The organism is Komagataeibacter diospyri (assembly GCF_043995075.1).
Lineage (GTDB): Bacteria > Pseudomonadota > Alphaproteobacteria > Acetobacterales > Acetobacteraceae > Komagataeibacter > Komagataeibacter diospyri.
In genome coordinates this window covers 759,560-812,510 of the sequence record NZ_CP171836.1, presented here as the reverse complement: position 1 = coordinate 812,510, position 52,951 = coordinate 759,560, and the positions used below count along the sequence as shown (strand labels likewise).

Annotated in this window: 69 protein-coding genes (2 of these 69 cut by a window edge); 22 read left to right on the top strand and 47 right to left on the bottom strand. The window is 60.4% G+C overall.

From position 1 onward, the window contains the following. Positions 1-714, bottom strand: the 5' portion of a protein-coding gene (locus ACE2AA_RS03785; RefSeq protein ID WP_395371258.1) for a class I SAM-dependent methyltransferase. Its footprint begins 42 nt before the window's first position; 714 of the gene's 756 nt are visible here — the first part of the coding sequence; the start codon lies at positions 712-714; its stop codon lies beyond the left edge, outside the window. A gap of 99 nt (positions 715-813) precedes the next feature. Here ACE2AA_RS03785 and ACE2AA_RS03780 point away from each other — a divergent pair, with 99 nt between their 5' ends. From ACE2AA_RS03780 to ACE2AA_RS03770, 3 genes are all read left to right on the top strand, one after another. After that, on the top strand, positions 814-1,596 hold the full coding sequence (locus ACE2AA_RS03780) for a helix-turn-helix transcriptional regulator (RefSeq protein ID WP_395371256.1): 783 nt from the start codon (positions 814-816) through the stop codon (positions 1,594-1,596). Positions 1,597-1,788: 192 nt separating this feature from the next. Further along, positions 1,789-2,912, top strand: a protein-coding gene (locus ACE2AA_RS03775) for an IS3 family transposase (protein ID WP_395371255.1) whose coding sequence is annotated in 2 segments (ribosomal slippage) — positions 1,789-2,149 and positions 2,149-2,912 — 1,125 coding nt in all. Because the reading frame shifts where the segments join, the coding sequence is not laid out codon by codon here. 185 nt (positions 2,913-3,097) lie between these two features. Then, a complete protein-coding gene (locus ACE2AA_RS03770; protein ID WP_395371254.1) occupies positions 3,098-4,105 on the top strand; it encodes an aldo/keto reductase in 1,008 nt (335 codons plus the stop codon). 181 nt (positions 4,106-4,286) lie between these two features. Here ACE2AA_RS03770 and ACE2AA_RS03765 read toward each other — a convergent pair whose 3' ends face one another. From ACE2AA_RS03765 to ACE2AA_RS03730, 8 genes are all read right to left on the bottom strand, one after another. After that, complete coding sequence (locus tag ACE2AA_RS03765; RefSeq protein WP_039733263.1) at positions 4,287-4,592, bottom strand: CcdB family protein; 306 nt, start codon at positions 4,590-4,592, stop codon at positions 4,287-4,289. After that, a complete protein-coding gene (locus ACE2AA_RS03760) occupies positions 4,593-4,793 on the bottom strand; it encodes a type II toxin-antitoxin system CcdA family antitoxin (RefSeq protein WP_010512663.1) in 201 nt (66 codons plus the stop codon). Positions 4,794-5,052: 259 nt separating this feature from the next. Continuing rightward, complete coding sequence (locus ACE2AA_RS03755) at positions 5,053-5,619, bottom strand: DNA-3-methyladenine glycosylase I (RefSeq protein WP_395371252.1); 567 nt, start codon at positions 5,617-5,619, stop codon at positions 5,053-5,055. Beyond that, entirely contained in the window at positions 5,616-6,245 is a 630-nt protein-coding gene (gene alkB, locus ACE2AA_RS03750; RefSeq protein WP_395371250.1) for a DNA oxidative demethylase AlkB, read from the bottom strand. The genes ACE2AA_RS03755 and alkB overlap by 4 nt, the downstream gene beginning before the upstream one ends. Beyond that, a complete protein-coding gene (locus ACE2AA_RS03745) occupies positions 6,235-6,939 on the bottom strand; it encodes a 2OG-Fe(II) oxygenase (protein WP_395371249.1) in 705 nt (234 codons plus the stop codon). The genes alkB and ACE2AA_RS03745 overlap by 11 nt, the downstream gene beginning before the upstream one ends. Continuing rightward, the gene (ada, locus tag ACE2AA_RS03740) at positions 6,936-8,024 is read right to left on the bottom strand and encodes a bifunctional DNA-binding transcriptional regulator/O6-methylguanine-DNA methyltransferase Ada (protein WP_395372117.1); all 1,089 of its coding nucleotides are present in this window, start codon (positions 8,022-8,024) and stop codon (positions 6,936-6,938) included. Before ada ends, ACE2AA_RS03745 begins: the two co-directional genes overlap by 4 nt. Before the next feature lie 5 nt (positions 8,025-8,029). After that, on the bottom strand, positions 8,030-8,644 hold the full coding sequence (locus ACE2AA_RS03735) for a DUF1203 domain-containing protein (RefSeq protein ID WP_395371248.1): 615 nt from the start codon (positions 8,642-8,644) through the stop codon (positions 8,030-8,032). A 241-nt stretch (positions 8,645-8,885) separates the two neighbouring features. Continuing rightward, positions 8,886-9,485, bottom strand: coding sequence for a TetR/AcrR family transcriptional regulator (locus tag ACE2AA_RS03730; RefSeq protein ID WP_395371246.1), 600 nt, complete (start codon positions 9,483-9,485; stop codon positions 8,886-8,888). 90 nt (positions 9,486-9,575) lie between these two features. Here ACE2AA_RS03730 and ACE2AA_RS03725 point away from each other — a divergent pair, with 90 nt between their 5' ends. Together ACE2AA_RS03725 and ACE2AA_RS03720 are read left to right on the top strand one after the other, a co-directional pair. After that, a complete protein-coding gene (locus ACE2AA_RS03725; protein WP_395371245.1) occupies positions 9,576-10,802 on the top strand; it encodes an FAD-dependent monooxygenase in 1,227 nt (408 codons plus the stop codon). Positions 10,803-11,396: 594 nt separating this feature from the next. Continuing rightward, the gene (locus ACE2AA_RS03720) at positions 11,397-11,771 is read left to right on the top strand and encodes a VOC family protein (RefSeq protein WP_395371243.1); all 375 of its coding nucleotides are present in this window, start codon (positions 11,397-11,399) and stop codon (positions 11,769-11,771) included. A 64-nt stretch (positions 11,772-11,835) separates the two neighbouring features. Here the strand turns inward: ACE2AA_RS03720 and ACE2AA_RS03715 are convergent, their stop codons facing one another. From ACE2AA_RS03715 to ACE2AA_RS03705, 3 genes are all read right to left on the bottom strand, one after another. Beyond that, positions 11,836-13,569, bottom strand: a complete 1,734-nt coding sequence (locus ACE2AA_RS03715; protein ID WP_395371241.1) for a tannase/feruloyl esterase family alpha/beta hydrolase — start codon at positions 13,567-13,569, stop codon at positions 11,836-11,838. Positions 13,570-13,765: 196 nt separating this feature from the next. Then, positions 13,766-13,900: a hypothetical protein gene (locus ACE2AA_RS03710; RefSeq protein ID WP_395371239.1), complete on the bottom strand. Its 135-nt coding sequence runs from the start codon at positions 13,898-13,900 to the stop codon at positions 13,766-13,768. Between the two features lie 241 nt (positions 13,901-14,141). Further along, complete coding sequence (locus ACE2AA_RS03705) at positions 14,142-14,954, bottom strand: AraC family transcriptional regulator (RefSeq protein WP_395371237.1); 813 nt, start codon at positions 14,952-14,954, stop codon at positions 14,142-14,144. Between the two features lie 150 nt (positions 14,955-15,104). On the opposite strand from ACE2AA_RS03705, the gene ACE2AA_RS03700 reads away from it, so the two are divergent. Then, positions 15,105-15,800, top strand: a complete 696-nt coding sequence (locus tag ACE2AA_RS03700) for an O-methyltransferase (protein WP_395371236.1) — start codon at positions 15,105-15,107, stop codon at positions 15,798-15,800. A 479-nt stretch (positions 15,801-16,279) separates the two neighbouring features. Here ACE2AA_RS03700 and ACE2AA_RS03695 read toward each other — a convergent pair whose 3' ends face one another. Further along, positions 16,280-17,362 carry an AbrB family transcriptional regulator gene (locus ACE2AA_RS03695; RefSeq protein ID WP_395371234.1) on the bottom strand — a complete coding sequence of 361 codons (1,083 nt, stop codon included), beginning with the start codon at positions 17,360-17,362 and terminating at the stop codon, positions 16,280-16,282. A 9-nt stretch (positions 17,363-17,371) separates the two neighbouring features. Then, on the bottom strand, positions 17,372-17,941 hold the full coding sequence (locus tag ACE2AA_RS03690) for a hydrolase (RefSeq protein ID WP_141299874.1): 570 nt from the start codon (positions 17,939-17,941) through the stop codon (positions 17,372-17,374). Between the two features lie 119 nt (positions 17,942-18,060). Between ACE2AA_RS03690 and ACE2AA_RS03685 the strand changes: the two genes are divergently transcribed. The 4 genes from ACE2AA_RS03685 (at position 18,061) to ACE2AA_RS03670 (ending at position 20,501) form a co-directional block, all read left to right on the top strand. Continuing rightward, a complete protein-coding gene (locus ACE2AA_RS03685) occupies positions 18,061-18,690 on the top strand; it encodes a TetR/AcrR family transcriptional regulator (RefSeq protein WP_141299872.1) in 630 nt (209 codons plus the stop codon). A gap of 183 nt (positions 18,691-18,873) precedes the next feature. After that, on the top strand, positions 18,874-19,125 hold the full coding sequence (locus ACE2AA_RS03680) for a hypothetical protein (protein ID WP_395371231.1): 252 nt from the start codon (positions 18,874-18,876) through the stop codon (positions 19,123-19,125). Continuing rightward, entirely contained in the window at positions 19,122-19,412 is a 291-nt protein-coding gene (locus ACE2AA_RS03675) for a transposase (RefSeq protein ID WP_395371229.1), read from the top strand. Before ACE2AA_RS03680 ends, ACE2AA_RS03675 begins: the two co-directional genes overlap by 4 nt. 147 nt (positions 19,413-19,559) lie before the next feature. Continuing rightward, complete coding sequence (locus tag ACE2AA_RS03670) at positions 19,560-20,501, top strand: IS1595 family transposase (protein ID WP_395370702.1); 942 nt, start codon at positions 19,560-19,562, stop codon at positions 20,499-20,501. A 75-nt stretch (positions 20,502-20,576) separates the two neighbouring features. Here ACE2AA_RS03670 and ACE2AA_RS03665 read toward each other — a convergent pair whose 3' ends face one another. Further along, entirely contained in the window at positions 20,577-21,053 is a 477-nt protein-coding gene (locus tag ACE2AA_RS03665) for an HD domain-containing protein (protein WP_395372115.1), read from the bottom strand. Positions 21,054-21,551: 498 nt separating this feature from the next. Between ACE2AA_RS03665 and ACE2AA_RS03660 the strand changes: the two genes are divergently transcribed. Continuing rightward, positions 21,552-21,935: a general stress protein gene (locus tag ACE2AA_RS03660; protein ID WP_141262533.1), complete on the top strand. Its 384-nt coding sequence runs from the start codon at positions 21,552-21,554 to the stop codon at positions 21,933-21,935. A 141-nt stretch (positions 21,936-22,076) separates the two neighbouring features. Further along, positions 22,077-22,469 (top strand): PRC-barrel domain-containing protein, encoded by a 393-nt coding sequence (locus ACE2AA_RS03655; protein ID WP_141262539.1) that lies wholly within the window; start codon positions 22,077-22,079, stop codon positions 22,467-22,469. 411 nt (positions 22,470-22,880) lie between these two features. Here ACE2AA_RS03655 and ACE2AA_RS03650 read toward each other — a convergent pair whose 3' ends face one another. Beyond that, positions 22,881-24,002: a Gfo/Idh/MocA family protein gene (locus ACE2AA_RS03650; RefSeq protein WP_395371227.1), complete on the bottom strand. Its 1,122-nt coding sequence runs from the start codon at positions 24,000-24,002 to the stop codon at positions 22,881-22,883. Positions 24,003-24,207: 205 nt separating this feature from the next. Here ACE2AA_RS03650 and ACE2AA_RS03645 point away from each other — a divergent pair, with 205 nt between their 5' ends. Further along, on the top strand, positions 24,208-24,513 hold the full coding sequence (locus ACE2AA_RS03645) for a hypothetical protein (protein ID WP_141299868.1): 306 nt from the start codon (positions 24,208-24,210) through the stop codon (positions 24,511-24,513). A gap of 2 nt (positions 24,514-24,515) precedes the next feature. On the opposite strand, the gene ACE2AA_RS03640 is transcribed toward ACE2AA_RS03645, so the two are convergent. Then, the gene (locus ACE2AA_RS03640; RefSeq protein ID WP_395371225.1) at positions 24,516-24,710 is read right to left on the bottom strand and encodes a hypothetical protein; all 195 of its coding nucleotides are present in this window, start codon (positions 24,708-24,710) and stop codon (positions 24,516-24,518) included. A 39-nt stretch (positions 24,711-24,749) separates the two neighbouring features. On the opposite strand from ACE2AA_RS03640, the gene ACE2AA_RS03635 reads away from it, so the two are divergent. The 3 genes from ACE2AA_RS03635 (at position 24,750) to ACE2AA_RS03625 (ending at position 26,178) form a co-directional block, all read left to right on the top strand. Continuing rightward, positions 24,750-24,983 (top strand): hypothetical protein, encoded by a 234-nt coding sequence (locus tag ACE2AA_RS03635; RefSeq protein ID WP_395371223.1) that lies wholly within the window; start codon positions 24,750-24,752, stop codon positions 24,981-24,983. 619 nt (positions 24,984-25,602) lie between these two features. Continuing rightward, positions 25,603-25,764, top strand: a complete 162-nt coding sequence (locus tag ACE2AA_RS03630; RefSeq protein ID WP_162851916.1) for a hypothetical protein — start codon at positions 25,603-25,605, stop codon at positions 25,762-25,764. A 156-nt stretch (positions 25,765-25,920) separates the two neighbouring features. Then, positions 25,921-26,178 (top strand): hypothetical protein, encoded by a 258-nt coding sequence (locus ACE2AA_RS03625; protein WP_395371221.1) that lies wholly within the window; start codon positions 25,921-25,923, stop codon positions 26,176-26,178. A gap of 113 nt (positions 26,179-26,291) precedes the next feature. Here the strand turns inward: ACE2AA_RS03625 and ACE2AA_RS03620 are convergent, their stop codons facing one another. Further along, positions 26,292-26,714 (bottom strand): hypothetical protein, encoded by a 423-nt coding sequence (locus ACE2AA_RS03620; RefSeq protein WP_395372113.1) that lies wholly within the window; start codon positions 26,712-26,714, stop codon positions 26,292-26,294. Between the two features lie 233 nt (positions 26,715-26,947). Here ACE2AA_RS03620 and ACE2AA_RS03615 point away from each other — a divergent pair, with 233 nt between their 5' ends. Both ACE2AA_RS03615 and ACE2AA_RS03610 read left to right on the top strand, forming a co-directional pair. Further along, positions 26,948-28,084, top strand: coding sequence for an MFS transporter (locus tag ACE2AA_RS03615; RefSeq protein ID WP_227000758.1), 1,137 nt, complete (start codon positions 26,948-26,950; stop codon positions 28,082-28,084). A gap of 60 nt (positions 28,085-28,144) precedes the next feature. Further along, positions 28,145-28,489, top strand: a complete 345-nt coding sequence (locus ACE2AA_RS03610; RefSeq protein WP_141262528.1) for a DUF952 domain-containing protein — start codon at positions 28,145-28,147, stop codon at positions 28,487-28,489. Between the two features lie 61 nt (positions 28,490-28,550). Here ACE2AA_RS03610 and ACE2AA_RS03605 read toward each other — a convergent pair whose 3' ends face one another. Beyond that, a complete protein-coding gene (locus ACE2AA_RS03605) occupies positions 28,551-29,354 on the bottom strand; it encodes an MgtC/SapB family protein (protein WP_395371218.1) in 804 nt (267 codons plus the stop codon). 221 nt (positions 29,355-29,575) lie between these two features. Here ACE2AA_RS03605 and ACE2AA_RS03600 point away from each other — a divergent pair, with 221 nt between their 5' ends. Continuing rightward, positions 29,576-30,466, top strand: coding sequence for a DMT family transporter (locus tag ACE2AA_RS03600; RefSeq protein WP_141262526.1), 891 nt, complete (start codon positions 29,576-29,578; stop codon positions 30,464-30,466). A 79-nt stretch (positions 30,467-30,545) separates the two neighbouring features. Here the strand turns inward: ACE2AA_RS03600 and ACE2AA_RS03595 are convergent, their stop codons facing one another. The 15 genes from ACE2AA_RS03595 to ACE2AA_RS03525 form a co-directional block, all read right to left on the bottom strand. Continuing rightward, positions 30,546-30,719, bottom strand: coding sequence for a hypothetical protein (locus ACE2AA_RS03595; RefSeq protein WP_395371216.1), 174 nt, complete (start codon positions 30,717-30,719; stop codon positions 30,546-30,548). Then, the gene (locus ACE2AA_RS03590; RefSeq protein ID WP_141299864.1) at positions 30,716-31,291 is read right to left on the bottom strand and encodes a twin-arginine translocation signal domain-containing protein; all 576 of its coding nucleotides are present in this window, start codon (positions 31,289-31,291) and stop codon (positions 30,716-30,718) included. The genes ACE2AA_RS03595 and ACE2AA_RS03590 overlap by 4 nt, the downstream gene beginning before the upstream one ends. 125 nt (positions 31,292-31,416) lie before the next feature. Beyond that, a complete protein-coding gene (locus ACE2AA_RS03585; RefSeq protein WP_141262537.1) occupies positions 31,417-31,740 on the bottom strand; it encodes a hypothetical protein in 324 nt (107 codons plus the stop codon). Positions 31,741-31,923: 183 nt separating this feature from the next. Beyond that, the gene (locus ACE2AA_RS03580) at positions 31,924-32,397 is read right to left on the bottom strand and encodes a structural protein (protein WP_395371214.1); all 474 of its coding nucleotides are present in this window, start codon (positions 32,395-32,397) and stop codon (positions 31,924-31,926) included. Then, positions 32,394-32,825 (bottom strand): hypothetical protein, encoded by a 432-nt coding sequence (locus ACE2AA_RS03575; protein ID WP_193557725.1) that lies wholly within the window; start codon positions 32,823-32,825, stop codon positions 32,394-32,396. Before ACE2AA_RS03575 ends, ACE2AA_RS03580 begins: the two co-directional genes overlap by 4 nt. Before the next feature lie 65 nt (positions 32,826-32,890). Continuing rightward, entirely contained in the window at positions 32,891-33,148 is a 258-nt protein-coding gene (locus ACE2AA_RS03570; protein ID WP_395371212.1) for a hypothetical protein, read from the bottom strand. A gap of 16 nt (positions 33,149-33,164) precedes the next feature. Beyond that, entirely contained in the window at positions 33,165-33,590 is a 426-nt protein-coding gene (locus ACE2AA_RS03565; RefSeq protein ID WP_395371211.1) for a hypothetical protein, read from the bottom strand. A 1-nt stretch (position 33,591) separates the two neighbouring features. Further along, the gene (locus ACE2AA_RS03560) at positions 33,592-34,728 is read right to left on the bottom strand and encodes an H-type lectin domain-containing protein (protein WP_395371210.1); all 1,137 of its coding nucleotides are present in this window, start codon (positions 34,726-34,728) and stop codon (positions 33,592-33,594) included. Beyond that, entirely contained in the window at positions 34,728-35,354 is a 627-nt protein-coding gene (locus ACE2AA_RS03555; protein WP_395371208.1) for a hypothetical protein, read from the bottom strand. The genes ACE2AA_RS03560 and ACE2AA_RS03555 overlap by 1 nt, the downstream gene beginning before the upstream one ends. Next, positions 35,347-36,471, bottom strand: a complete 1,125-nt coding sequence (locus tag ACE2AA_RS03550) for a baseplate J/gp47 family protein (RefSeq protein WP_395371207.1) — start codon at positions 36,469-36,471, stop codon at positions 35,347-35,349. The genes ACE2AA_RS03555 and ACE2AA_RS03550 overlap by 8 nt, the downstream gene beginning before the upstream one ends. Before the next feature lie 385 nt (positions 36,472-36,856). Then, complete coding sequence (locus ACE2AA_RS03545) at positions 36,857-37,219, bottom strand: phage tail protein (protein ID WP_395371205.1); 363 nt, start codon at positions 37,217-37,219, stop codon at positions 36,857-36,859. Beyond that, positions 37,216-37,893 (bottom strand): phage baseplate assembly protein V, encoded by a 678-nt coding sequence (locus tag ACE2AA_RS03540; protein ID WP_141259920.1) that lies wholly within the window; start codon positions 37,891-37,893, stop codon positions 37,216-37,218. The genes ACE2AA_RS03545 and ACE2AA_RS03540 overlap by 4 nt, the downstream gene beginning before the upstream one ends. Then, positions 37,886-39,046 (bottom strand): hypothetical protein, encoded by a 1,161-nt coding sequence (locus ACE2AA_RS03535; RefSeq protein WP_395371204.1) that lies wholly within the window; start codon positions 39,044-39,046, stop codon positions 37,886-37,888. The genes ACE2AA_RS03540 and ACE2AA_RS03535 overlap by 8 nt, the downstream gene beginning before the upstream one ends. Then, positions 39,043-39,252 carry a hypothetical protein gene (locus ACE2AA_RS03530; protein ID WP_141299848.1) on the bottom strand — a complete coding sequence of 70 codons (210 nt, stop codon included), beginning with the start codon at positions 39,250-39,252 and terminating at the stop codon, positions 39,043-39,045. Before ACE2AA_RS03530 ends, ACE2AA_RS03535 begins: the two co-directional genes overlap by 4 nt. Before the next feature lie 12 nt (positions 39,253-39,264). Then, positions 39,265-40,182, bottom strand: a complete 918-nt coding sequence (locus ACE2AA_RS03525) for a hypothetical protein (protein ID WP_395371203.1) — start codon at positions 40,180-40,182, stop codon at positions 39,265-39,267. A 472-nt stretch (positions 40,183-40,654) separates the two neighbouring features. Here ACE2AA_RS03525 and ACE2AA_RS03520 point away from each other — a divergent pair, with 472 nt between their 5' ends. Continuing rightward, entirely contained in the window at positions 40,655-41,371 is a 717-nt protein-coding gene (locus ACE2AA_RS03520) for a TSUP family transporter (protein ID WP_395371202.1), read from the top strand. 48 nt (positions 41,372-41,419) lie between these two features. On the opposite strand, the gene ACE2AA_RS03515 is transcribed toward ACE2AA_RS03520, so the two are convergent. The 4 genes from ACE2AA_RS03515 to ACE2AA_RS03500 form a co-directional block, all read right to left on the bottom strand. Continuing rightward, positions 41,420-42,574, bottom strand: coding sequence for a hypothetical protein (locus ACE2AA_RS03515; protein ID WP_395371200.1), 1,155 nt, complete (start codon positions 42,572-42,574; stop codon positions 41,420-41,422). Continuing rightward, positions 42,567-42,692, bottom strand: coding sequence for a hypothetical protein (locus tag ACE2AA_RS03510; protein ID WP_264371834.1), 126 nt, complete (start codon positions 42,690-42,692; stop codon positions 42,567-42,569). Before ACE2AA_RS03510 ends, ACE2AA_RS03515 begins: the two co-directional genes overlap by 8 nt. Positions 42,693-42,739: 47 nt before the next feature. Next, entirely contained in the window at positions 42,740-43,051 is a 312-nt protein-coding gene (locus ACE2AA_RS03505; protein ID WP_141259914.1) for a hypothetical protein, read from the bottom strand. An 86-nt stretch (positions 43,052-43,137) separates the two neighbouring features. Next, positions 43,138-43,569 carry a hypothetical protein gene (locus ACE2AA_RS03500; RefSeq protein ID WP_141259913.1) on the bottom strand — a complete coding sequence of 144 codons (432 nt, stop codon included), beginning with the start codon at positions 43,567-43,569 and terminating at the stop codon, positions 43,138-43,140. Positions 43,570-43,704: 135 nt separating this feature from the next. Here ACE2AA_RS03500 and ACE2AA_RS03495 point away from each other — a divergent pair, with 135 nt between their 5' ends. Continuing rightward, a complete protein-coding gene (locus ACE2AA_RS03495; RefSeq protein WP_395371197.1) occupies positions 43,705-43,851 on the top strand; it encodes a hypothetical protein in 147 nt (48 codons plus the stop codon). Between the two features lie 6 nt (positions 43,852-43,857). Here the strand turns inward: ACE2AA_RS03495 and ACE2AA_RS03490 are convergent, their stop codons facing one another. The 4 genes from ACE2AA_RS03490 to ACE2AA_RS03475 all read right to left on the bottom strand — a co-directional run bounded on the left by ACE2AA_RS03490 (position 43,858) and on the right by ACE2AA_RS03475 (position 47,992). After that, on the bottom strand, positions 43,858-45,345 hold the full coding sequence (locus tag ACE2AA_RS03490) for a phage tail protein (RefSeq protein WP_395371196.1): 1,488 nt from the start codon (positions 45,343-45,345) through the stop codon (positions 43,858-43,860). Positions 45,346-45,799: 454 nt separating this feature from the next. Beyond that, positions 45,800-46,669, bottom strand: a complete 870-nt coding sequence (locus ACE2AA_RS03485) for a hypothetical protein (protein ID WP_395371194.1) — start codon at positions 46,667-46,669, stop codon at positions 45,800-45,802. 181 nt (positions 46,670-46,850) lie between these two features. Continuing rightward, positions 46,851-47,501: a hypothetical protein gene (locus tag ACE2AA_RS03480; RefSeq protein ID WP_395371192.1), complete on the bottom strand. Its 651-nt coding sequence runs from the start codon at positions 47,499-47,501 to the stop codon at positions 46,851-46,853. Then, positions 47,501-47,992, bottom strand: coding sequence for a hypothetical protein (locus ACE2AA_RS03475; protein WP_395371190.1), 492 nt, complete (start codon positions 47,990-47,992; stop codon positions 47,501-47,503). Before ACE2AA_RS03475 ends, ACE2AA_RS03480 begins: the two co-directional genes overlap by 1 nt. Here ACE2AA_RS03475 and ACE2AA_RS03470 point away from each other — a divergent pair. Then, positions 47,991-48,155, top strand: a complete 165-nt coding sequence (locus ACE2AA_RS03470) for a hypothetical protein (RefSeq protein ID WP_395371188.1) — start codon at positions 47,991-47,993, stop codon at positions 48,153-48,155. The genes ACE2AA_RS03475 and ACE2AA_RS03470 overlap by 2 nt on opposite strands. 46 nt (positions 48,156-48,201) lie before the next feature. On the opposite strand, the gene ACE2AA_RS03465 is transcribed toward ACE2AA_RS03470, so the two are convergent. The 5 genes from ACE2AA_RS03465 to ACE2AA_RS03445 all read right to left on the bottom strand — a co-directional run. Then, a complete protein-coding gene (locus ACE2AA_RS03465; RefSeq protein ID WP_141259928.1) occupies positions 48,202-49,554 on the bottom strand; it encodes a DUF4043 domain-containing protein in 1,353 nt (450 codons plus the stop codon). Positions 49,555-49,793: 239 nt separating this feature from the next. After that, positions 49,794-50,120: a hypothetical protein gene (locus ACE2AA_RS03460; protein ID WP_395371186.1), complete on the bottom strand. Its 327-nt coding sequence runs from the start codon at positions 50,118-50,120 to the stop codon at positions 49,794-49,796. Between the two features lie 208 nt (positions 50,121-50,328). Next, entirely contained in the window at positions 50,329-51,024 is a 696-nt protein-coding gene (locus ACE2AA_RS03455) for a cupin domain-containing protein (protein ID WP_395371184.1), read from the bottom strand. Between the two features lie 997 nt (positions 51,025-52,021). Further along, the gene (locus ACE2AA_RS03450) at positions 52,022-52,522 is read right to left on the bottom strand and encodes a hypothetical protein (protein ID WP_162851914.1); all 501 of its coding nucleotides are present in this window, start codon (positions 52,520-52,522) and stop codon (positions 52,022-52,024) included. A 27-nt stretch (positions 52,523-52,549) separates the two neighbouring features. Next, positions 52,550-52,951, bottom strand: the 3' portion of a protein-coding gene (locus tag ACE2AA_RS03445) for a portal protein (RefSeq protein WP_395371182.1). The gene runs 1,011 nt beyond the window's last position; the window shows 402 of its 1,413 coding nt (coding positions 1,012-1,413); its start codon lies beyond the right edge, outside the window — the gene reads right to left on this strand; its stop codon occupies positions 52,550-52,552.

Genomic DNA, 52,951 nt, shown 5'->3' with positions numbered 1-52,951 from the left:
ACTTCCGTCTGCCTCAATCCCGAAATAGTGCTTCACTTCTTCCGGTGCGGCCTGCTGCAGGGAACGGATGGCCATGACCCGCTCAGTCGGGGTTTTCGTGCGTGCCACCCAGCTTGCGAAATCCATCCGCAGGCGATGGGTCTGAAAGGCCTCCAGCGCGAACCCCGCCTGCCCCAGAAAGGCCGTCCATCCGGCAGATGAATAATTCCTTACATGCGAGATATCGCGCAGCAGTTCCATCGACTGCAGCCAGCTATCCAGCAGGGCTAAAGACGGAGCCGTCACGTCAATGAACAGGGCCATGCCTGAAGGAGCCAGGACACGCCGTGCCTCCCGCAGACCTGCCAGAGCATCCGACCAGTGATGGGTGGTGAAGCGGCAGAACGCGGCGTCAAAGGTTCCGGCTTCAAACGGCAGTTCCTCTGCCGGAGCCTGCAGAGTTGTAACATTGTCCAGACCCTGCCGTGCGGCTTCCTGCGTCACCGCCTCCAGCATGGGAGCCGTGACATCGCAGGCAACAACCTCTTCGACATGGGGCGCCAGACGGTAGGTCACATGCCCTCCTCCACAGCCCAGGTCCAGAACACGCCGCAGGTCTTTGCCCGCGACAAGGTGCTCGATCCTGTCCAGATCGCTGCCCTGACCATGCACCGTGCTGGCAACATAACCCTGCGCCCGGTCACCATAATGCCTTGCCGCATATGAGTCCGTCATCTTCTATCTTCTGCCTCCTGTTTAATCCGTGGCATCAGACTGACGGATACAAAAATCAGGTATAAGGTCTCATTTTATACTGGTATAAAAACCACCATCATGACCCGTCTCTCTGAACAGTACCGCGCCCTCGGGGCTTTCCTGCGTGCGCGGCGTGATGTCCTGTCTCCTCAAGATGTTGGATTGCATGTCCTGCCCGGACGGCGTCGGGCCCGGGGGCTGCGACGGGAAGAAGCTGCCCAACTCTGTGGTATCAGCACGACATGGTATACGTGGCTGGAACAGGGTCGGAACGTCTCCTGCTCGGCGGCAACACTGGCGCGCATTGCCACGGCCCTGCATCTGTCTCCGGCCGAGCGACTTTATCTGTTCGAACTGGCCCAGTTGAAGGACCCCGACGCCTCACGGCCCGTCATCGCATTCAGTCTTCCGGAACCTGTCCGGACTTTCCCTGAGCAGGTAACCGTACCCTGTTACGTGCTGGATCCCCTGTGGAATGCCTGCGTTGCCAACGAAGCAGCCCGGCGTCTCTTTGTCGGATGGCTGGATAGTGAGGAGCGCAACCTGCTGCGCTATGTGTTTCTCGACCCTGCAGCCCGTACCTTTCTGGATGACTGGGAAGGCAGCGCACGGCGGGTTCTGGCCGAGTTCCGGGCTGCCAGCATCCGTGGCGACAAACAGCAGGTAGAAGCACTCGTGCAGACGCTTAGATCCCGCAGCCCGGATTTTGAACGCCTGTGGCATAACCAGAGTGTATTGTTACGGGAAGGCGGTCCTCGCCGGTTTTACCATCCGGTAGAGGGTCCACTGGACTTTGACCAGACCACCCTCACCTTTACGATATGGCCGCACTATCATCTGGTGACATTGAGGCCACGATGAGCATTCCCCCCTCCTGACGCTTTCATGGCTTTACCGTCGGGCCAATCAGTAAACAGCACAAAGCGTCGCCTCATGACGGAAACGGGTGCTTCCTGTCCCGGCAGGAAAGTCAGACGACGTTTTGTGGACTTGTAACGGTTTTGTGCCGGTTATCTGAGCGTTTTAAGCTTGTATCAGGAGACCGACGAGATCATGAAGCATACGGAAGATTTCAAACGCGAGGCCGTGAGGATTGCGTTGAGCAGCGGGCTGTCACGCACGTGCATTGCGGCCGACCTTGGTATTGGCAAATCCACTCTGGGTAAATGGATAGGGAAGTACCGTCCGACCAGGCCGACATCCGAGCCTCAGGGTGACCTGGCCCGTGAGAATGAACGTTTTCGTCTGGAGAACCGGATTCTGCGGGAGGAGAGGGAAATCCTGAAAAAAGCTATCCGGGTTCTTCGCGAACCGGAAGCCATGAGGTTCGCCTTCATCCAGGGGCATCGGCAAGAATGGTCAATCGGGAGGCTCTGCCGCGTTTTGCAGGTCCCGGCACGCGGTTACCGGGCCCGGCATCCCGACCGGCCTGTCAGCGCCTGCGCACCGATCTGAAGATACTGGCGCATATCCGTGAACATCATGCCCTGGGCAACGCCTCCTGCGGACGGCCCCGCATGACCCTGGAACTCAGGGAAGCCGGGCCGGATGTCGGGGAACGTCGCGTTGGCCGACTGATGAAGGACAACGGAATCCGGCCCGTGCGCACCCGTCGCCACAAGGTCACGACCGACAGCCACCACCAGACTGGCATTGTGGCCAACCTTCTGGATGGCGACTTCCCTGCTGATAGGCCCAACCGGAAATGGGCGGGAGATATCAGCCATATCTGGACCGCCGGGGGCTGGCTCTATCTGGCGGTCGTTATCGATCTGTTCAGTCGTCGCGTGATCGGGTGGGCTGTCAGCGACCGGATGAAAAAGGATCTGGCCATCCGTGCCCTGGACATGGCGGTACGGCTGCGTGATCCGGCGCCCGGCTGCATTTTCCACTCTGATCGTGGCAGCCAGTACGGCTCTCATGATTTTCAGGAAAAGTTGCTGGCCCATGGGCTGCCGGCTTCAATGTCCGGAAAGGGAAACCGTTTTGACAACGCTGCTGTCGAAACATTTTTCAAAAGTCTGAAGGCGGAACGGCTCTGGAGACAGAACTGGTCAACCCGTCGCGAGGCTACCGCCGCCATCTTCCAGTATATCAATGGGTTCTACAATCCACGCCGACGCCATTCATACCTGGGCGGCATCAGCCCCCTCGCTTTCGAAGCAAGGGGGGCGTAATCACTTCCTGACCGGCACAAAATCGTTACAAGTCCAGTCCGCCATGAGGCGGTTATCGTCCGTCCGCCTGTTTCATCAAATAGAAGATTCGTTCCAAAGGACGAAAAGCTGCACGGAAGAGAGGTTATCGAAAGATAGCCTGTGTGGTAGGGTTCTGCTTCAGGAAACAGGGATTTTTCTTAAGTATGAAATTGCGGCAACTTGGTAAGAGCGGCCCTCAGGTATCCGAAATCGGTCTTGGGTGTATGAGCATGTCCGGCATGTATGGTCCGGCTGATCGGAAAGAAAGCATCGCTACCATCCATGCCGCGCTGGACGCCGGGATCACGCTTCTCGACACCGGCGACTTCTACGGCATGGGCCATAACGAGATGCTGATCGGTGAGGCGATCAGGGATATTCCTCGCGACAGATTCCTCGTCAGCGTCAAGTTTGGTGCGATGCGCGACCCGGGTGGCAACTGGGGTTCCTACGACGCACGGCCTGCCGCCATGAAGAACTTCCTGGCCTATACCCTGCAACGGCTCGGGCTTGATCATGTCGACATCTACCGGCCTGCACGGCTGGACCCGGCAGTGCCTGTTGAAGAGACGATTGGTGCCATGGGCGAGATGGTTCAGGCCGGTTATGTCCGGCATATCGGTCTTTCGGAAGTTGGCCCGGAAACCATCCGTCGCGCGGCTTCCGTCCATCCGATCAGCGACCTTCAGATTGAATATTCGCTGATTTCACGTGGCATTGAGGACAAAATTCTTCCTGCCTGTCGTGAACTCGGCATCGGCATAACAGCCTATGGCGTGCTCGCGCGTGGTCTGATCAGCGGGCACTGGCAGGGAGCGAAGGGTCCAGGGGACTTTCGGGTTCGTAGTCCCCGCTTTCAGGAAGGCAATGTCGAGCGCAATCTGGCCCTTGTGGAGACATTGCGCGAAATTGCAGCCACCAGGGGCGCGAGCGTGGCCCAGTTGGCAATTGCCTGGGTGGCCGCACAGGGTGACGACATCGTTCCACTTGTAGGAGCCCGCCGGCGCGATCGGCTCTCCGAGGCGCTGGGTGCGCTTGATCTTGCGCTGACGCCCGACGATCTGGCTGCTATCGAGCAGGCTGTTCCCAAAGGGGCTGCGGCCGGAGAACGCTACGATGCGAAACAGATGGCGGTGCTCGACAGTGAGAAATCGGGGTTGGGGGAGAGTTAGGAGCAAGATAGAGCCGGTGCAGGTATCTGGGCCGCCCGGCTCTCATCTCTACTGCCTTTACTGGCGGCGCTCTTCAGCTTTTTCCAGATTGGCAGATACAGACACTTACGTCCGCTTTTCGGAATTTAGCATGGTGCTTCCTGTGTCCAGCATGACGGCGTAAGCCGATCACCGTCGCGTTTCAGAAACCTGTGAGAAGCAGATCGAGCGCCTGAGTAATTTCGTCCTGACAAAGCGACAATGAAGCAATGACCTTCTTCAGATCATGGTCAGGAACTGCAGCCATAAACTGCGTCATCATGACGAAGGGACAGTCGTCAACCATAAACACCGGGTTCAGCCTCTTTGCAGGTTTTGGTGCGGTTCGCTGCGGCAGCAGCGGAACAACGACACGGGTACCCAAGGCGTCCAGAAGATCTGCCTGCACGTCCAGAACGAAACGTGCTTCTCCCCGTCCAGCCAGACGATACACGTCAAAACGGGCCATTTAGAAGTTCCGATAGTCCGCTAGGGGAAGCCCGTTCTCTTCAACATACTGCCGTGAGGCTTCGAGAGAAGCGCGATTGTCTGCCAGCCATTGCTGAGCACGGATCGACGCGATAGCTGACTTAAGCCCCTGCTCGCAGGCCTGCGATATGTTGAGATCTAACGACTTGGCTTCTTCGAGCAGTTGAGCAGGTAGCGTCACATTTGTGGGGCGACGTGATGGAGTGCCGGAATGTACGCGAACCATAACTTTGCTCCTATATACTGGTAGCCAGAATGTAGCACATGTTTATGCGCATTTGTATATCCATATTTTTACGCGAAGGTATGACCGCTTTCTGGAGGCCTAAGCGGCTTTTCTTATGACCGACATGAGGCGCAAGCGGACTGTTTCTATCGATGATAGAAGGTCAGGCGAAAACGGGACCAGGCACGATCCACCCTACAGGGTATCGTGTCCTTCACTTCCCCCTGGTCCGACAGAAGCATTCAGTTTCATGATCATTGATGAGGCCGCAGGCCTGCATCCATGCATGCACGATCACCGGTCCTACAAAGCTGAACCCGCGCTTTTTCAACGAAGCAGAGAGTTCATTCCCTGCCATCGAGCGCGTTGCTGCGCCTGACCCGTCCCCCATGACCGGTTTTCCCTGCACACTGTCCCACACAAGACCGGAAAAATCCTCACCTGCTTCCTGTATGGCCAGATAGGCACGGGCATTGCGGATCACCGCCCTGATCTTGGCCTGCGACCGGATGATGCCCCGATTGGCCAGCAACTGACCGACTTCCTTCTCGCCATAGCCTGCCACGATTTCCGGCCTGAACCCGGCAAAGGCCTCACGAAAAGCCTCCCGCCTGCTCAGAATGAGCCGCCATGACAGGCCAGCCTGAAAACCGTCGAGCATCAGCTTTTCCCACAAAGCCCGGGAATCATGCTCCGGCACCCCCCATTCGGTATCATGGTAGGCCTGCAGCAGGGCATCCGTGCGTGCCCAGTGGCAGCGTGTACGTTCGTCGCTGGTCATCGCGCCTTGCGGAATGTCAGATTGTAGCGATAGGTGCCATTGCCGGGTGGTAGCGGTTCAACCCCATGAAAATTCAGGCGTGCCTTTCCTCCCCATACCATCACGTCCCCTTCATGCAGCATTATACGTCGTCCTGGGTCATTCCGCATCAAGCCGCCCCAGAGGAAAATGGCCGGAAGCCCGAGCGATACGGATACGATTGGCGCGTTCATATCCCCCTCATCCAGATCCTGCTGCAGCGATAACCGGGCGCCCGGGGCATACCGGTTGACAAGACAGGTATCGGGAAGAAAATCCACGAAGCCTGCGCGCGTAGCGGCCTCACGCGCCAGTTCGCAGAATACAGACGGCATCTGCGGCCATGCCTGCCCGGTGTCGGGATCAAAGGATGTGTAACGATATCCCATGCGGCTGCTTGTCCAGCCAAACCTGCCGCAACTGGTCATGGCAACCGACATGCGCCGCCCACCCGGCGTGAGCATGTGCCGGAAAGGCGAACAGGTCGCGATGGTCCGGATGTGGGCAAGCAACGTCGCCACCTCTGCCGCAGTAAAACCGGGAAGGAACAGGGCACCGGTGGACAGCACCATATCATCACGCGCTGCGCCAAACAGGTCAGGCTGCATTATGGAAGATGATCCCCAGCGTATGACGGAGCCCGGTCCGGACAGGGCTGACACCGTGGCGCAATGTGACGCGATAACTGCCGCGCGTGCCTGTTTTTGGCCTCTGATTGACAGCAAACAGCACGCCGTCGCCCTGCCTGAGGGGCACGACATCCACACGCGACTGCATGCGGGGCCTCTGCTCCGTCAGGACGAATTCTCCCCCGGTGAAGTCGCTGTCCGGGCACGACAGCAGAACGACAAGCTGGATTGGAAAAACATGCTCCCCGTAAAGATCCTGATGCAGGCAGTTATAATCACCTGGCCCATATCGTAATAATAGCGGTGTGGGCCGCACCTGCCCCGCCGCGTGGCAACGGGCGAGGAAAGTCTGGTGATCCGCAGGAAAACGGGGCATCAGTCCCATGCGTTCCATCCAGAAGTTCGCGGTCGGAACGAGCAATGGATAGATTTTCTCGCGCAATGTCGCGACCAGAGGCGGCAGGGGATAGGAGAAGTAGCGGTATTCTCCGCGCCCAAATCCGTGCCGCGCCATGATGATACGGCTGCGAAATCCTACCTCATTGGCATAGAGGGCCGAAAGGGACTGGCACGCGGCCTTATCCAACAGTCCGGGAAGCAGCGCCCAGCCATCCCCGTCCAGCCTGCCGGAAATGTCCTGCCAGTCCATCGCTGCAAGACTGTCCGGCCTCATGCGTCCTTTTCCCGTTCCAGCAGTGCTTTCTTGCGCGCAACGCCCCAGCGATAACCCGATAATGTGCCGTCCCTGCGCACGACGCGATGGCAGGGAATGGCGACAGCCAGGGCATTGGCGCCACAGGCATTGGCAACCGCCCGCACGGACTCCGGATGACCGATGGCCCTGGCGATATCGGTGTAGGTTGCAGTCTGGCCCGCCGGGATGGCCCGGAGCGCGTTCCATACCCGCTGCTGGAAGGCCGTTCCCCGGATATCAAGCGGTAGCCCCAGCCCGATGGCGGGCGTTTCGACGAGACCTACGACCTGTGCAACATGATCCTCGTAATCAGGGTCCGCGCCGACCAGTTCCGCATTGGGAAAGCGGTCCTGAAGATCACGGGCCAGCCGGTCCGGATCGTCCCCCATGAGGATCGCCACGATCCCCTGCTCCCCTGAGGCGACAAGGATCGCGCCGAGCGAACACTGTCCGATGGCAAAGCGCAGTCGTTCTGCCGGAGCACCACCGCGCAGGGCACCGGGCTTCATGCCAAGCAGGCTGTCAGCCTTTTCATAAAAACGGCTGCTGGAATTATAGCCAGCCGCATAGATGGCTTCCGTCACGGTCGCAGCGGAGCGCAGAGCACCACGCAGGCGTTCCGTGCGACAGGCTTCGCCATACTGACGGGGCGACAGCCCGATAATACGCTTGAAGACACGCTGCAAATAGGTGGGACTGAGACCCGCTTCCTGTGCCAGCACATCGAGCGTTGGAGGCGTCTCGCTGGCTTCGATCATTCGGCAGGCCCCCACCACCAGTCCGTTATGACTACTTTCAGCAAGCGCGCCATCCGGGTTGCAGCGTCGGCATGGACGTGCCCCTGTCGCACGCGCTTCATCGACGGTACCATGGATACATGCATTTTCCGCGCGCGGTCTGCGCGAGGGGCAGGACGGTCGGCAGTAGATCCCCGTGGTGATGACGGAATACCAGAACAGGCCATCGGCCGTTCTGTCGCGCCTGAGTATCCTCTCCCATCGCGGATCCCGTGCGGCAGATGAAGGTGCGTCCGCCCGAACAACCGTTGGTGTCCCTGCGTGCATCGGTCTCACGGCTGTTCCTCCTGCACCCGATCAATGCGAACTGCATAACGCCCGTGTGTGGCATAGCGAGCATGAAGATACGCGGTTTCCGGCCTGTCAAAAAACTGTTTGATCAGAAATTTCAACTGGGTACTTTCCGCGATCTCAGCTTCAATCATGTCATGCCCGATATCAAAGGTCCGCAATGCTACGAGGCGAATTCTGAGTGAGTCTGGAATGATGTTGATCTCATCATACTGCGCCTCTGCACCTTTCCTGACAAAGATGGCATGGCTTGACCGGCATGACGTCTGTTCGGGCTGATGCATGTGATTCAGAAACAGCACCGTTTCTCCCGGTTTGGCATCGCGCAGTTCAATACGATCGGGAAAACCGGAAAGTCTGTCGGCGATATGACGTCGTACATTCCGGGCATTCAGTTCGGCATCGCTCATGCCATAGAAGCGGCGGAAAGGAGCCGGGGGCTGGCCAGTTATACGGAATGACATGGTGATCTCCGGTCGATTGTCTTTCTGCTTGCGACCGTAACCGCGTCCCCAGAGCCCGGCACTCCGAACCTTGCGATCAAATTCGAATTTTTGCGGGTCTGTCAGTCCCCGACTGACAGACTGATTTTTCACATGGCAGGCATTTATCAATCATGCCCGATTTATTGGAATTGTCCCGCAGTTTAGGAGATTTTTAGCGCCAGTTGCCACAAGGCAGTATCCGCCTTGCGGTTTGCGTTACCATATTGTGGACGGCCTATCGCAATGGAGCAGTCCGATGGTTATTGCCGGTATTCGTTCCCACTGACTGTCGCCAAGACCATACCGAATTCCTCCCTTCAGGGGGATGGAGCCGCCAATACGTGAAGACACGTTATATTTGAGAAGAAGGCTTATCCCGTCGCACCAGTGGCAGGAAGATGTCGTCGACAATCTCGCGGATAGCGTCATCAGACAAGGGCTGAAATGTCATCATCATCTCATGCCGGGCGAGATCCAGCGGAAGTGATGTAATCCGCGGCGTGAGACGGGCTGGATCGATTTCGCCACGTTCGATTGCCCGTCCGATGACGGCATGGAACTGGCTGCCGTCCACAATGCGCGCCCGTATGTCGGCAAAGCTCGACCGTTCGGCCACAAGATCCTTCTGCATGTCGAAGAACAGTTGCAGGTCCCGGGATCCGGCGCGATCCGACATGCAGCGGAGAAGATGACAGAGCTCTTCGCGCAGGCTGCCCATATCCGAGATGACAATATTCGCCCGCGCGAATTGCTGCGCGAGTGCCGCCGTCGCAAGTGCCGTGCGGCTGGGCCAGCGCCGGTGCAGCACCGGTCGACTGGTTTCCGCACGGCGCGCGACGTTCTCCATCGTCAGGCCGGCGTAACCGTGTTCCGCCAGTTCCGCCCATGTCGCTTCCAGGATCGCCTGTTCCAGCGCTGCGCCGCGTCGGCGCGTCCGTCCTCGCACTCTCATGATACTTCGTTAAGATGCATTACGAATCTTATTGCCTCCCGTCGCGCGCTCATTAAGATGCACATTGAATCTTATTTATGGAGAAATAGCATGAGCAAAGCCAGGATGCCAGCACGGCGCCGGTCCGTCCTCATCTCCGGTGCCAGCATCGCGGGGTCGGCGCTCGCCTTCTGGCTCGACCGTTATGGGTTCGACGTGACGGTGGTCGAGCGGGCGCCGACCATCCGGACCGGTGGATACCCGATCGATGTTCGTGGCACGGCGATTGACGTGGTCGAACGGATGGGTCTGCTGCCGCAGATCCGCGCCGCCCATATCGCATCCCGAACAATGAGCTTCGTGGACCGGGCAGGCCAGGTCATTGGCAGCGTGCCGATCTATGAGGCAATCGGCAGCGAGGCCGAACGCGATGTCGAACTGCCGCGCGGCACGCTGACGACGCTGCTCCATGACGCGACATGTAACGGCGGCGTCGATTACTGTTTCAACGATTCAATCGACACTCTCCATGATGACGGTAAGGGCGTCGATATCAGGTTCGCCAGCGGCCGGCGGGCACGATACGATATCGTCATCGGTGCGGACGGTCTGCACTCACGCACCCGCCGTCTGGTCTTTGGTCCCGAGGCATCGTTCAACCATTCCCTTGGTTTCTGCTTCAATCTCTTTTCCATGCCAAACGATAAGGGCCTGTCGCACGGCGGGATCGTTCATGCCGAGGCGGGGCGCACGGCCGGCATCTGGGCGGTTCAGGATAATCCAAGGGTTTTCGGCTTCCTTGCTTTTACAACAGACGAAGCGCCAGGTTCCGCCTGCCGTAATACGGAAGAACAGATCCGGCGCACGCGGGCCGCCTTCGCCGACATGGGCTGGGAAGTTCCACGTCTGCTTGGTGCGATGGCGACAGCCGACGATCTGTATTTCGATTCTGTCAGTCAGATCCGGATGCCTTACTGGTCGAAAGGGCGCGTGGCGCTGGTGGGCGATGCGGCATTCGCGCCATCCTTCCGGTCAGGACAGGGTAGCAGCCTGGCATTGGTGGGCGCCTATGTTCTGGCAGGCGAACTGGCTACGCATGACAGTCCGGAAGAGGCGTTCGCAGCCTATGAGCGCATTGCACGGCCCTTTGTCGAGGCGAACCAGGCACTGGCAACCGATGACAACGGGGCCTTCTTCCTGCCAAGAACGCAGAAGGATATCGAGACACGCGACCGGGTCCTTACCGAAATTACGCGGAACGGCACGGCTGGCATGTTCGACAATACCAAGGCGAGGGTGCATAATTCGTTACGTCTGTCAGACTACGCGTCTGTGTAACGAGATTACAGGCATTGGCGATGAAGGCGGCGGAAATTGCCTGTCTGTCTATTGCATCCAACAGACAGGCACGCTGATGGATAGGTTTTTCTCTCAGGAGCCGGCGGGGGGGGGTGTGCGTCCGATCAGGCGGGGTGTTATCCTTTTTTACGTAGAGAGGCTGCCGTACGGTGCGCCTTGAGATGTGCGCCGTTGATGTAAGGTGCTTCATCGGACAAGGGTATCAGTGTCTGTCCGCATTCATATGCTGGGTCGAATGGGTTGCGGCGCGCCGGTCAGTCCCTCTCCCCGCTTTCCAGCCGAGGCACATATACAGACCTGAAAGCGGCCCACGTCTTTGCTCCAGCTTCCGACTTTACGGCCAGAATGCAGTCTGGCAGAAAGAGAGCGCCGAAAAAGACGTATGTCGGTCTGGTAAGCCCGACGCCCTGAACATGGTTCTGATCACGCTCTCCTGCCAGAGCAGATCCCGCGGCCGGATCACATGGTTCAGACGCCATGATGTGACGGCTGTCGCGCGTCCTGTCCTCACGGGGACAGGATGGATCACCCGTTCACAGGTCCGCCTGCAACGCATGATACAGGGCTTTTCGGATGAAGCTGAACCATATCAACCTCTGCACCAGCAATGTGCTGGCACTGTCTTCCCTGCTTGAAAAGCATTTCGGATTTGTCCTTGAGGAGACACGCGGGCAGCACGCCTTTGCCCAGCTTACTGGCATGGATGGCATGACGCTGATCCTGATGGACATGAGCAAAACATCCCAGACCTACCCGCGCAATTTCCATATCGGGTTCATTCTCGATGATCCGCAGGAGGTGCGCGCCAGACATGCCGGCCTGTGCGCCGACGGCTATCTGCCGGGACCGGTGGAGGTCATGACGCGTGGGCGTGACCGCTGGACCCTGTTCTATCACCCCGCAGGTGACGACCTGCTGATCGAGGTCAGTGCGCCGGAACCGGTGTGAATATCGCGCCCGTCGCCTGCCTCACGCCGCCCGGTATCAGATGCCGGGCGGCTGGCTGTTCCGGTTACTTCGTGTCTTCTCCAGCAAGCTTTCCGTCCCGGACGCCATACTGCTTCTGATTATCCGGTCCGATCAGCGACGAGGCATGGCTTGCAAACGTCATGGGCAGGGAGACGGGTGACTTTACGGGGCGGTAATTCCCTGCATCATTCACATCCCCTGCCCCGACATACTGCGCAATGTAGGGGTAGGGATAAACCGGCCGGCTCGCGATCGCTGCCGCATCCGGCCGGGCGTAAGGCTGGCTGGGCATGGGGGCCATGTGAATCTGTCCCCCTGCTGGCGGCTTGCCGTGCCCGCCCGGCGGGGGGCCCATCGGTCCGTTACCCTGCGCCGTCCGTTCGGTGCGGATGGCAACGGGTGCAGCCCCCGTTTCCGTCCAGGCCATGAGCGGGGTGAGAAAATCAACCTGCGGGAAGCCCTCGCCATTGCCACAATGCCCCACACCGGGCAGCAGATAGAACTTCAGGAAACTGTCGGTCTGTTCCGTCCCCATTTCCCGCTGCACGCCCTGATAATAGGCAATGGTGTTCAGGGGCGAGATCGACTGGTCTGCCAGACCGTGCCACAGGATAAGGCGACCGCCACGCTTGTGAAACGGGTGGAGGTTTGTGTTCTCGGCATTATACAGCGGCGCCAGTTCGGTCATGTGGGCGAAGGATGTGTCATCAAAGCGGAAGCGGGCCAGATCAGCCGCTTTTTCATCCACTTCAGGCGGAATGACGTAAGCAATGGCGGAGGCAGCAATGCCCTGGCTCATGGACTCACCTCGCGCTGTGGCTGGCAGCGCCCATTGCAGTTCCGATCCCGGCAGCGGGCCACCGATGATGTAGGGATGCCCTTCCCCGTCCGTAGCCCCTTTATACAGTCGCAGTGCTGCCTGCGTCTCCTCCGCCGTCAGGCAGTGTGACGTATCGCCCTGCCCTGCCGGGCACTGCACCCATGCGGGATCAAAATGGCAGGTGCGTGGTTCTTCCAAAATACCGTCTTTTACGCCCGATAGCGTATCGCAATGGCGGATGACGGCATCATGCAGCACACCAACGCGGCTTTGCAGCAGGATACTGGTGCCATCGGCACGCTGGTTCCCGCGCACGTTCCATGCGTGGTAGAAGGAATTCTGCACGGTAAACAGCGCAGCCGGAGCCCCTGCGGAAATACCGTCAAAATCCTCGGGGAAACGCTGCGCCTCCATCAGCGCTTCACGCCCGCCATCAGAGCAGCCGACAAAATAGGAATATTTCGGAGCCTGCCCGTAAAAGGCTGCCGTCAGGGCCCTGGCCGCCAAGGTGGTGACATGGTTGGCGCGATAGGCGAAATCGATACGTTTTTGCGGGTTCCTGCCAAATTCGCCTTGTGCCAGCCCCATCATGGAACCGGTATGCCCCATATCGTCACCCGCCATGACAAATTCGCCATTTAGCGCCGGGACGCACGCCCCTGCATTGCTGACGCCTACATGGGTCATCCCGCACAGACCACCGCAACCACCGAGCAGGAAGCGCTGGGTCCAGTGCTCCATGGGCAGATCGACTTCAAAGGAAATGGTTGGCGCGATCTGGCCCGTGACCTTGCAGAATTTACCCTTTGGGGTCTGGAGCAGGGTAGCCTTCTGGCCGTGAATCCCAGCGCCAACGGCATGTGTCAGATCGAAATTGCCCAGTGCCTCACATGACAGGACGGGTTTCACCACAGGCAGGATGGCAATATCCGCGGCCCGCGCCGGGTTAGGATGCATGGAGAACAAACCGGTCCCCATCCCCACAATCCCCAGAAAGGCCGTCAGCTTTAGAAGTATTCTTTTCATCGCAGGTAAAATGTCCCGTTCAGTCGTCCGTTTGATTCGGTTCATGAACCAGAATTACGCGATGCCGCACCGAATAGAATGTATGGATTTGCAACAAAGGTAACTTTTCACCGTATCCGGCAGCCTGTTACCCTGCCGCGTCCCATTCCTCCTTGTAGCCAAATCCGTTCCTGTTATCGGTTGTCTTGAAATAATGCGGCGTAAACGCCCGGTAGACAGGCCGAAGATGGGCCGAAATGGAAAACTGATCAGTTACATCCATGAACGTCCCCTGCAGTGGCATCTGGTGACGGCCGAGGCCGGTACGCATGATGTCATTAACGATCCCAGCCAGATCCAGGCACAGGATGACCAGACAATTGACGCCGGAACCCTGACCCTGAATCCATTAAAAGCGAGGATGGCGCTCCCTGCACAGTCATTACCTTTGACCCTCTCGTTTTACCGCGAGGCATCCAGCCGTCGAATGATCCGATCCTGCAGGTCCGGTCATACCGGACTCTCTAATGACGCCCGGCATATCGCTCGGCCATATAGCGCCCCGGAGACATGCCCAGCACCTTGCGGAACATCGTCACGAAACTCGGGACACTTTCGTAACCAAGATCCCCTGCGACCTGCTGGATCGTTGCGCCATCCGCCAGCCATCTGACGGCAAGCATGACGCTCAACTGCTGGCGCCAGCGACCAAAACTCATGCCGGTCTCCCGGCTGATCAGGCGTGACAGGGTGCGCTCGCTTACTCCAGCCTGTCTGGCCCAGATATCGAGCGTTTTCCGCTCACCAGGGGAATCTGTCATCATGCCGGCAATCCCTCGAAGACGCCTGTCAGCAGGCATGGGAAGATGGAGATCCTCAACCCTGGCCCGCGCGATTTCATCAAGCAGCACGTCCAGCAGGCGTGCGTTTGCGCCGTTTTCTTCGTAGTAGAGCGGCAGTTCAGATGCCCGCACCAACAGTTCACGAAGCAGCGGTGTTACGGCGACCGCACAGCAGGTTTCAGGCAGGGCAGGACCAAGAACAGGATCAATGAACGCATTATAACCCTCAAGCGCGCCGCTTGTCCTGATCGCATGACGTGTCCCGCCCGGTATCCAGATGGCACTACGCGGAGGAACCACCCACAACCCGCCCTCCCCCTCGCAGGTAAGCGCGCCGCGTTGCACCAGCATGATCTGGCTTTTGGCATGACTGTGAAAGTCCAGTTCCATGCTCTCAGCCTGCCCGGCCGCATAACCGTAGGTTACGATTGCCCGGGGAACGTCATCCGGTTCGATCCAGTCTTCCGTCTTCGGCAATGCGTTCAGCATGGGCATGGACGTATCTTTGACGGCAGGGATCAGTCTGGCAAGATTGAATAACAATCTGACCTGATGTCTGAATGACGCCATATCCATGCAGGGCTATTCCTGAGCACGCAATCGAGCGAGACCTTCAGGGTCCGGGCATCTGCGAAAGGATACCCCATGAACACATTGGCCACCAATCCAGTCGTCACCATTTTGGAAACGCTGCACAGGGAGGCAGCAATCTCGGACCGTGAACTCATGGAAACCATGATGGCGCGCCTTAACGCACCGGAAACATCGGCAGATCAGGTGATGGCAGACCTGTTTGCCAAGGAAAAAGCAGACTATCGGAGCGTCTATCACGACTATGCCGACAATTTTCTCGCCGTCTCGCCGCGCTACGGTCAGTTTCTCTACATGATGGCGCGGGCCTGCAAAGCCCGTCGGATCGTGGAATTCGGCACGTCGATGGGAATCTCGACCATTTATCTGGCCGCAGCCTTACGTGACAATAGCGGTGGGCAGTTAATCAGCAGCGAAATGGAACACACCAAGGTGACACGGGCGCGGGCCAGTCTTGATGCGGCGGGGCTGGCGGATCTGGTGGATATCCGTGAAGGGGATGCGCTTGAAACGCTTCGCAGCATTGAGGAACCAGTTGATTTTCTCCTGCTGGATGGCGCGTTCTCGCTCTATCTGCCGGTTCTGAAACTGATTGAGCCCTGGTTGGCACCCGGTGCGGTGGTCTTCGGCGAAAATGCGTTTGATCCGGACTACCTCGCTTATCTGGATAACCCGATAAATGGATATCTGTCCCAGATGCTGCCGCTGGATGAAGGTCGGGGCAACGGGTTCGCTGTCAGGGTTGGGTGATGTTGCCCTGAGCACGTCTGTCGATCATCGCACCCGCCATTTCCTGCTCCCGGACGGAGAAGTCGCAGATGCAGGCAACGGCTGTCAGCCTGCTTTATTCGTAACCCTTGCACGTTCTGATGCGCGCCATACCTCCCGGTGCCGAAGCAGTCGGTAGCGTGGCTCGCCTGTCTGCTCCTCCAGCATTTCTACCGCGTCTACCCAGTCCGTACGGAAATGGCGAAAATCCTACAGCAACGCGCACCAGAGGATCAACATGCGTGTGGTAAACGAAGCTATGACGCCCTTGGAAAGGGTATGACCGTTAAAACGGGAATACGACGAACGAAGACGCGGCGAGATCTGTGACTGAAGCGAATGACCATACCCCGGTGGACAGATGGCTGCTCCCATCATCCACCAGCAACAGTCGTTAAGTCCCAGCATCTGCGAGTGTGCAAGGGAGGGAGCTGCCATATCGGTTCTTCAGCAGTCCCCTCTTACCCTTTCGCCTGTTTTCGCGACATGTCGTGTTGCCCTTTTCCCGACGATCTACGTGATAGAAAACGCGCCAGGGCCGGCCCGGTGACCAGAACGCAGAAAAACCGGGCGACCTGCATGGCAATGACGAAAGGCATATCCACTTTCGTGGTCGAGGCGATGATGGAGACGGAATCAGCCCCACCAGGGCTGGTTGCAAGATAAGCCGTCAGCAGATCCACATGCGCCAGTCGGGCAAGCACCAATGCAAAGCCGCCACACACCGTAATCAGCGCGAGGATAGACCCCAGCACGCGCGGAAAGACACGTCCGGCATAAGCCAGCACATCTGGCGTAAACCGCATGCCGATGCCCCACCCGATCAGGGCATAGGCCGCGACCAGCAGAAGACGCGGCTGTTCGATCGGCAGATGGGCACCAAGCCTTGCGGCCATCCCGATCCCCATGGGCACAAGCAGTCCCCCGGCCGGCACACGTAGACGGGTGCCCAGGGCGCTCCCTGCCAGTGCAATCACCAGCGCCAGTAAAGCCCCCTGCCATGAGAGAGTCTGCACCACGACCAGTGGGGCGGACGGCGTTCCTGCCACGCGCGCAACAACAGCCGCTATGACGGCGCAGCAGGCCACGCGCAGATATTGCATGAAGGCCACGAGCCGCATATCCGCCCCGTATGATTCCGCCATCAATGTCATGACCGTGGCCGCACCGGGTGACGAGCCCCAGATCGCGGTAGTGCCGGGAAGCAGGCGTGAGCGCGTAAGCAGCCAGCCGAGAAGAGCTGCCGCCGACAGGGTAGAAAATGTCCCGGCGACAAAGACCGGCCAACTGGCTGCCATTTCGTGAAAGATCGAGGCTGAAAGATAGCTGGCGATCATGACCCCGACCACGCCCTGTGCGCCGAGAAAGGTCCAACGGGGAATACGGACCGCACCACCTCGTATGGCCAGTACAACCGCTGCCCCCAGTGGTCCCAGCAGCGGCGCGGCGGGCAGGCGTAAGGCGGCCAGAAGCGTACCGAAAACCAGCGAAAGCAATGCCAGTACGCCCCATCGGCCGGCCAGCAGCCATGCAGACGGCCCCACCCTCACCGCTTAACCGCCAAACACGATTGTATCGGAAGGCAGCACGCGTGCGATCCGCGGAAGGATGGAGCGGATGGAAACATCATGAAGGTCTGCTGACAGGCTGGTGCAGAGATCCTCGGCAATGACGATGTGATAGCCAAGTTCCCAGCCATGCCGTGCAGTGGATTCAACACCGAAATTCGTGGCGATGCCGCCCAGCACGACCGTCTGGATGCCCCGCCTGCGAAGCTGCAGGTCGAGTTCCGTGCCTGTAAACGCGCCCCACTGATGTTTGGTGATGACAATATCACCGGGCGCCACCAGCCCGTCGGCCAGGTGCGCCCAATCCTCTGGCAGGCTGCCTTCCGGCGGGCTTAAGGGCTGGTCGGCGGAACCCGGCGGTGCGTCGGCAAAGTCGGGTGCAAACGCGACCCGAACCAATACGACCGTAGCACCTGCATCCCGGAAGCGGGCAGCAAGCGATTTACCGTTCTCCAGCACCTGCGACGATTGCCGCGGGGCGGTTGGCAGGGCCAGTATGCCATTCTGCAGGTCAATGAGGACAAGGGCGGTGGTTCGCGGGTCAAATCTGTTCACGGATCGGCGCCTTCAGGCTAGGTACGGATACATGGTCGGGTCGAACATCGACCCGCAATGGGAAATCGGTTATGCGAGGACTGTCTCGTATAAAAGAAAGTTGAGGGTACCCTCGCATTATGTCAAGCCCACCCCGTTCATCGCCACTCGCGCCCAAACGGCAGCGCGGACGGGACCGCGTTGAAGCGATCCTCGCAGCCGCGACAACGGTCTTTGGCGAGAAGTCATACGAGGCGGCGACAATGACCGAGATCGCTGCCCGCTCCAGCACGGCGATCGGTTCGCTTTACCGTTTCTTCCCGACCAAGGACGTGCTGGCCGCCGCAGTGCTCGAACGTTATGGCGCGCGGCTACTCCATGCTCTGGATGGATTGATCGACCGCGATCCGCCGCTGTCACCAACCGACGCGTCGGAAGGACTGCTGGACATCATCCGGCGTCTGCGGACGGAACGCTCAGTCGTCCTTTCCCTGATCGACAGTGGGATTACCCTGCCAGATGGGACAGGAACGCTTCGCAAGGCGCTGATCGGGCGCATGAGCCAGCTGTTGTCACGGCTCGGTGGCTCTCCGGGCCCGCATGACGAACGGGCGGTGATGCTGCTGCATCTGGTCAAGGCGATCTTTGCCCTGCCACAGGATCATTCGATTCCTCGCCCTGCCCAGGATGAGGAAGCCGTTACGCTGCTGCGGCTCTATCTGGAACACGCGCTCGCCTCCTGCCGGTCCGGGTCAGAAGTCGCTCCGTAACCTCTGACTCTGCACACAGCCGATCGGTATTTCCAGCCGTCGTGTCATCTGGATCAAACGGGTCTGTTTTTTAAATTATAAGGGGCTGGCATAGGTAAGCCAATAAAGGGTTGACATATCATCTGAAAGTACGCCGTCGCAGCCGGTTGGCACTTGTCATCCAAAAACGGAATTCTGGAGCACGTGGCGGCGGGTACGCCTGCGCGCAGCGCTGCGGAGATCATTGGCATCAACTGCAATACAGCGACCCTGTTCTACCGCAAGATTCGGGAAATCATTGCCAGGCATAATACTCTAGAAGCGTCGCTTGCGGGAGAGGTCGAAGTCGATAAGAGCTATTTTATTAGACATCGCAAAGATAAAAGGGCCTGGTTACTGCCGGAAAGGTCGCCGTTTCCGGACTTCTCAAGCACGGTGACTACCTCCACTCCATGATGATCCCCGATACGGGAAGCCAAACGCTCATGTCGGTCATCCGCAGGAAGATACGACCGGCTTCAATCGTTTATTCGGATTCATGGCATGCCTACCGGACGCTTGATGTCTCTGAGTTCCAGCATGAAAGGATCAACCACGCCAGATGCTTCAGCGAAGGGCATAACCATATCAACGGCAGGGAGGACTTCTGTGGAATCAGGCGAAACGGCGTCTGCGACGATACACTAGACGATTACGGGCATCATTCGCGATACCGACCTCGACGGGGACTGTGGCGGGCATAGCCCGCGCCACGACATTGTTCTCATAGAAGCCTGCACCGCAAATCAAAGAAACTTCCCGCGTATCAACAAGACAGCACGGCCTTACCGGGCGTGTTTTGACATCCCATATGAACTTGAGTGGCTGGAGTTCTGGTGATGTTGAAGGTCATGAAAGGTCTGACAGACGTTGAGTTCGAGCGTCTCTACAGCACGGAAGAAGCCTGTATCGAGGCGTTGATGATGGCGCGTCGGGAGGCATTGATGGCCTGCCCGTCCTGCGGCCACGATCGCAATTACCTTTGTGGTCGCCGGGTGGGATGCACATGCTGCAACCGTCGCTGGTCGGTCACGGCCGGCACGGTGATGAACGGGACAAAACTTCCCCTCACGACCTGGTTCCGGGCCATGCATATCATGACCAGCACCAAACAGGGCGTCTCGGCTATCGAACTGGGCCGTCGGCTGGGCGTGAGCTATCCGACGGCGTGGTATCTCGCCAAACGCCTGCGTCGCGCCATGACCGAACGGGAAACCCGCTATCTTCTCGGTGGTTCTGGTCCGGACGGTGCCCCGGTCGTGGTCGAGGCAGATGATGTCTATCTGGGCGGCGAGCGCAACCAGGGCTCGGGTCCGGGAGGCAAGACCAGAATGATCGCCGCGACCGAGCGATATGAAGACGGCCGTATGGGCCATGTCGCCATGAGGATGGTGGCTGGCTTCACCAGCAGGGCGGTGCGGGCATTCGCCGATACCTGCCTGACGGCAACCGTCAGGGTTCATACCGATGGCCTGAAGGCTTTTCTGGCTTTCGGCACATCTGTGCGATCCCATGTGGTCACTGTCAGCGGCAGCAGACGCCCCTCCCGACAGCGCACCGCGCCGTTCCACGGCCTCAATACCGCCATCGCCAATCTGAGCACGGCCCTCAAGGCAACGCACAAGGCCATCGCCCCGCAGCATACATCCGATTATCTCGGCGCTTTCTGCTGGACCACAAATCGAAGGCACAACATGCCCGGCATGATCCACGCCGCATGCCGGGCCGTAGCAACCTCTTCAATCCTTACCCGCCATCGCGCATACGACGAAATGCCCGTGCTGCTTGGTTGATAAGCGGGAAAGTTTTTGGGTGCCGCCTTTTTTCATAGTTTCACCAGAAACCTGTTTATGCTTTCCCCTGCCCTTTTACTCCTGCCGGGTGTATTGCGCGGCCAGCGCCGCCGCCTGCTGGTGCAGTTCCTGATCCCCTCGGGTCAGCACATCCAGCAGTTCCCTCTTTTCATGCATGTAAACCCGCGTAAATCCCGGATCGTGCCGTGTGATGGAAGCCGTGTTGTCGATCAGGTCAGCCAGCTTGATTGTCTGGTCCATGGTCTTGCGCCGCCTGCCGTTACCATCTGCGAGGCAGCTGACATCCGTCACCATTTCAACCAGTGTCGCCACGTCAGCACCAAACGCAGCTTTTATATCCGCCAGGGTGACGGGTGTGTCCTCCACCACGTCGTGCAGCAGGGCGGCGACCACGACTTCGTCGCGTGCACCAGTCTGCGCCACCATGCGCGCCACGCAGCGTGGAGGGACGATATACGGATCACCACTGTATTTGTGCGTCTGCCCAATGCTGGCATGGGCGGCTTCGGCAGATGCATCGGCACGGGAAATGCAGGTCGTCTGTCATGATAAGGGGCCTTTGCGTGTCCGGTCCGCGTCGGGGCAACATGTGGCATGTCACGGATACACCACCCGGACCGTGTCCCGTCCGGGCATGACCGTGTGTGGCATCCATAATGTTGCATATATGGAATGGAAGTAATGATGCCGTGCAACAAATATATTCCCTGTATTCCCCATAAAATGACGAATCTCTGGCACAAACGAAGCGGCTTCAGTTCCTTTACCTGAATCCGTATATGATGCGTATAAGGGAATTATAAAGTATATGGTCTTAATTGTATTATGAAACCGACCTGTTTCGTGTCTGTATGAAGTGTGGTGTCGCCCTGTTTATTTTATATGGCTGCTGCGGAACCGTCGGGATGATGTGCCGTTGATCTTCCCACAGCGCGCATTTTCGGGGTCGCTTCCCCATTGGGGCCCAGCAGGGTACCGGGGAAAAACAAGGACCTTCTGTAGCCGCTGTGATATGGAAAGGTGAGGATCATGAGTTATCATATCTCCCTGCACGCACGCACCAGCCAGCCCGTATTCGCACCGGCCGACAGCCGTGGTGGTGGGGGGGCCGCACACAATCCCGGCAACTTTGCCAACGACCCTGCCCGCGCGGCCGAAGCCGGGCATAAGGGCGGGCAGCACAGTTCCGGCAACTTCGCCAATAATCCGGAACGTGCAGCCGAAGCCGGCCGCAAGGGGGGCCAGCACAGCCATGGCGGGCATACGGCGGAAAAATCGACATCCTCCGCCACGACCCACGCCGCAGGCACCCACAAGGCCACGCAGCACGGTTCGGGCAACTTTGCGGATGATCCCGAACGCGCGGCGGAAGCCGGACGCAAGGGCGGCCAGCATAGTCATGGCAAGTCGTAAGTAACCGGGTGGGCGGGACCTGTAACCGGGTTCCGCCCGACCTGCCTGATCTACATGAATGCCGTCCCCCGTCCGGTGCGATCCGCCCCGATGGGGGCGTGGCCTTCATGACATTCAAGGAGAAGCATCATGTCTGCTTCAATGACAAACAATACGACAAATGGTTCCATAACCACCGGCATGACCGACAAACATGACCTGATTTCTTCCGACAAGGTCGAGGGCACGTCCGTGTACTCCCCGTCGGGTGAAAAACTCGGCACGGTCAAGTATTTCATGGTGGACAAGATCAGTGGTGACGTTGCGTATGTCGTCATGAGTTTTGGCGGCTTCCTGGGCATGGGCAACAGTTACCATCCCCTGCCGTGGAAAAACCTGCATTACGACAAGGACCGTGGTGGCTACATTGTTGCCCTGACGCGCGAACAGCTTGAGGCCGCTCCTGCCTATGCCGAGGATACGTCCCCCGACTGGACAAACAGCCAGTACGGAAGTCAGGTCGATACCTATTACGGTGACCTGCCCAAAATGTAGGCTGGGTAAAAATTACGGCGGATATAACCGCAGGCCGCAGCTTCATGCCGTGGACTGCGGTTTTTTTTCCGGCAAGACATGAAAAGGGACCGGTTTCCTGCCGCGGTGACACCATCACCGGGTGGGGCTGACGGCATGGTCCCCATGTCCGACCAGGGCGAGGACGATTATTACGGGCCGCCCACCTGCTGGTAATCCGGCATGGATCAGGGGTGTTTAGCGGGATCGGGGCCAGTCGGGATGACCATCATGCGCCTGAATACATAGGCAACTGTTTGAAAGGCCTGCCTGTGAGCATCCTGCGGTTCTGAGACAGCTTTTTTCGGAAAGCTTCATGAAATGCCGCCTCTTTGAAAAAAGACGGCAGCCAGAAATTCTTTATTGATCAGAATTTTATTCTGGAATGCCACGTCAGGCTGATTGTGGGATAATGCCTATCATCTCCTGAATACCCGGTTCACGGACCGGCGGCAGGGTCATGATCTGATCGGGCAGCGCCACGCGTGCGGGTGGCATGGGATCCAGCTTCTGCGGCTGGCCGGTCTGTAGCGCGCGCTCCACTGCAGCCAGGACACGTACGTCGCGTAATCCTTCTTCCCCATCCGGCTCGGGGTCGCGATCATGCAGGATACAATCGGAAAAATAGGCTATTTCTCCACCAAACTGCTCCACCGGATCATGGCGGCGCGTTTCCTTGCGGCCGTTTATGCTGGTGGTATAGGTAATGCCGGTATCGGGTCCAAACATGTAACACGGGCCCGCGGTCACGCTGCCCCTGTCCCCCACCAGCGAGAAATTCTCGACCGGCGCGCAGGCATAGCTGACAAGGAAATGCGCCATCCGCCCTTCGGCAAAGCGCAGGGTGACGGAAACCGTATCATCAAAGTTGAAGCCCCGCCCCGGCGTTTTCGTGCCTATGGCGTGGACTTCCACCGGTTCGCGTGCAAACAGGTTGCGCACCGCATTCAGCGGATAGGTGCCCATGTCGGGCACCGGCCCGGACCAGTAGCCGGAATGGCCGCGATGATTGGCTTCGGCAAAATTCTGCCCGAACATGGAACTGAAGGCCATCAGGTGCCCGAAATCCCCGTTGCGGCAGCGTGAGATCAACTCCACCGTCCCCGGTTCACAATGCAGGCGGTAAGCGACCATAAGCTTGCCGCCGCCGCGTTTGCGCGCGTCCAGAATGGCTTCGCAATCCGCAACACTGGTCGCCATGGGCTTTTCCAGCAGCAGATGCAGCCCTGCCTCCAGCACGGGCACCGCATACTGCCGGTGGAGCGCGTTGGGGGTGGCCAGATAAACCGCGTCGATATTGCCCGAATGCAATAGGGTGGGCAGGTCATCATAATGACTGGCCGGGATGTCATAGCGCGCTGCCAGCCTGCGGGCCTTTTCCGGGTCACCGGTCACCAGTGCGGCCAGCACGGAATTCTTTGCCCGCGCCATGCCTGGCATGAAGGCCTGCTGGGAAATCTGCCCGCCCCCGATTACGGCATAACGGACCTTTCTGGTGTTGCTGTCAGGTGTCATTTCATGCCTCCAGACACTGGTTTGTCGTGCTGGCGGGTGAACGTGACACCATGGCAGGGGTTGCGATTAATCCGGCCGGGACTGCTGGTTGCGGCCAGCCGTTTTCATATGCTCTGGAATGAATATGAAATAGAACTGGAAATAATGACGGGCGTTACAATGCGACGCCGCGTGTCGCGACGTTACCATACAAGGATGAACGATAATGACCGCACGCCCCCTTCGTATCGCGTCGCTTGTGGCGTTCGCGCTATGCGTGGACACGACAGCCCATGCACAGGGCAACACACCCCCCAGAATGCCGGTCGAGACCATGCCCGAACATGGTAGCGCGACATCCATGTCCAATACCCCGGAAAGCCAGTGCCGGACACAGGATACCGGACACGGCCATTCCCATCCCTGTCCGCGCAAGGACCCGAGCAACCCGAACATACCCGGCACCCGGCATGGTGGGGGAGCGGCCCCTTCATCTTCATCCACGCCGCCTACGGGCAACATGGATGAATGAATTCACGCGGTTGCGGATTTCATGAAGACCACGCCAGTCAGGATCAGCAACGCAGCAATGATGCGGGCCAGGCTGGCGGTTTCGCCAAACTGGACGATACCGGCAAGGAAAATCCCCACCGCCCGGCTTCCCCGTCCACACCGCATAGATCGGCGCATGGACCACAGCAGCAGGGCAAAGGTGATCATTGCCGCCACCAGTATAACCACCGTAGGCCAGAGGCGGGTAAAGCCTTCATGATGGTGGCCCATATTACCTCGAACATGCCTGCTGCGATCAGGGCAAGCCACACCATCATGTTCCCCACCGGGACGGGATTTCAGGACATGGCAGCGGATTACCGCCGCGCACACCTGAACCAGGCTGATGTCGGGGCACAACGGTCAAGTGATATATCGCAGGCGCGGGTGGCGCTGTCCGGGCATGTTGTTACCAATACCGTCCTGCCCCTGCTGGCGGCATCCGCATAGACGCGAAAGGTGTATCCGGTTTCACCGCCCCATATGGGCAGGACTGGATACGCCTTTCATGCCTGTCGTCCGACCGGATGACAGGACGGGAAGGCCCGGCATGGCCGGGATCAGTTTCTTGCAGTCCGTCAGACGAAAACGGCTGTTTTAGCGTCGGCCGTAATGGCCTTCGTAGTACCCTTCACGGTGCTCACCAAAAAAAGGACTGTGCCCATGCGGCTGCCGGCAGGGATGCGGCAACGGCGAGTACAGGCATGATGACCGTACGTTTCATAATGCCTTCTTTAGATTACAAAGTTGTAATATTTTTGGATTGTCGGGAACTGAAAGGCATCACATTTTTACAAAAAGATACAGCCAATGCCTGTTATCAGGAACACGTGGTAATAATTTATAGGAAAGGAATAATTTCCTTAATTATGCTGCGGTCGCATGACAGTTTTGTGTAATTCTGATTAATTTATTGGTAATAATTGGGCGTATGCCAGAGGTCCGGTTGGTGTGGCAGTCGCGTAGCAGTGATGGCGGATTCATATAATCATCACATTCATGACCAGGTGTTTTTGTTAGATTGTTCCTGCCCGCGCCTGTGCTGGCTCCCTCAGGAGGTTTCCGGATCATGAATACGCAAGCCGTCTCTACCCCCAAACCCCGTAAAGAGCCGCATGAAGAATGGCGCGAAGCCCTGATCCATGCATGGAAAAACCGGCGCGGCTATGTGCGTGCGCATGAAGCGGCCCATATCCGCCCTGAAGACGGTTTCATGCATGAGGAAGCATAATATATCGTACAGGCAACAATGTTCTGCGATAATCGCTGGTATGATGCATTCTGTTACAAATAATTTACCGGTAAAGGCTTCCTTGCTACTGGTTGTTATTTTATAGGGGGTTGGCAGTTTTCTAAAACCCGATTGGTAAACAAGGAAATTATATACATGAAAAAGTCCCTTATCCTGGCGGCAGTTCTCGGTCTTTCCCTGCCGGTTGTTGCCCACGCTGAAGACAACAACGAACAGGGCCGTCATGGTGAGCACCACGGTGAACACCACGGCAAGCATCATGGTAAGCACCATGAAGAAAACGGCCAGAACGGCGAACACAGTGATCGCGAACATGGCGAACACGGTGACCGTGAGCACGAAGGTGAGCATGGCGGTGAACACGACCATGACCACGAAGGTCAGCAGCAGTAATCTGCAGCGATCGTAGCGCGAATAAGGGGGCGTCCCGGCATGGGACGCCCCTTTTTTTTGTTTCCAGCTCCCTGCCCTGCCCTGCCGTGCGTGTCGCGTGTGCAGCCCTGCGGTCAGAACAGGATCAGGTCGATACCGACACCCAGCACCAGCATGCCCCACAGGGAAATCCCCATGGCCCGTCGCCGGATCAGGTTGGCTGACAGCAGGACAAGCAGTGGGTCTGCCGCAGAAGTTTCCCCTTCTTCGCCGACTGCTTCCGCCACGGCGCGGCTGTGTATTTCGCGGTAGGGGCCGCCGTGTTCTTCCACCCCCACCGCGCTGAGCAGGCCAAGGCGGAAATTGCGCAGTTCGGCTTCGGTATAGAGCGACTGGCGGTTGATGGAGATGGGTTTGGGTCCGCAACGCAGCCATCTCATGACGCGCAGCTGGAACGGGTGAATACCAAGGTAATGCGATGCTTCGTGTGGCGAAAGAATGTTGCGGCGTGGAAAATGCAGCACGGCCGGACTGGCATTGTCATTCTGGGGGCGCATCACGACGCTTGGACCTCTGTTCTGGATACCCGCGCATGGCACGGCTTGCTGCGCGGGGCGATCACAGGGTGCCGCGTCGCGACGCCAAAGACCAGCCCCTATCGTCCTTTTCCGGTACGATTTCATGATTGTCCCCTTTCCGTAACGCCCCGATGGGGTTAAAGCGGCCGGGCATACCACTGCCTGCGCGCAGGGTGCTGCATCCATTGTAATCCACTGTGGTGTCCATAATCATGATGCGTATCGGCATGCTCTCGATCGGAGCATTTGTCTGGCTGGTGACCGAAGTCCTGCCCATTGGCCTGCTGACGGACATCGCCCACGGGTTGAATGTTTCTGATGGCTCCGTGGGCATGCTGGTCACGGGTTATGCATGGCTGGTGGCGCTGACGGCCATCCCGCTTACGCTGCTGACATCGGGCATGGACCGGCGCGTGCTGGTGGCGGGGCTGCTGGCGCTGGCGGGTGTGGTGGACATTGCCTGCGCATTTGTCACCAGCTACGCGGTCATGGCAGTGCTGCGTGTCATGCTGGCGCTGGGGCATGGCATTTTCTGGTCAATCATATCGGGGGTCGCGGTCCGGCTGGCGCCCGAACTGCCGGTCACGCGCGCCACGGCACTGGCGTTTACCGGCGTGGCCATGGGGTTCGCCTGTGGTATTCCCATGGCATCCGCCATCGGGCAATGGCTGGGCTGGCGGGCGGCGTTCATCATATGCGGCGTGGCAGCCCTGGTGGTCATGGCCGGGCTGCTGGCGCTGCTGCCGCCGCTACCCTCCCAACGCAGGCACATCAACATCATGCTGCTGCTGCGCCAGCCATTGCTGCGTTATATCGCGATGCTGACCATGCTGGTCATCATGGCGCATTTCACGGCCTATACCTACATTATCCCGCTGCTGCATGACATTCCGCACAGCCCGGAAAAACTGGTACCGCTGCTGCTGCTGGTCTATGGCGTTGCGGGGATTGGCGGTAACTGGATTGGCGGGCGGCTGCCATGGTCGGCGGGAAGGACGATGGGGCAGTCCATCATTGCCATGGTATTGTGCCACGGGCTGCTGGTGGCGTCGGGGTGGGTGCCGGGACTTGTTTGGGTGGACATGGTGATCTGGGGCGTGGTTGCGGCCCTGCTGAACCTGACACCACAAAGCTACGCCATCGAACTGGCTCCGGCGGAGCGTGAGGCCGCGTGTTCGTTCTGTGTCACCGGCTTCAACACTGGCATTGGCGCGGGTGCACTGTGTGGGGGCGTGGTGCTGTCCACCGCCGGGTCTTACGCCATACTGGGCTGGAGCGTGGGCATAGCACTGGTCGCGCTATGGGTGCTGCGCGCGGGGCGGCATTACGTGCGGCAGGTCCCACGCTGACCCGGTTGGCGGGACCACGCTCATGGCCTATGGTCGCGCCGTGCAGACAGGAAAGCCTCCATGACCGATCGTATCGTATACAAGATCCTGACGCCTGACGAATATGATGCCCTGACGCGTGCGGGCAGCTTTTCCGGCTCTTCCGCCGATATCGTGGACGGGTTCATTCACCTGTCGGCCGCCGGACAGGTGGCGGGCACGCTGGACAAACATTTCAGCATGAAATCCGGACTTGTGCTGGTGGCGGTGGATCTGTCCCTGCTGGACCCGGCGGTGGTACGGTGGGAACCCTCACGCGGGGGGCAGCTTTTCCCCCACCTGTACGCGTCGCTGCCCATTGGCGCGGTGGTGGCCACCGCCCCTGTGGCACGCACGGCTGATGGCGGGGTCAGCCTGCCGGTCTGACGACCCCGGACCTGATTACCCCGGCCTGCGCGTCCGTGCCTTCTGGTCCTGTGGGTGCGGTTCAGTCGGGGTCGGTGTCGGCTTCTTCGGTTTCCACGCCAATCACGCCATCAATATCCGACAATGCCGCCACCAGATGCGACAGCGGCCGCCTGCCCCGCACCTTTATGAACAGCGTGACCGTGGCATGGGCATCATGGCCCGGGGCTGACATCAAATCATGCTGGCGGTCATGCAGATCCTGCAATGTGTCGGTATTCACCGTGGCACCCGCCGGTGGTTCGATACGGACACGGTGGATGGTGAAGCGTAGCTGCGTGCAGCGGATCAGGATGCTGCGCAGCAGGCCCTGCCCATCAGGGTAGGAGATGAACAGCCCGGCCGAGCGCGCCGCATGGTCACGCGGGACCAGATGCGCCAGCCGTGGAAACCCCAGCATGATGATGAAGTGTCCTACCGCCGTCGCCACCGCCAGCGCGATCAGCCCCGCCCCGCACGCCATACCTAGCGCCGCCGTCAGCCATACGGACGCCGCCGTGGTCAGACCGCGCACCACGTCGCGGCGCATGAAGATCACGCCGCCGCCAATGAACCCGATGCCCGATACTACCTGGGCTGCGATACGTGACGGGTCCAGCACCACCCGCCCGCTGTCGAGAATGTTATTGAACCCGTATTTCGACACGAGCATGAACAGCGCCGACGCCACCCCGACCAGCGTATAGGTGCGCAGCCCGGCACTTTTCTGCCGGAACTCCCGCTCCAGCCCCACCAGTGCCGACAGCACGAACGCCAGCGCCAGTTCCCCCAGTTGCAGCCATCCTTCCCCCACGGTGGTCGGTGTGAATGATGGCTGTATGGTCATGTGCGGTCATGGTCCCTGTGTGATGTGGCAAAGTGTCCTTCCATCAACACGATAGATGCGGGCGGGGTTGCCTGTACGCCACGCACGGGTCACAACGGGATGGAAACAACAAGGACGGCATTGCCGGACAGCCCCTGTCCGGCGCGGGGAAAAAGCCCTATGGAAATGTTTATGATGCATCGGGCGCATGTCGCGGCCACCAGCAGGAAGGGACGCGGGTCATGCCATCGCTGATCCGTGTTTCCCGGCAGGAGGTGGCGCTTATGACCGTGACCTTCTTCTGGGGCGGCACGTTCCTGATAGTACATCAGGCGCAGCAGTATTGCGGGCCGCTGCTGTTCGTCGGGGTGCGCTTTGTCACAGCCTCCCTCATGGGCATCGCCATGTTTCATCGTGCGCTGCGGCGGGTGACAATGGCGGAAATACGTGCAGGCACTGCAATCGGTCTGTGCATGTGCGTGGCCTATGTCAGCCAGACCTATGGATTACGGACCATCAGCAGCAGCCGGTCCGCCTTCCTGACCGCACTGTACGTGCCCATGGTGCCGCTGGCGCAATGGGTGATGCTGCGGCGCCCGCCCCATCTGATGAGCTGGGTTGGCATCGGCCTTGCCTTCTGCGGGCTCATGCTGCTGTCGGGCACGGGGGCGGCGTCGGGCGGATTTGGTCTTGGTGAATGCGCGACCCTGCTGGCAGCCGTGGCCACGATGGGGGAAATCATCCTGATCGGGCGGTTCGCCGGCAGTGGCGACAGCCGACGCATCACGGTGGTGCAACTGGTGGTGACAGGTCTCCTGTCGCTACTGGCCATGCCGATGGCGGGTGAACATTTCCCCGCGTTTTCGTGGGTATGGCTGGCGGGCGGCGTGGGCCTTGGCGCTGCAAGCGTTCTGATCCAGCTTGCCATGAACTGGGCGCAGAAAGCTGTTTCCCCCACCCGCGCCACCATCATTTACGCGGGTGAGCCGGTATGGGGCGGCATTGTCGGCTGGATCGCGGGCGATGTGCTGCCCGCGACATCGGTGGCGGGGGCAGCGTGCATTGTGGCGGGGGTTCTGGCCAGCGAATTGCGACTGCCGGAGCACAAAAAGAAATCCAACGCGACATCCTGATGCGCAGGTGGACAGCGGGAAATGCAAATTATTGACAGATAAAAGCGTCCCCAGGAATTTCTGGATAATTTGCATGACATTACAAAGGCAGGCTGTTGTGATCCGATGAATCAGGAGCAGGCGGGCCGAGTGTATCCATAATCCGCCGCCTGTGATGTCCCTCCCGCCATGCTGCGATGCCGAACGCCAGCACCTGCGAGAACGCGGCGCCGGTCAGGAACAGTCCCAGACCGGCAAACGCATGGGTAGTCATTCCCCGGATGCCGCAAAGATGGCGATCTGCCCGATGGCCGCATCCCCATTCAGGGGCGACACGGCGCGCAGACGCGGGCCGGACATGTCGATCATCGCCCTGAGCAGCGAGATCAGCGTCTCCGCCGCCCCTGCCGCCGTTCTGGCTTCGGACACGACGCTGCTGGACAGGTTGGCTGCCGTGCCGGTAATGACCGCGATAATCAGCGTATCCACCTTTTCCACATCGGCCAGAATGCTGTCGAACGCCGCCCTGACGCTGGCACTGTCGTAGGCAACCGACGTGCTGGAGCCGGCTGCGGTCTGGAATGCAGCCAGCGCGGCCCTGAGGGAGGCAATCACCGTGCTGGCCAGTGCCAGATCTGCCGCCCCCATGGCTGACGCCACAAACGATACGTTGATGGCCGTGCTGGCAAAGGACAGGATCGCGTTGCCGTAATCCACGACCTCGGCCACGTTCAAGGTGATCGTGGCGGTAGTGCCGGACCGGGTACTGGAACACGCTACCAGTGCAGTAGCGGCGACCAGGGCGGAAGACGCGCGCAGGAAAGTGCGGCGGGACAGGTTCTGCATGGCATGCTCCAATGAAAAAACCGCCTTGTGGGCGGCAGACATATTTTTGCCTTGAAGTTACGTACAATCAGGGATGCAGCCCCGGAATGCATCGGCCATCCACCTAGCGCCGGGGCTGTCTTCCCTTATTTCAACGATGTTTCAGGTCTGCCCTTCCTGTTCAGGACCGGGATGCCAGCCAAGGCGACTGCCTGTTTTGCCGCGGGTTTGTCCACCAGCGGCACGCGCACGCCTGACTGTCCGGGCTTGAAGTGGTTTTCCGCCCAGCCGATGTTCAGCCCGATTGTGGTGATAAGCTGATAGGCTGGGACCCACCGGCTGCCTGCATGCGGCGGTGTTATCAGCGCCGAGGCTACGGAGCACGAGATAACGAAAACGCAAGCGTAGAACGTGTATTGCTCCGGCACTTCGTTGAGCAGGAACACAACGGCCGCGCTCAGACCGCCCATTTTTGCGTAATTGCCGCGTATGGCCTGATTTGCAGCCAGCAGCAGCGTGACCGATCTGGTTTTGGGATTCATATGACACCTTGATAGCCTGCGGGGAGCGGGCGACATGCGCCGCATCCGCTAATCCTGCCCCATGGTTGGAAGTGTGAATCTACCGCCACATCCGGCACTGACTGGTGGCGTTCAGGGCGCATGGTCGTGTTCCGTGCCGCGCCATGATGCAGATGTCAGCAGCGTCCCGGTCGTGTCGGATGCGGTATGGAGTGCGCGGTTTATCTGTGTCAGGCTGATATGGCCCGGCCCGTTTTCCATTATCGTGATGCCGTAGATCATGTGCTGCTGTATGGCTGGATCGTCCATGTCCAGCACCGTGTCCGGCGCGACATTCATCTGGCGGCATAATGTGGCGATATAGGCGGCGGTATCGTTCTCGCCCGCGGGCGCGTATGTCGAGATGATCGCCGCCACCGTTTTCAGGCCGCGCACGGCGTAACGCACAAGCTGGTCGCGCAATGCCCGGATGCCGTCATCCATCGTCGGAAACACTGCAAAGCGCGGGCTGCCCACATCCGTTTCCAGATGCGCGCCGGGCTGGCCGACATAGTCCAGGTTGCCGGGGTTATTGTTGCGGATGCCTCGGGGAAGTCGTCCGTTCATGGTCCATACCCAAATGCGCGTTTGCAGAACGACCATGCCGCATCGCCAATCTGTCCCCAGCCCAGCAGCCCGGTGGCCAGCACGATGAAGGTCATCGTCACCCATGATGTGAGTTTCAGCCCGCCCTCGATCCGGGCCAGCCTGCCGGATATTTCGGTGTCTCGGGCGGTGGCGGTGTCGGTCATGTCGTCAACGCGTTCCATGATCTCGCGCCGCGTCTGCGCGGCATTGTCAGACACGGTGCGGGTCAGGTCGCGGCGCAGGTCGGAAAACTGCCGCGACAGCGTGTTCAGGCCATCACGCAGGTTGTCATGGCCGCCTTCCACCTTCGCCAGCCGTTCCCGGACCTGCGCCATTTCTTCTGCCGTGGCGCAGCGCACAGATGCGCCCTGCCCTGCCTGCACGGCCGGTGTCATGTATTCGCTCATTCATCTTCTCATAAAAAAACCGCCTCAAGGGCGGTCGGGCAGGCGCGTACTGTCAGGGCGCGGGATCAGGACGCAGCGGCAGGCGGCGTGTAGATGCTGCCGACCGGATATCTGCCGTCCGCATCCAGCGCGAAAGCCAGACCGGCAGGCGCTGTAACACCGTCCAGACCTGTCAGCATCTGGGTTGCGATGACTTCTCCCGCAGGCAAAAGCGTCACAACCGCAGGTGTCACGGTGGTACCAGACTGGTCCGTGTAGCTGGCTGGCTGCGCAGTCAGGGCCGTGGTGCGGTAAAGGATGTAGTTCTGTGCCGTATCGGCCATGGGTCAGGGTCTCCGGTCAGGCTGCAGCGGGAGGACGCGGAAGCACCGCGCTGGTGGCATCCGCGCCGTCACGGATGGCCAGCAGCGCCTTCTGGTAGGCAATCCATTCGGCGGGAACGGTTTCACCAAGCGCGCCGTATTCGTTCCAGACATGCCGCCTGGCATCCGCCAGAGCGCGGCGCGCATGCATGGGAAGCGGGATCACATGGACGTGGCGCACGATCACGCCATCCTCACCGATGCGGTGCGACAGATGGCGTGGCAGGCTGGTCCAGTCTTCCGGCGTGACAGGGTGCATGCCGGATGCGGGCGGCACATGTGCGACGGATGACAGCGCCCATGTGTCATGCCAGCCCGTCACCTGTCGTGTTGCAGGGTCATACTGGGCGTAATAGCGGGCGGGGAAAGCCTGCTGGCGTTCAGGTTGCGCATTGATGTTCATTTCAGGCCGCTCCAAATGCAAAGACCCATACGCCAGCGCCATGGGTGCTGGCCTCGCCGGGTTCATTGGCATTGACGTTCACTTCGAAGCCGGTTTCGGTCACGGTTCCGGCCACGATATTGATCCATGCCGAAAGATTGGTGGTGAATTCGGATGTGGCGGTCACGAAGACCGACGGAACGGCTGAAAAGGATTCAGGGAACGTAATCTGAAAGTTGGTCCCCTCAACATTATTGATATAATAGATCAACATCTTCTGGCCGTTGATCGTCGTTTTGGTGCCGCCAGATATGGAGGACTGCACGCCATACAGCAGCCCCAACCACACATCGGATGAACCGTTATTGTAACAGAAGGACGGTCCCGCCGCGCCCTGAATCAGGGCCTTGCCATCATACATTCCCGTCCCGACGCCATAGACCCCGGATACGCGGGCGTTTACGTTGGTCGTGAGCGTGGCGTCCGCCGCCGCACGGATGGCGGCTTCGGCAGAGAGATTACTGGCCGCCGTGGCCAGACCAGCATCAACATAAGCAGTGCTGGCCAGTTCCGGGATGGTTGCATAAAACGGCGCGCCAGCCGCCTGCGCGATCATGTCCGCCGTAATGGCTGTCGCCCCGGCGGCCACGGTGACGGTCCACAGCGGATACGCACCCGTGGGCACCGATGTGCCGATGCCGATCTGTACCACGTCCTGCCGCACGGTTGGTGCGGTCTTTCCGCTGTTGTCAGCACCAGCATAGGTCACGGACGGGTCGGCTGCATTGTAGAACGGAAGCACGGTGTCATCCGTGTCCACAGTGGCGGGCGTGGCATATACGGTATAGGTCGCCCCTGCCCCCGGCACAGCCAGTGTGACCGGGTCGCGGCTGACATACTGGCGCACAAGCGCGCTGGCTACCGCCGCCAGCGTGCCATAGGTCGATGCATCGACCACGCCGGGGGCCAGCAGCGATCCGGGGCCAATCACCAGCGCCAGCCCGTTGCCCGGCGTGCAGGCAAACCCGCTGGCGGCCACCGTGGCCCATCCGTACGCCATGGCTGCAAGCTGGCCCAGACCAACATAGGCATTGCGCTGGGCATTCAACTGGTCACTGTCCAGCGGTATCTGCGCCGGGTAGACGATCTGTCTGTCCATTATTCAGGGTTCTCCACGTCCTGAACCCACGCGATGGCGCCTGCGGGCATCACATCGGCAATGCGGTCCAGTGTCTGTGTTGCGGGCTGGCTGGTGTCGCCGGTTGGCAATTGGGCAAATAACTGGAAGGGAACCGCGCGTGACCCGTAGCGCAGGGTGGTCACGCCATAACCGTAGCCACCGCCGATGGCCGGGGTGGCAAGGCTGCCCAGACCCTTGCAGTCGGTGGCGTTGCGTGGCTCGATCACGCGGCCTGCGCTACCCACTTCATCGGCAATCACGTTCACCACATCGGGCCGCGTGCCCAGCGAGGGGAACAGCGCTTCCTCAATCCGGGTGCGGAAGGCGTCGTCACTTTCGCCGGGGTTGCGGGTCAGCAGCGTGCCAAAGAAGTCGGCGGCGAACATGTCCAGGAATGCGCCACTCATGGTCGCCAGCCGGGTCTGGTCCGCCGTTCCAGTCAGTATGGCCCATATCCATGCAAACACGCTGCCAAAGCCTTGCAGCAGGGCGTTCAGCACCGGGGCCTGTTCCACTTCACCCGTAGCCGGTGGCGATGGAAACCAGCCGGTCGGCAGCAGCCTGCGGATGCGCAGGGCAAAGCCGTTCTGCGTTACATCAGCCAAAGGTTACCGTCCCCGCACGATACGCCGTGCCGGTTATTGCAGGCAGGTCCACCGTGCCGCCGGACAGCGTGACCCCGGTCACGTTGGTGACGGACGTGCTGGACGCATAGGCAATCTGGATCAGGCGCGAGTAACTGGCCGCATCCCCGATGGCGAGGCCATTGAGGTAGGTTGCGATGTTGGTGCTGATCGTGGCCTCGATCGTGGCAAGGTTGCCAGTGCTGTTTACGCTGATGGTCATGGTCACGGGCGGCCGCACCACATTGGGACGCACCACCTGAATGGACACCGCCGCCGGGCGCACATCGTCCACGGCGGTATAGACTTCATCAATCACGCTGTCGGACACGTCGCCCGACCCGTCATCGACAAACACCACCACGTTGCCGGGCAGCACTGCGCCGGACGTGTCCACGTTCTCCACCACCTGATAGATCAGGTCGGCGGAAACATCCGTTACCGCGTTCTCGATTGCCGCCACCGTCGCCTTGGACCGGCTGTTGATATAGGCCACGAAGCGCGTGCGCAGGGCCGCATCCGTCTCGCCATCGCTGCCGTTGGTCAGGGCTGCGGCATTCGTGACCGTATCAATGCCCGCAACCGCCGTGCCCAGCAGGCAGATGGCACCCGCCGCGACGTTGCCGGTTGCGCCTGTCGTCTCGCACTGGACTGGCACGGTGATGAACGCCGTGCCCGCTGGCCGGACATAGGCGCTGTCGGCTGCCGACCAGGCGGCATTCGTGCTGTCTTCCACCACGTCATAAATCAGGTTCGACGCCGTCTTGACCGTGGTGCCCACCGCAATGGTGGCGGACTGGCTGGACGGCGTGAACGATGTCAGGGTGACGGTGCCGGTCGCCGCTGTCCCCGGTTCACGCGACAGGCCGAAATCCTGCACGAAACTGTCAACATCCGACCCGATGGAGGTGGCAAGCCGCGTGCGGGACAGGATCTGCAGCGCAATGAACTGGAACCACAGCCCCAGCCCCGCCACGGCTTCAAGCATGGCGCGACCGGGTGAGCCGACATTCAGGTCCAGCAGGGAAGGACATGCGCCCTGTGCGCTGGCAACCATGTTGCCCAGCGTGGTCTTGAAGGATTGGAAGGTGATGGCCACCCGGACTCTCCGTTGTGGTTGTGGGATGAACCCTGTGTTTTCCTGAAATCCGCATACGGGACTGGATGACTGTCTTCCCCTGTCGCGGGAAATATGTGTCGGGTGTCTGACCTGTCCATGCCAGCACTGGCGTTACATGCGCCCGGAATGTTGGTGGTGGCTGTCCCGGTCATTCAGGACCGGTTTGTGCAATGGCGGAGTATGTCCGGATGATGCCGCGACATCCTGCGCGACATGGTGCTATCCGGCCAGACGGATGGGCGCGACCGGGACTGGACCGTTCGTGCCTCGGCATGGGCGAAGGCTGGGGTGTGATTTTCCTGATGGAGGACAGTCACGTCCTGACCAGCATGAAAATCAGGATTTCCGGCCGGTTTCGTAAGGATTACGTTGTCAGCGCCAGTTCCTGCACCGCACCGGTCGTGGCATCGGTGTAGGATATGGCCAGCAGGCAGGCCCCGGTTTTCGGGCTGGTGACCGTCACGGTTACGGGCTGTGTCTGGTCCACCCCCGATTCATCCTGCAGCTGTTCCAGCACAAGGGCGCGGATGCCGGCTTCGTCCATGACCGTACCGACACGCGCGGGCAGCCCCGCGCCATAATCGGGTTGCCAGATATAGGCCCCCGCATTGGTGCATAGCCGACGCAGCAGCGCCTGCCGGGTCTGATCTGCCCCTGTGACAATGGCTACGCCACCCGTGGCCGACAGGTCCAGGTCACCGCCCATGGTATGGGAGAGTGTGCTCATTGTGGTTTCCCCGTCGTGCCTGGCGCATCCGTGACCGGGTGGGTGTGGCTGTTGCCCGAAATGCCCGCGGCCTTCACGTCCGTCTGGCCGGTTATCGTGCCCTGTGCCGTGATGTCGCTGTCGGTCGTGATGGACCCGCCGGTGATGGACAGGCCACTGCTGTCCAGTATCATGCCGACACTACCCACTTGCCACGTTTTGCCGTCACTGTTCAGCGTCTCGGTCGTGTCGCCCGCTCCGCTGTGGATCGCGTCCACGGTCAGGTGCCACCATGGCGCGTTCCCAGCGGGTGTGCCCGGTGCCGCGCCACCACTGGCCGGTGGTGCGCCCGTGCCCGCCACAACCAGCAGTTCGCCCGGCTGGGCTGCTTTGCCAGTGGCGGGGGATATGGGGGGCATCATCACCGCGTCATAGATCGGACAGGCGGCAACGCCGTGTTCGGCATCGGCTTCGATCGGCACCATCAGCACATGCGCGCCGATATCGGGTGGGCAGGCAATGCGCAGGCTGCCGACCTGCAGGGCGGCATAGGGCAACCATCCGGTTTCGATGTCCGATGGCTGGACCAGCACCTTGACCGCATGGTTTACCGGGTCCACTGCGCTGACCAGCCCGAAGCGGGGCTGTGCCAGCGTGCCGGCCATGCTGGCTGCGATCATGCGTGTGTCAGCCATCCGTTTCCCCCTCCTGTGTGGTGCTGCGCGCGCGCAGGGTGACGTGCTGGGCAAAGCCGCCCTGCCATGAAAAACTGCTGGTCACGGCGTCCACATCCAACGTGCCGTCCCATGTCGTGCCCGTGCCGGTCAGGCGCATGAAGTCGCGCGGAGCCAGCGTGACGCGCCCAGGTATCTGCCCGGTTATGGTGCGTGCGTGCGCCGTGATCTGGTTATATTTCTGCCGCGCGATCAGCTTCAGGTCATCCAGCCGTGCCCCGGGCATGGCAAAGCTGTGCACCGTGCCCGTGTTGTCACCGGGCGTGGTACCGCCGCCGCCTGCGGACCAGTAATACTCAACCCGCGTGCGCTGGCGGCTGTCCCAGCTCATGACATGCACGATCACGCCACGCCCCACCTGGTAATCCCGTGCGAAATGCAGGCCGTATGCCCCCATGGCGACAGGCGTGTCGGGACCACTGTCGGCATAATCCAGCACATGGGTATTTGCCGTGGTGGCGGTCGGGTATGGCGCGCAGACAATGGTGGTGTCATTGGCATACAGGTCGCACCCGGCCATGGTGGCCATGGTGCGGGCCAGGTCGAACGCGGTCTGGAACCGACTGTGGGTGGCAGCGGATGCGCACTTGTGTTCCACCTGCCAGAACTGCCCCACCATGCCGTCGGTCATGGTGACATCGGGCGTAAGGCCCGCTGCCGTAATCATGGCGCGGACCACGTCGGCCCCGGTCATGTTCATCCACCCGTCACGCACCCGCATGTCCAGCAGTTTTGCCAGGTAGTCGCGGCACTGCACCTGTACCGATGTCGCGGCGGGGCTGAGACCCGCATGGTCCACGATGCCACGGAACATCGTCACCCACTGCGCGCCAGCCTGTGCCACGTCCCGCATCTGCACCGCAATGTCGATATCGGGCAGTGTTTCGCCCTGCCCCACCGGTTGCAGGTCGAACCACAGTCCGCCTGAGGGAATGCGTGTCCGGTCCACCGCCAGCGTCATGTCCAGCGTATCGGCGCGGCTGTAGCGCGTGCGGGTCAGGGTAAACTGTTCCAGACCGGTTTCTGCGCGCTCGACTCCGTTCACCAGCACGCGCGCGCGTGGCATGCGCCATACGGACGGCGTGGATGGGGTGGTGTTCAGGCTCCCGCTCATGCCGTCACCCCCGGCATGCCACTGTCCTGTGACGCGTCAGTGCCAGGCAGAATAAGGCTGACTGGCGTTGTGAAAGCCGACAGGTCAGGGTCGTCCATGTCGTTCAGCCGCGCGATGCGCCACCATTGCGCGGCATTGCCCAGCTGCTTTGCCGCCACATGATACAGGGAAATATCATTGGCCGTGACCTTGATCGTGGTTGGCATGTCTGGCTCCTGTCACGGCGTGACCAGCGGGCCGTCCTGCGTGCCGCTGGTGGCCAAAAGCGTGTTGGCATAGGCCCGGTTGACCAGCGCGCCAGCCGTGACCGACGCGGTGTGCAGCTGCGCGTTCTGGGTCAGGGTCGACAGACTGGCGGCGTTGGTGGGCGAGATGGATTCAAGGTTGGCGCCACTGCAGCCAATGGCCGTGGTCAGGCCCGCGCCCGATGCTTCCAGCCCGGATATGACACTGGCCGCACTGTCGGGCGCGGATGCCAGATTGCCCCCGGCCCCCGACAGGCCGCCGACCATGCCGAGCTGATCCTGCACACCTGCAAATACCCCACCCGCGCCCGTCATGTCGGCAACGGGCGTGACCTGCGCCATGACGGTTGAAAGCTGGCCCGTAATGTTGCCGGCGATGGTCGAGACATCATCCAGCGCGCCGGTGATACCCGACAGGGCGGACCCCGCGTCATCCCCCACCAGCGCCGACAGGTCCGATGACACACCGGATGTACTGGCAACCTGTGGTGGCTGTTCCAGTACCAGCCGGTAGGGAATGACGATGCCCTTCTGCGTGTAATCGTACGAATACTGCACGATGCGCACCAGCAGCGACAGCCCCGCTCCGATGAAGGCCACAGGCTGGCCTGCAATGCGCATCTGCTTGAGCATCCACGCCCGTTCAATGGCGGTAGGGCCGACAAACGTGCCCGACAGTTCCAGCCGGTCGGGGTCGTTGCCTACCGCGTCGATGATTTTGTTGCCGCCGGGTAACCGGTGGACTGCAACCTGCTGTGTGCCTCCATCACGGATCAGGTGCGGCACTTCCATGCCGGTCAGGGTCAGCCCGCCAATGGTCACGGGAGCCGACGCCCACAGCCGGCCGATCGAACCGATCGCGGTCTGGGCATTCATAAGGGTCAGGGACATGGGTACGCTTCCCCTTCTGGCCCGCTGCCGCCCACAGGCGACGCGTGGGCGGGATGGAATGGAAATAGGGAGATGAAGAAAAGGCCATGGCGCGTGCGCTATCACGCAGCCGTGCCATCATTACCCCGGTCTAACGCCAGACCACGCAGGCTGGAAGGATGATCGCGGCATGTGTTTTCTTTCCCCATGGCATGCTTCAGAATAACTGTTTGATGAAACGGTAATAAAACCTCCGGGGGGCGCCTTTTTTCAAAAAGTGGCGTTCGTGGTGATGTGCATGATGTCGCATGGACTGACGGTTCAGACAGTCCCAGGTCGTAGGGATGATGAAGCGCTGGCTACGGAATTTCTGACGGAAAGCATGAGATTGTTAGGGTAAAGAGATAAATATCGGGGTAACGTCCACGCTTTCGCAATTCAGTTGCACAGGTGCGGAACGCGCAATGCCATATGAAATTTCATATGCCTTTACATGTGTTTTTTTGCGGCCATCGTCCGTGGCTTTTCCGGGTTTGGCTTCGCCCTGCTTACGATCATTTCCCTTTCGTTCGTGCTGCCACCAGCCACGATCGTTCCGGCCATGTTTGTTCTGGAAGTGGCGGCCGGGATTCACCTTCTTCCATCAATCTGGAAGGACATTCACTGGCGCTTGATTGTCGTCATGGTTGGAACTGCGGTCATGTTCACGCCGGTAGGTGTCTATTTTCTGGCGAATGTCCCGGCCGGGCCAATGAAGCTGATGCTTGCCGCCCTCATCTTCACGACCGCCGTTGTGTTTATGGCTGGCATCCGGATGAAACGCATGCCGACAATGGCGGAGACAGCGGCAACCGGGACCACCGCGGGCATCCTGAACGGTGCATTGGGGATCGGTGGGCCGCCCATCATCATATTCTTCCTTGGATCGCCGCTTGCCCTGCAGGCCGGTCGTGCTTCGATCATTGCCGCATTCCTGGCAATGGATATGGCGGGCCTGCCTGCGCTGCTCGCATTCGGCCTGTTTACCCGGGACAGCGTCAGGTTGGCGATCATCTCGCTTCCGGCGCTGGTGGCCGGAATCTACCTCGGCTCGCGGCTGGCTGGACGAATGAGCGAGACCGTAGTGCGCAAGGTCGTGCTTGTCGTGCTGATGGGGATGGCAGTCGCAACCGCTGCCCAAAGTCTTTTTTCAGTATCGAAGACGGGTTGAGCGGTATGACCGTGGACCGTCACTGTCAACACATCCCGTTCCGGATGTTCACACACCTACCGCACGTCCCGGCATCTGCGGGTAGCGGATCACGTCGGGCGCCGTGCCGGTTGCGCGCAGTTCGTGCCGGGCGGCGGCGGTTTCGACCCGGGCCATGGCCTGTCCTACCGTCTGGTGGTCCAGTGTTACGGGAATGGTGACCTGCATGACCGGCAGCCTGTCACTCCGCCTGCCATCCGGTATGGATGACGGGAGGCCGCCCGCCCGTTCCATGGGGCCCTGGCTGATGAAGGGCGGCCTGCCCTGCCCTCTGTCCCGTGACGGCAGGGATGCCGGGAACGGGGGCACGCTGCGTGCCGGTACGGGCTGGGTGGGCATGGTGTGGGGCATGGGCATGACCGGCCAGTTGCTGGTGTGGGCCGTTGTTCGCGTCATGGCGCAGGGGGCGGGAATCCCCATGCCAGCCGGTGTCCCGTCAGCCCGCAGGACATGCAATGGCAGTGCGGCACCGGACGCGGCGCGGACAGGCAGCATGGGAAAAGCCATTGCGCCATCGGCACTCCGGCCTATGTGGGGCGTATCGATATCAGATGCATGATTCCGTGCCATAATGGACGGGGTAACAGGGGATAACAGGGTACGCCCCTGTGGCATGATCGCAGCCATCATGGGACCTGTCCGGCCCCATGACGCAGGGATTGCCATGTGGGGGGTGTCGGCACGGGCCATAACCCGTCCGGTCCATGGCATGGCAATGGCGCGCGCAGGCATATGTGTTGTTGCAGGGACCGCCGCCTGCGCATGGGCGGAGAATGCTGGCAATGGCGTGGTGGCGGGACGGATGGCATCCGCGCGGCGGACCATGGTCATCAGGGACACAGGCAGCCCCCGCCCATCCCCACGGGGCGTGGCGTATCCCTCCATTTCCCTGATGGATGCAGGCGCGGCGTGTCCCGCCCGGGTGGCAGGAAACGGCCTGCCGGACGCGGATGCGGGGGATGCCACAGCCCTGGCCCCCGTCCCGCCGGGACGCGCGGGAAACACTACATTGCGTCGACCCGCGCGGGCATGGCCGACGATGCGCCCCACCGCCGCCGCCAGCCGTCCCGGCGCACTGGACCGCCCGGCGACGCGTGACAGGCGCGCAACTTGCCCCGGCAGGCGTACGATCAGGCGGATCGTGGCCTGAAAGACATCAGTCATCAGGGTATTTCCATTGTTGCGTAGTCCAGTCATACCGCCCGCCCGCAAGCTCGCCAAATGCTACAAGAAAGGCCATGCGCCGCACGCGCGGCATGGTCATGGCCACGTCCCACGGCACCCCGTTCCTGACCAGGGCCGCGACCTCGATCAGGGCGGGGTGCCGGCTCAGTTTTTTGCGGCGTTGCTTTCCGCGGCCGCGATGTCTTCGCCATTCGTGCCAAACAGCGCATCCGACAGGGCGGTGATGCCGGTATTGCCGATCTGGTTAGCCAACTGCTCCAGCTGCACGCGGCTGGTGGGACGCATGGCGGGGACGCCGTCGATCGCTTCGACGGACGAAACCATCAATGCATATTCCACCCATGCGGGCGATGGGCTGGCGGGGCCGAATTCCAGCAGCGCCAGCACATCCCCCGGCCCGCGTTCGCGGTAGGTAAGGGTCCGGCCATCGCTGGTTTTTATGGTGTGTTCGCTCATGCTGCAGGCCTTTTGGCTATCAGGGACTGTTTTGAGGAAGATTCAGGGAACGCCGCATTTTTGAAAAAAAGGGCGCCCAAAAACATTCAGGAAATGCGGTTGCGCGCGCGGGCGGCAAACGTGATGGTCTGGCTGACCAGCATTTCGGACTGGTAGTGCCCCGCATCGGACAGTTGCAGCGACGCGCCCACGAATTCATAGGTACTCAGCGACCCGTCGCATTCCGTCAGGTACTGGTAGATGCTGCCCAGCACTACCGTGCCCGCCGACCAGAAACCGCTTTCGATCGCGGTAAACAGGTCATCCGCCCCCGCCCCGTCGCGCTGGAAGGTGAACTGACCGCTCCAGCCGCCCGGCACGTCATAGAACATGGGCATATCGTTCAGCGGGTTGGATGTCAGCTGGTGCGTGCGCTGCTGTACGGTAAAGCCGGTAATGGTGGGCAGGTCCACGCGGCTGCCGTCATAGACCAGCACCACGCGGCAGTCGCGACCGATATTGAAGGGTTTGGCGGACATTCTTCGCTCCATGAAAAAGGACCGCCAAACGGGCAGCCCATGATGTATTGTGTATGGGTGTCATGCATATCTGCATCTGGCGGCGCGGGTCGCGGGGGCGTGAACATACTGTCTCACCACGTATGGAGCACCCCGATGGGCATCACCCCCGAAAAACCACCCACGAAAGACCTCGCCGCCATTGCCGCACGGGGGCTGAGCCACCCGGAAAAGCTGACGCATGAGGAAATAAAGGAACTGTGCGGTCGCGTGCTGTCGGAAGAAAACCGCCGCGCGAAATGATGCCCTTCAGGTGGCGGGTGTGCCGGTGCTGACCGTGACACTCGCCCCACCCTGCAGGTTGACGACGAAGAAGCGGTTGATGCCCTGGTAACGCACCTGTACATCGGCCCGCACGTAACCCAGCGCCGTAGCTGCCTGTGGGTTGTTGGACGTGTCGCACACCACTGCGTAATCCGTGGTCGCCCCCAGAATGCCGCTGCCTACCATGTTGGACAGCGTGCCCAGCAGCACGGCGCGGATATCGCCAAACAGCGTGGTGCTGATGACGGCGCCCACGAACGTGCCCATGCCGGAATTGATGGTTTCGGCAATGTAGTTGGTCAGGCGGGTATAGCTGTCGTCATCCGTATCTCCATCGGAACTGGTATTGATCCCGCCACGTACCGCCCAGTAGCTGCCGCCAGGAACCGGATTGCAGATCACGTCGATGCCCGCGCCAAACAGCGCCGAAAGCTCGGCAGTGGAATAGGTCGCGGCCTGCCCGCTGGACACCAGCCCCGCCTTTTGGCTGCCGATCACGCCTGACAGTTCCCTGTTCAGGCTCGACTGCTCGGGCGACAGGCCGCCCAGGATACCGGCAACAAAGGCCTGCGGGGATACCAGCATGTCGCCGTTGGTATCATCATCCCACCACAGCCAGTCGCCAAACATCAGCTTGATGGCGTAGCTGTCCACACCAGCCGCGGCCTTCATGGCAGCCGCGTTGGCAATGGTGTCGCCTGCAGGGCCACAGGCAATCATGTACATTCCTTCGGACATGCCAAAGGCAGCCTGCATGGTCCATGACGTGCTGTCGCTCACCCCCTGCAGCAGTCCCAGCGCGCAGCCCTGTCCGCGCAGGGCGTACATGCCCGTGCGGGTTACGCCATCCGTGCCGATGAACGCCATCGTACCTGGTGCCACGCCATCACTGCCACCAGCCAGCGTAACCGTTCCGGCGGAAAGCAGCGGAGCCGTGGCAGGCAGGGTCACGTGCACCAGCGCCGTGCTGTCCGCAGCGATGGCCGCCGCCAGTACGGTCCACGTCGTGCCGCGATAGGTCCGGCTGCCCAGCACCGCATGGGTGATGGTCAGGGTATAGTTGGTGGTAATGATGCCATCCTGCGTAACAGTGGCGACAATGGCGTTACCCGCGCTGCCGGTATGAATGGCGGTCAGGGTCACGCCATCCAGCGTGGCGGTGGCGGCCGTGTCCGTGCCATCGGTTACGCGTACGCAGCGGAAATCCGCAGCCCCCTGCAGCAGCGCGATGTTGACTGCCGTGCCGATGTCGCTGGCCAGCGCCTGCTTGGGGCCAAAAGCGGACAGACAGTCCCCCATCGCGCCGATGATGACAGGCGTGCCCACCGGCCCCCACGCAGCGGTGCCGACCAGGCCGATCCGCCCCGACGGTACGCCGTTCAGCGCCAGCGTCTGCGGGCGTAGGATCTGCACATACAGGTCAGGCACGTTCAGGCTGTTGGTGTTGAGCTGCCCGGACTGGTAAATGGTCATTGTATCTGTATTTCCCTGTTGCGCGGCATGGCCGCGTGAGAAGTCGGTTGGGTGTGGCGTGCATGCCAGCCGGGCGACATGCAGCCGTGCGCAGCGCCACGTTTCATCCCATGGCCGGGCCTGATTGGGGTGAAACGCGTATCGGACACGACATGTCCCGTGCTGCATCAGGTTCGCATGGCCAAAACCATGCCCGGCTGGCGTGATCACATCGGGCGATGAATGTGCCCGTCGGCAAGGCGTGGCGTTTCATGCCCAGGCCATCACGGTCAGGCACCACCGGCCTGATGTGCGCCATCCGGTCAGGGGCATCCATCACCATAACCACAGGGCATGGTGTGTACTGCCCTTATGGCATTGGACGGCATGACCGGACTTGCGGTCCCCGGCATTCCATCGCCGCGCGTGATGGCGTAGCCCAGCATCGTAATGCCGGGGGATGTATTACGGCCTGTCAGCTGGCGGGGTCGTTCATCAGCACGTCCCCGCGCATGACATCGTGCCCGATGCCCGTGCCACCGGCCAGCATGGCTGGGACCACGCGGGTCAGGTCGGAGTCATAGGTGACAAGGAACCGCGCAGGCCGGGAAAAGATGCCCCGGTTCATTGCGGTATCGTCGTTGGTGGTTGCTCGCGCCTCAATCCGGAAGGTGGAACCGTTTTCATCCGTCAGCCAGTCGGTGAGCGCCAGCGCGTCGGATATGGCGCAGCCCATCACATCCCGCGCGGCGGGCGTTGCCGACCATGCTGTGATGACAAAGACCTGCTGCTGCCTGCGCGCGACACAGCGTGCGCGCAGCGTGCCTGCGTTGATGGGGTGCGCCACGGCCGTGGCGGGCAGCATGATGCAGGCCCCGCTGGCGGTAGCCCCCGGCAGGGCGGATGCAATGATTGCGGCAATGGTGGCCGCGGTGTCCGTCGCGGTTGCGACATGCAGGCTGCACGCGTCGCCCGTAATGCCGGGCAGGCCGTGGGCGCGCAGCCCCACCGTGCCGCAGGGTACTGTCCCCACATCCATGGTTACAGTGGCGGTGGCGCCACTGACTGTCATGTGCACGGTGGCGGGTGCTGTCGCATCCATGCGCCACGGGCGTCCCAGCGGTTCATCCACGCGCGCCCAGCTTTCGGCCAGATCGGCAATGGTGATGAAGTCACAGCCCTGTTGCAGCGTACGGACCGCCGCACCCAGGTCGGCCTGCGTCAGGCCACCACGACGGATAATGAGGGGCCGCCCGGTAATGGCCCCTGACGCCGTGCCATCGGGGCACAGGACGGTGGCAAGGGCTGCTGCGATGGTGGTGGAGATGGTGGAAATATCGGCCATGTCATATCGGTTCCTGTCCCCCTGCCGGGGATGCGGTCATGGATTGGCATCTGGTCCGTGCACCGCCATCGCTCCATGCAGGTCATGGGCATTGCGTGCCCGAATGGTGGGTGCGTGGTGGGCAGGCATATCGCTGCAATACCTCCCTTCCTTTACGCGCAACGTGGGTTACGGGGTACCGTCAGACCTGCTGCTGGCCCAGCTGGCAGCGCACGCCCCACGGCCCGGCGCGTGCGCCGCCGATGGTGTAGCGTGTGCCATCTGCGTCCCGCGCCCACATGGCGGGCTGGATGGTCACGCCCGGAATGGCGGGCAGAAACATCTCGAACCCGCCCGCGTGGATTGCGCCGGGCTGGGTCGGGCCAGGAATGCCCGCCCCGCTACCGGGACGGATCATGGCGGGCCAACCGGTGGCGCAGGGTGCCTGCATTGTCGCATCGCCCGATGTGGCGTAACCGCCGGGATCAGCCACATCAGCCACCTGCGCCATGGTGGCGGTAATGTCCACCACCGCATTGCACAGCACGCACAGGGGCGGACGAAACGGTTCGGTGCGGGCGATGAAATAGGTCTCGCCCTCACAGGTCAGGATATCCCCCGCCCGCACGTCCGTCATATCCATCAGCGCATAGACAAAGGGGACATCCCATAACGCAGGCCCGGCAAAGCCGAAGGCCCGGTCGTTACTGAATGCTGCCATGGTCCGGGCATAGGGCGTGGCGCACGGGCTGGCGGCGGCGGTGGGGCGGTACTGCACAGCGCGCGCACCCACGCGGGACGCCGCCCGCGCGAAGCCACACGCGGCAAGGTGGCACAGGGATGGCTGGTCCATCAGATCACGATCTCCCCCATCCCGCGCAGGCCCGGTCCTGGCGGAATACCGAGGAAATTGCATAACTGCACCCGCCAGCGCGTGTATAGCGTGAAGCGGTCGATGACCTCGGTGCGGTTGCGGGTCCATACCGCCGCGCGGTCGGTATCAAGGTTGGCGGTGGCCGCCATGATCGCACCTTCCAGCATCTGGCATTGCATGATGAACGCCCGCGCCTGCGCACATTCGGCCGGGGCAAGGTTGCGCAGGCGCCATTCGTTGAAGCCGTAAACCCGGAAAAACCGCCACGACTGCATGCCGCTGTCCTGACCGCCCAGCGCGGGATAGCCCATGTAACGGCGTGCCTGCGCCAGTTCATTGTCTACCAGCGGCGTATCTGCAACCGTGGCGGCGGTGGGTGGCGGCGTGGCTGTGGTGGTGACGACGTCCGTCGTATTCCCGGTATCCGTGGTGGCCTCGCTGGCCGCCGTGGTCGTATCCGTATCGGTCATGGCCGTTGCTGTCGCCTTCTTGCATGATGCGGCCCGCCTGCCCGTTGTATTTGGCAGTGGTCCCGGAAACAGGTCATTGAAAATGGGAGTTTTGGATGCTTTTTTAAAAGGCGGTATTTTCCAAAGCTTTATGGAAAAAGCTTCACCAAAAACTTCTTTATAATTTGCATGATGCGGGCGGCAGCATGATCCCGCCGCCCGCCGGGGGGTTATGCCCCCGCGCCAAGGCTTTCGATCACGACCCCGCGTTTGAGATAGCTGTTGGTCGCGGTGGGAATGACCGAGGTATCGGCGGTCAGGTCGGTCGGCAGGGCAAAGCCGCCAATCCACGACCATGACTGCGCAATGATCTGCGCCAGGCGGTCGAGTGCCGGGCGGGTAATCATGCACACGCCGTCCACATCCGTCAGTTCGCCGCCATCCAGCAGGGGCGCGTAATGGGTGCCGATATTGGCGTAATCGCCCTCGATCAGCGCGCCCTGTCCGCAGATGATGGCGCGATGGATGTTGCCCGCCCCCATGCTGGCCTGCTGCGGGGCCTCGGTCGTGGGGATGAAGCGCACGCCAAGCAGGTCAAAGATCTGGCCGCTCTGGTAGGTGTCGGACCCGTACTGCCCGCGATACAGCAGCTTGAAATCCTCGTCCCGGAACAGGCCCAGAAGCTGCGCATTGTCCAGATAGCAGTGATACACCCCGCCATCAGGTGTCGGCACGTTATTGTCACGCAGGGTAGCCAGCGCGCCAAGGATCGACTGGACCGTCAGCAGGTCGCCCGCCACAAGGGCCGCCGTGGTGGCGCGTGCATTGGGGCGCAGCACCAGCGGGGCCGTGGCGGCGATGACCGCGTTGCCCGCCGTGGCGTCCGCCACCTTGACGGATGCCGAGAACGTCAGCGTGCCCGAAATCCCGTCCGGCGCGGTGGAGGTATTGGTGGCATCCGCAGCCGTGCCTACCAGCGTGTAGGATCCGGTCCCGATGGTGACGGTCATGCCAGCCGACGCGCCAACGGACACCACCTGTCCTTCATCGGACAGGATGTTCTGGAAACCGCGGATGTCATCTACGGCCACCGTGCTGCCTGCTGCCCCCAGCGTGGTGGTGATACGCGTATTGCCGCCGAGGTAGCCACCCACCCCGTTCTGCGCCCCGCCAAACAGCGCATTGCGCGCCAGGCGATCCAGCGTCTGCCGCGCATTGATGCCAAGGCGCGATGCATTGGCCAGGAACTGGTTGGCGATGCCGACACCTTCGGTCACCTGGTTCAGGTCCATGGTGTTGCCGTACTGGTTGATGGTCAGCGTGTACTGTTCGACTGACCATTCGGCGGGCGTCATGCCGTTGTCAAAGCTGGTGTTGGCGGTAGGGTTAAGCGGCGTTGTCGCAGGCGGCAGCAGGCCCGCGCGGGTATCGGTAATGGTCTGGCCGATGCGGGCGGGGAATTCCATCTGGTCGGCAATCGAGCGGAAGCCCAGCCGCGACTGCAATGCATCCTGGAACGCACGCGACAGGAACCCCTGCTGGATGACCGGCTGCAGGGAGGCGGGGAAATTGGCAATGGCCATGAAGTTCATTTCCTTGAAAGAACAAAAAAAGCCACCATGCACGGATGCACTGGCGGCGGCAGGGGCGGCCATGGCGGGTTGCGCCATGAAGGGGCCGGGTGGGAGAGGTCAGGCGTGGCGCATGTGGCCGGTTATGGACCCCTTGCCCGTTCCGCGCGGCATGACGGGACGCGGAACAGGTAAAGGGTGGTGTAAGGGCGCGCATTTTTCACGATACGGGGACGCATCCCGTTGCGGTTTCAGTTCCCGAAATCGTAAACGTTTATTATGGAGAGTATGTTTTTATCATGACTATATTTGTTCCGAAGGGATTTCTGTTTTTCATAAATCGTGTCGCAACGGCTGCCTATTTCTTCCGTCAGGTCTTTTTTCCGGTCGTCGGGCAGCGTGCTGTCCCATTCCCCGCCCAGATACTGGCAGATTTCGGCATCATGGAGAAAGGTCGTGACATCCGGCGGGTATCTGTCCGCAGCCATGGTCATGGTAGAAGAAATTAGTATTATTACTATATAATAAATAAAAATTTCCCGGTTCTGCCTTTTGAAGATTTTTGGAAAAATATTCATCAAAAACTTCTTTACGATTTTCATGATGGCATAGGAATGGACTTTTTAAACCATTGTTCATGAACTGCGTTATTTTACGCCAGTTCAACGTAGCGGCTTGCGATGCAACATTACCCGGTGCGATCCTGTCTTACTGACAATTCATGCCATACGCGGCGGCATGCGGGCCGGGGCATGACGCCCGCCAGCCCGCATATTCCGCCATGGATCACGCCGGGCGGAAGATTACATAAACCTTCTTGACCGTTTCCCGGTTGTCCCATGCGCACTCAGCTCCCCGTTCGACAAAAAAGATGTCGCCCTTCACAAACGTCTTTTCCCTGCCTGCGCCATCCACCAGCGTCACGCTGCCCTCGATCAGGTACATCAGTTCGGCATGATCGTAACGCACCGCGCGACGGGCATAAGGGGTGGCGGACCATGTGCCGCAGCGCAGTTCGCCATTGGCGGATTTGTAATCGTTGAAGCTGTGGCAGGAAGGCGCCGGTCCAACCAACACCGCAGCCGAAGGCGATGCCGACGGAGCCATGACCGGGTTGGGGTCAATCACCACCGGCGTCTGCGCGCCTGGCGTACTGGTGTCGCAACGCATGGCGATTGCCCGCGTGCCCGGTGCGGCAGCCCAGCTGAAGGCACTGCCTTTAGGAATGACAATGCTGGTATCCGGGCCAAGAACATTCGCGCCAATGTTCAATTCACCTGTCAGCACGATCACGAATTCATCTGCGGGCATGGCTGTCACCAGTCCCGCATCCTGCGGTGCGCAGGCCATGACTGACAGACCGTCCCCCTGCCCCGCAAGCTTCGTGCGTGCCAGCAGGAAATCACCCGGCGCAGGCATGGATGTGTCGGCAAAGGCGCGCAGGTCAACAAAGCTGCGTACGGTCACGTCGGTCGGGGTCATTCAGTACAGTCCTTCAGGCGGATGGTTTTGCAGTCCACCCTGTTGCAAGCAATATGGAACCGCCCGGTCGCGCCGGGCGGATTTCAGACCGGGATCGTAACATGCAGCCGCGCGTTCGTCACCTGTGGGAACGCATCCTGCGCCTGGTGGGCATGCAGTCCGTCGGACTGGTATTCTGAACTGTTGGAAGGTTGTGCCAATGATAAAGAAGTTTTTGGTGAGGTGTTTTTCAAAAAACTCTGTATAACGCCGCCTTTTTTCAAAAAGGCGGCGCCCAAGAACTTTTATTATTTTTTATCAACAGATTATTTTCAAACAGTTTTTAAGCGACACTCACAGCGCATCGAAATCCTGCGTGCGGGTAAAATAATCAGCTTCCATACTCAGCAGACTGTTCACCCATGGGCTGGGACCTTATGGGTGTGGATTATTTTACCTGATAATTATTTTTTAGCGTATTTTTTTTTGATATCAATGACAGAGAAGAGGCTGTATTTTTTATTGTTCCAGCAAATGGAATTCTGTATTTTTATAATAAATACAGAACCGTCTGGTCTGATGTCGTGGCCTGTGCAGATGCTCGGGATAGCGTTATCGAAAGAATACACAAATCCGATAATATCATGTCTGACAGGTTACGGTTTTTCATTCCGATGGCCCTGTCACGATAATGGGCCTTATAAACATCATGCAAAGCAGTTCTGTTTACGCCTGTGCAATCTGATTATGCCCCCAAATAGGAAAAATACAGAAGACACACATAAAAAACAAACAAAAATAGCGCCCTTGAAAAATCCAGGCGTGATTGCTGTATATGCGGATTATTGTCATAAGCGGGTCGGTTTCCAGAAAAGTGGGCACCTCTTCCTATCGTCGGACAAAAGAGAACGGAATCCTGTTTGCTTTTCAGGAGAAAATTACAATCTTTCAGTATTATCCACGTTCTTTATTCAAATAGTGGAAACAGGAAATTACTCCGTCCCTTTCGGTTACGGTTCTAGGTCGCCACCGGCCAGCGCAGGCCCGCTGCACTGGCGGCTGCCTTCACATCGCGCGCACCTGCCGTGCGGGCATCGAACGGAGTGGGATCGCCCGCGCGTGGTGCGGGGCCAGCTGCAGTAGTGCCGCTGGCGGCCCCCGATGCGGGCTGCGGCATGGTAAACAGATAGGCACGGCTGTCACGTGCAGCCTGCATGACCGTGTCCAGCCCCTGCGGCGTACCGTCTTCGGCCAGTGTAACGGCAGACAGGTCCACCAGCCGCACGACATCGGCGGGTTCGACCGCCCCCATGCGGGCAGCCATGGCGCGGGCTTCGGCGCGGATTATGGCGCGGCTGGCGCGCGTGCGGGCGGTGCTGGCCTGTTCGGTGGCGCGCGCCAGGTCGGCTTCCAGCGTGGTGCGGGCCTGCATGGCTTCATCACGTTCGGCGCGCAGGGCGGCCAGTTCGCGGCGCATTGTGTCCATGTCAGGGGTTTCAGGAACGCTTGATCGGGTCATGTCATGCCTCCATTCAGGAATAAAAGATCAGTTCGGGTTTTCAGTGCCGATGCGCGCCCATTCGCTATGGGGGCTGGGCGTACCTGCGCGGGCGGCCAGAATCATGCACGCCGTCTGCCGTGACAGGAATCCCCCACGCACCGCCGTATCCAACCCCTGCGCCAGTTGCGCCAGGTCGGCTTCCGTCCCCGGGAAATAGGGCGGCCACTGCAATGCCAGACCATCGGCATCCAGCCCCGCGTAATCGCGCCCGCCAATGCGCAGGCCACCGGCAATGACGTGAGAAAACGCGCACACCATGCGATACAGCGCCAGCAGTCCGTATTCGCCGTATGACAGGCGCATCCGGTCCGCCAGCCACAGCAGGGGCTGGTACAGCATCTCCATCGCGCGGCCCGATGTGGGGGCACTCAGGCGGTCGGCCTGCGC

What these genes read in the sequence shown, in the direction of transcription:
- ACE2AA_RS03780 (WP_395371256.1), top strand. Translation starts at nt 814, where the DNA reads ATGACCCGTCTCTCTGAACAGTACCGCGCCCTCGGGGCTTTCCTGCGT.
- ACE2AA_RS03770 (WP_395371254.1), top strand. Translation starts at nt 3,098, where the DNA reads ATGAAATTGCGGCAACTTGGTAAGAGCGGCCCTCAGGTATCCGAAATC.
- ACE2AA_RS03765 (WP_039733263.1), bottom strand. Translation starts at nt 4,592, where the DNA reads ATGGCCCGTTTTGACGTGTATCGTCTGGCTGGACGGGGAGAAGCACGT.
- ACE2AA_RS03755 (WP_395371252.1), bottom strand. Translation starts at nt 5,619, where the DNA reads ATGACCAGCGACGAACGTACACGCTGCCACTGGGCACGCACGGATGCC.
- alkB (WP_395371250.1), bottom strand. Translation starts at nt 6,245, where the DNA reads ATGCAGCCTGACCTGTTTGGCGCAGCGCGTGATGATATGGTGCTGTCC.
- ACE2AA_RS03745 (WP_395371249.1), bottom strand. Translation starts at nt 6,939, where the DNA reads ATGAGGCCGGACAGTCTTGCAGCGATGGACTGGCAGGACATTTCCGGC.
- ada (WP_395372117.1), bottom strand. Translation starts at nt 8,024, where the DNA reads ATGCACGCAGGGACACCAACGGTTGTTCGGGCGGACGCACCTTCATCT.
- ACE2AA_RS03730 (WP_395371246.1), bottom strand. Translation starts at nt 9,485, where the DNA reads ATGAGAGTGCGAGGACGGACGCGCCGACGCGGCGCAGCGCTGGAACAG.
- ACE2AA_RS03725 (WP_395371245.1), top strand. Translation starts at nt 9,576, where the DNA reads ATGAGCAAAGCCAGGATGCCAGCACGGCGCCGGTCCGTCCTCATCTCC.
- ACE2AA_RS03720 (WP_395371243.1), top strand. Translation starts at nt 11,397, where the DNA reads ATGAAGCTGAACCATATCAACCTCTGCACCAGCAATGTGCTGGCACTG.
- ACE2AA_RS03715 (WP_395371241.1), bottom strand. Translation starts at nt 13,569, where the DNA reads ATGCATCCTAACCCGGCGCGGGCCGCGGATATTGCCATCCTGCCTGTG.
- ACE2AA_RS03710 (WP_395371239.1), bottom strand. Translation starts at nt 13,900, where the DNA reads ATGGATGTAACTGATCAGTTTTCCATTTCGGCCCATCTTCGGCCTGTC.
- ACE2AA_RS03705 (WP_395371237.1), bottom strand. Translation starts at nt 14,954, where the DNA reads ATGCCCATGCTGAACGCATTGCCGAAGACGGAAGACTGGATCGAACCG.
- ACE2AA_RS03700 (WP_395371236.1), top strand. Translation starts at nt 15,105, where the DNA reads ATGAACACATTGGCCACCAATCCAGTCGTCACCATTTTGGAAACGCTG.
- ACE2AA_RS03685 (WP_141299872.1), top strand. Translation starts at nt 18,061, where the DNA reads ATGTCAAGCCCACCCCGTTCATCGCCACTCGCGCCCAAACGGCAGCGC.
- ACE2AA_RS03675 (WP_395371229.1), top strand. Translation starts at nt 19,122, where the DNA reads ATGATGATCCCCGATACGGGAAGCCAAACGCTCATGTCGGTCATCCGC.
- ACE2AA_RS03670 (WP_395370702.1), top strand. Translation starts at nt 19,560, where the DNA reads ATGAAAGGTCTGACAGACGTTGAGTTCGAGCGTCTCTACAGCACGGAA.
- ACE2AA_RS03660 (WP_141262533.1), top strand. Translation starts at nt 21,552, where the DNA reads ATGAGTTATCATATCTCCCTGCACGCACGCACCAGCCAGCCCGTATTC.
- ACE2AA_RS03655 (WP_141262539.1), top strand. Translation starts at nt 22,077, where the DNA reads ATGACAAACAATACGACAAATGGTTCCATAACCACCGGCATGACCGAC.
- ACE2AA_RS03650 (WP_395371227.1), bottom strand. Translation starts at nt 24,002, where the DNA reads ATGACACCTGACAGCAACACCAGAAAGGTCCGTTATGCCGTAATCGGG.
- ACE2AA_RS03645 (WP_141299868.1), top strand. Translation starts at nt 24,208, where the DNA reads ATGACCGCACGCCCCCTTCGTATCGCGTCGCTTGTGGCGTTCGCGCTA.
- ACE2AA_RS03635 (WP_395371223.1), top strand. Translation starts at nt 24,750, where the DNA reads ATGATGGTGGCCCATATTACCTCGAACATGCCTGCTGCGATCAGGGCA.
- ACE2AA_RS03630 (WP_162851916.1), top strand. Translation starts at nt 25,603, where the DNA reads ATGAATACGCAAGCCGTCTCTACCCCCAAACCCCGTAAAGAGCCGCAT.
- ACE2AA_RS03625 (WP_395371221.1), top strand. Translation starts at nt 25,921, where the DNA reads ATGAAAAAGTCCCTTATCCTGGCGGCAGTTCTCGGTCTTTCCCTGCCG.
- ACE2AA_RS03620 (WP_395372113.1), bottom strand. Translation starts at nt 26,714, where the DNA reads ATGCGCCCCCAGAATGACAATGCCAGTCCGGCCGTGCTGCATTTTCCA.
- ACE2AA_RS03615 (WP_227000758.1), top strand. Translation starts at nt 26,948, where the DNA reads ATGATGCGTATCGGCATGCTCTCGATCGGAGCATTTGTCTGGCTGGTG.
- ACE2AA_RS03610 (WP_141262528.1), top strand. Translation starts at nt 28,145, where the DNA reads ATGACCGATCGTATCGTATACAAGATCCTGACGCCTGACGAATATGAT.
- ACE2AA_RS03605 (WP_395371218.1), bottom strand. Translation starts at nt 29,354, where the DNA reads ATGACCATACAGCCATCATTCACACCGACCACCGTGGGGGAAGGATGG.
- ACE2AA_RS03600 (WP_141262526.1), top strand. Translation starts at nt 29,576, where the DNA reads ATGCCATCGCTGATCCGTGTTTCCCGGCAGGAGGTGGCGCTTATGACC.
- ACE2AA_RS03595 (WP_395371216.1), bottom strand. Translation starts at nt 30,719, where the DNA reads ATGACTACCCATGCGTTTGCCGGTCTGGGACTGTTCCTGACCGGCGCC.
- ACE2AA_RS03590 (WP_141299864.1), bottom strand. Translation starts at nt 31,291, where the DNA reads ATGCAGAACCTGTCCCGCCGCACTTTCCTGCGCGCGTCTTCCGCCCTG.
- ACE2AA_RS03585 (WP_141262537.1), bottom strand. Translation starts at nt 31,740, where the DNA reads ATGGGCGGTCTGAGCGCGGCCGTTGTGTTCCTGCTCAACGAAGTGCCG.
- ACE2AA_RS03580 (WP_395371214.1), bottom strand. Translation starts at nt 32,397, where the DNA reads ATGAACGGACGACTTCCCCGAGGCATCCGCAACAATAACCCCGGCAAC.
- ACE2AA_RS03575 (WP_193557725.1), bottom strand. Translation starts at nt 32,825, where the DNA reads ATGAGCGAATACATGACACCGGCCGTGCAGGCAGGGCAGGGCGCATCT.
- ACE2AA_RS03570 (WP_395371212.1), bottom strand. Translation starts at nt 33,148, where the DNA reads ATGGCCGATACGGCACAGAACTACATCCTTTACCGCACCACGGCCCTG.
- ACE2AA_RS03565 (WP_395371211.1), bottom strand. Translation starts at nt 33,590, where the DNA reads ATGAACATCAATGCGCAACCTGAACGCCAGCAGGCTTTCCCCGCCCGC.
- ACE2AA_RS03560 (WP_395371210.1), bottom strand. Translation starts at nt 34,728, where the DNA reads ATGGACAGACAGATCGTCTACCCGGCGCAGATACCGCTGGACAGTGAC.
- ACE2AA_RS03545 (WP_395371205.1), bottom strand. Translation starts at nt 37,219, where the DNA reads ATGAGCACACTCTCCCATACCATGGGCGGTGACCTGGACCTGTCGGCC.
- ACE2AA_RS03540 (WP_141259920.1), bottom strand. Translation starts at nt 37,893, where the DNA reads ATGGCTGACACACGCATGATCGCAGCCAGCATGGCCGGCACGCTGGCA.
- ACE2AA_RS03535 (WP_395371204.1), bottom strand. Translation starts at nt 39,046, where the DNA reads ATGAGCGGGAGCCTGAACACCACCCCATCCACGCCGTCCGTATGGCGC.
- ACE2AA_RS03530 (WP_141299848.1), bottom strand. Translation starts at nt 39,252, where the DNA reads ATGCCAACCACGATCAAGGTCACGGCCAATGATATTTCCCTGTATCAT.
- ACE2AA_RS03525 (WP_395371203.1), bottom strand. Translation starts at nt 40,182, where the DNA reads ATGTCCCTGACCCTTATGAATGCCCAGACCGCGATCGGTTCGATCGGC.
- ACE2AA_RS03520 (WP_395371202.1), top strand. Translation starts at nt 40,655, where the DNA reads ATGTGTTTTTTTGCGGCCATCGTCCGTGGCTTTTCCGGGTTTGGCTTC.
- ACE2AA_RS03515 (WP_395371200.1), bottom strand. Translation starts at nt 42,574, where the DNA reads ATGACTGATGTCTTTCAGGCCACGATCCGCCTGATCGTACGCCTGCCG.
- ACE2AA_RS03505 (WP_141259914.1), bottom strand. Translation starts at nt 43,051, where the DNA reads ATGAGCGAACACACCATAAAAACCAGCGATGGCCGGACCCTTACCTAC.
- ACE2AA_RS03500 (WP_141259913.1), bottom strand. Translation starts at nt 43,569, where the DNA reads ATGTCCGCCAAACCCTTCAATATCGGTCGCGACTGCCGCGTGGTGCTG.
- ACE2AA_RS03495 (WP_395371197.1), top strand. Translation starts at nt 43,705, where the DNA reads ATGGGCATCACCCCCGAAAAACCACCCACGAAAGACCTCGCCGCCATT.
- ACE2AA_RS03490 (WP_395371196.1), bottom strand. Translation starts at nt 45,345, where the DNA reads ATGACCATTTACCAGTCCGGGCAGCTCAACACCAACAGCCTGAACGTG.
- ACE2AA_RS03485 (WP_395371194.1), bottom strand. Translation starts at nt 46,669, where the DNA reads ATGGCCGATATTTCCACCATCTCCACCACCATCGCAGCAGCCCTTGCC.
- ACE2AA_RS03480 (WP_395371192.1), bottom strand. Translation starts at nt 47,501, where the DNA reads ATGGACCAGCCATCCCTGTGCCACCTTGCCGCGTGTGGCTTCGCGCGG.
- ACE2AA_RS03470 (WP_395371188.1), top strand. Translation starts at nt 47,991, where the DNA reads ATGGCCGTTGCTGTCGCCTTCTTGCATGATGCGGCCCGCCTGCCCGTT.
- ACE2AA_RS03475 (WP_395371190.1), bottom strand. Translation starts at nt 47,992, where the DNA reads ATGACCGATACGGATACGACCACGGCGGCCAGCGAGGCCACCACGGAT.
- ACE2AA_RS03465 (WP_141259928.1), bottom strand. Translation starts at nt 49,554, where the DNA reads ATGGCCATTGCCAATTTCCCCGCCTCCCTGCAGCCGGTCATCCAGCAG.
- ACE2AA_RS03460 (WP_395371186.1), bottom strand. Translation starts at nt 50,120, where the DNA reads ATGAATATTTTTCCAAAAATCTTCAAAAGGCAGAACCGGGAAATTTTT.
- ACE2AA_RS03455 (WP_395371184.1), bottom strand. Translation starts at nt 51,024, where the DNA reads ATGACCCCGACCGACGTGACCGTACGCAGCTTTGTTGACCTGCGCGCC.
- ACE2AA_RS03450 (WP_162851914.1), bottom strand. Translation starts at nt 52,522, where the DNA reads ATGACCCGATCAAGCGTTCCTGAAACCCCTGACATGGACACAATGCGC.